The sequence below is a fragment of the Psychromarinibacter halotolerans genome (assembly GCF_029168315.1).
GTDB lineage: Bacteria > Pseudomonadota > Alphaproteobacteria > Rhodobacterales > Rhodobacteraceae > Psychromarinibacter > Psychromarinibacter halotolerans.
The window spans coordinates 56006-112928 of record NZ_JARGYD010000001.1 but is presented as its reverse complement, the minus strand read 5'-3'; the positions used below and the strand labels follow the sequence as shown (position 1 = coordinate 112928).

The 56923-nt window shown below is 66.4% G+C and carries 52 protein-coding genes and 1 tRNA gene (2 of these 53 cut by a window edge); 24 read left to right on the top strand and 29 right to left on the bottom strand.

From position 1 onward, the window contains the following. A protein-coding gene (gene urtA, locus P1K30_RS00530) for an urea ABC transporter substrate-binding protein (protein WP_275630718.1) crosses the window boundary here: on the bottom strand, window positions 1–956 show its 5' portion. Its footprint begins 334 nt before the window's first position; 956 of the gene's 1290 nt are visible here — the first part of the coding sequence; its start codon is at window positions 954–956; its stop codon lies off the left edge, out of view. A gap of 441 nt (window positions 957–1397) precedes the next feature. Here urtA and P1K30_RS00525 point away from each other — a divergent pair, with 441 nt between their 5' ends. From P1K30_RS00525 to P1K30_RS00510, 4 genes are all read left to right on the top strand, one after another. Then, entirely contained in the window at window positions 1398–2972 is a 1575-nt protein-coding gene (locus P1K30_RS00525) for a glycoside hydrolase family protein (RefSeq protein WP_275630717.1), read from the top strand. A 26-nt stretch (window positions 2973–2998) separates the two neighbouring features. After that, window positions 2999–3706 (top strand): HAD family hydrolase, encoded by a 708-nt coding sequence (locus tag P1K30_RS00520; protein ID WP_275630716.1) that lies wholly within the window; start codon window positions 2999–3001, stop codon window positions 3704–3706. A gap of 31 nt (window positions 3707–3737) precedes the next feature. Next, the gene (locus tag P1K30_RS00515) at window positions 3738–5054 is read left to right on the top strand and encodes a glycosyltransferase (protein ID WP_275630715.1); all 1317 of its coding nucleotides are present in this window, start codon (window positions 3738–3740) and stop codon (window positions 5052–5054) included. A 67-nt stretch (window positions 5055–5121) separates the two neighbouring features. Further along, on the top strand, window positions 5122–5754 hold the full coding sequence (locus tag P1K30_RS00510) for a nucleoside/nucleotide kinase family protein (RefSeq protein ID WP_275630714.1): 633 nt from the start codon (window positions 5122–5124) through the stop codon (window positions 5752–5754). Here the strand turns inward: P1K30_RS00510 and P1K30_RS00505 are convergent. From P1K30_RS00505 to P1K30_RS00475, 7 genes are all read right to left on the bottom strand, one after another. After that, on the bottom strand, window positions 5751–6422 hold the full coding sequence (locus tag P1K30_RS00505; protein WP_275630713.1) for a dienelactone hydrolase family protein: 672 nt from the start codon (window positions 6420–6422) through the stop codon (window positions 5751–5753). The two genes, P1K30_RS00510 and P1K30_RS00505, sit on opposite strands and share 4 nt — an antisense overlap. Before the next feature lie 399 nt (window positions 6423–6821). After that, window positions 6822–6905, bottom strand: a tRNA-Leu gene (locus P1K30_RS00500). 45 nt (window positions 6906–6950) lie between these two features. Beyond that, window positions 6951–7535, bottom strand: a complete 585-nt coding sequence (locus P1K30_RS00495) for an HNH endonuclease (protein ID WP_275630712.1) — start codon at window positions 7533–7535, stop codon at window positions 6951–6953. A 274-nt stretch (window positions 7536–7809) separates the two neighbouring features. Further along, window positions 7810–9447 (bottom strand): hypothetical protein, encoded by a 1638-nt coding sequence (locus P1K30_RS00490; protein ID WP_275630711.1) that lies wholly within the window; start codon window positions 9445–9447, stop codon window positions 7810–7812. A 134-nt stretch (window positions 9448–9581) separates the two neighbouring features. Further along, entirely contained in the window at window positions 9582–10241 is a 660-nt protein-coding gene (locus tag P1K30_RS00485) for an alpha/beta hydrolase (RefSeq protein ID WP_275630710.1), read from the bottom strand. Next, entirely contained in the window at window positions 10241–10870 is a 630-nt protein-coding gene (locus P1K30_RS00480; protein WP_275630709.1) for a DNA-3-methyladenine glycosylase family protein, read from the bottom strand. The genes P1K30_RS00485 and P1K30_RS00480 overlap by 1 nt, the downstream gene beginning before the upstream one ends. Then, window positions 10867–11604 carry a cobalt-precorrin-6A reductase gene (locus P1K30_RS00475; protein ID WP_275630708.1) on the bottom strand — a complete coding sequence of 246 codons (738 nt, stop codon included), beginning with the start codon at window positions 11602–11604 and terminating at the stop codon, window positions 10867–10869. The genes P1K30_RS00480 and P1K30_RS00475 overlap by 4 nt, the downstream gene beginning before the upstream one ends. A gap of 128 nt (window positions 11605–11732) precedes the next feature. On the opposite strand from P1K30_RS00475, the gene cobA reads away from it, so the two are divergent. The 3 genes from cobA to P1K30_RS00460 are packed head-to-tail and all read left to right on the top strand — an operon-like array spanning window position 11733 to window position 15151. Next, complete coding sequence (gene cobA / locus P1K30_RS00470) at window positions 11733–12584, top strand: uroporphyrinogen-III C-methyltransferase (protein ID WP_275630707.1); 852 nt, start codon at window positions 11733–11735, stop codon at window positions 12582–12584. Between the two features lie 38 nt (window positions 12585–12622). Next, complete coding sequence (locus P1K30_RS00465; RefSeq protein WP_275630706.1) at window positions 12623–13885, top strand: cobyrinic acid a,c-diamide synthase CobB; 1263 nt, start codon at window positions 12623–12625, stop codon at window positions 13883–13885. Between the two features lie 39 nt (window positions 13886–13924). Next, window positions 13925–15151: an MFS transporter gene (locus P1K30_RS00460; RefSeq protein WP_275630705.1), complete on the top strand. Its 1227-nt coding sequence runs from the start codon at window positions 13925–13927 to the stop codon at window positions 15149–15151. Between the two features lie 3 nt (window positions 15152–15154). Here the strand turns inward: P1K30_RS00460 and P1K30_RS00455 are convergent, their stop codons facing one another. The 4 genes from P1K30_RS00455 to cysS form a co-directional block, all read right to left on the bottom strand. Then, a complete protein-coding gene (locus tag P1K30_RS00455) occupies window positions 15155–15901 on the bottom strand; it encodes a squalene/phytoene synthase family protein (protein ID WP_275630704.1) in 747 nt (248 codons plus the stop codon). Beyond that, on the bottom strand, window positions 15898–16602 hold the full coding sequence (locus P1K30_RS00450; protein WP_275630703.1) for a class I SAM-dependent methyltransferase: 705 nt from the start codon (window positions 16600–16602) through the stop codon (window positions 15898–15900). Before P1K30_RS00450 ends, P1K30_RS00455 begins: the two co-directional genes overlap by 4 nt. Continuing rightward, window positions 16599–18218, bottom strand: a complete 1620-nt coding sequence (cimA, locus tag P1K30_RS00445) for a citramalate synthase (RefSeq protein ID WP_275630702.1) — start codon at window positions 18216–18218, stop codon at window positions 16599–16601. Before cimA ends, P1K30_RS00450 begins: the two co-directional genes overlap by 4 nt. 214 nt (window positions 18219–18432) lie before the next feature. Further along, entirely contained in the window at window positions 18433–19845 is a 1413-nt protein-coding gene (gene cysS, locus P1K30_RS00440; RefSeq protein WP_275630701.1) for a cysteine--tRNA ligase, read from the bottom strand. 309 nt (window positions 19846–20154) lie between these two features. Here cysS and P1K30_RS00435 point away from each other — a divergent pair, with 309 nt between their 5' ends. The 4 genes from P1K30_RS00435 to P1K30_RS00420 all read left to right on the top strand — a co-directional run bounded on the left by P1K30_RS00435 (window position 20155) and on the right by P1K30_RS00420 (window position 24130). Next, window positions 20155–20439 (top strand): MmcQ/YjbR family DNA-binding protein, encoded by a 285-nt coding sequence (locus P1K30_RS00435; RefSeq protein ID WP_275630700.1) that lies wholly within the window; start codon window positions 20155–20157, stop codon window positions 20437–20439. Between the two features lie 184 nt (window positions 20440–20623). After that, complete coding sequence (locus tag P1K30_RS00430; RefSeq protein WP_275630699.1) at window positions 20624–21805, top strand: pyridoxal phosphate-dependent aminotransferase; 1182 nt, start codon at window positions 20624–20626, stop codon at window positions 21803–21805. After that, complete coding sequence (locus tag P1K30_RS00425; RefSeq protein WP_275630698.1) at window positions 21805–22638, top strand: isocitrate lyase/PEP mutase family protein; 834 nt, start codon at window positions 21805–21807, stop codon at window positions 22636–22638. The genes P1K30_RS00430 and P1K30_RS00425 overlap by 1 nt, the downstream gene beginning before the upstream one ends. A 91-nt stretch (window positions 22639–22729) precedes the next feature. Beyond that, entirely contained in the window at window positions 22730–24130 is a 1401-nt protein-coding gene (locus P1K30_RS00420; protein WP_275631543.1) for a pyridoxal phosphate-dependent decarboxylase family protein, read from the top strand. 61 nt (window positions 24131–24191) lie between these two features. Here the strand turns inward: P1K30_RS00420 and P1K30_RS00415 are convergent, their stop codons facing one another. From P1K30_RS00415 to P1K30_RS00400, 4 genes are all read right to left on the bottom strand, one after another. Next, a complete protein-coding gene (locus P1K30_RS00415) occupies window positions 24192–24800 on the bottom strand; it encodes an outer membrane protein (RefSeq protein ID WP_275630697.1) in 609 nt (202 codons plus the stop codon). A gap of 393 nt (window positions 24801–25193) precedes the next feature. After that, window positions 25194–27548: a TRAP transporter large permease gene (locus tag P1K30_RS00410; RefSeq protein WP_275630696.1), complete on the bottom strand. Its 2355-nt coding sequence runs from the start codon at window positions 27546–27548 to the stop codon at window positions 25194–25196. Window positions 27549–27559: 11 nt separating this feature from the next. Continuing rightward, complete coding sequence (locus P1K30_RS00405; RefSeq protein ID WP_275630695.1) at window positions 27560–28456, bottom strand: TRAP transporter small permease subunit; 897 nt, start codon at window positions 28454–28456, stop codon at window positions 27560–27562. A gap of 73 nt (window positions 28457–28529) precedes the next feature. Then, on the bottom strand, window positions 28530–29618 hold the full coding sequence (locus P1K30_RS00400) for a TRAP transporter substrate-binding protein (protein ID WP_275630694.1): 1089 nt from the start codon (window positions 29616–29618) through the stop codon (window positions 28530–28532). Between the two features lie 539 nt (window positions 29619–30157). On the opposite strand from P1K30_RS00400, the gene P1K30_RS00395 reads away from it, so the two are divergent. The 8 genes from P1K30_RS00395 (at window position 30158) to P1K30_RS00360 (ending at window position 38433) form a co-directional block, all read left to right on the top strand. Then, complete coding sequence (locus P1K30_RS00395) at window positions 30158–31918, top strand: acetolactate synthase 3 large subunit (protein ID WP_275630693.1); 1761 nt, start codon at window positions 30158–30160, stop codon at window positions 31916–31918. A 65-nt stretch (window positions 31919–31983) separates the two neighbouring features. Next, window positions 31984–32547: an acetolactate synthase small subunit gene (gene ilvN / locus P1K30_RS00390; RefSeq protein WP_275630692.1), complete on the top strand. Its 564-nt coding sequence runs from the start codon at window positions 31984–31986 to the stop codon at window positions 32545–32547. Then, window positions 32544–33668, top strand: a complete 1125-nt coding sequence (locus P1K30_RS00385; RefSeq protein ID WP_275630691.1) for a THUMP domain-containing class I SAM-dependent RNA methyltransferase — start codon at window positions 32544–32546, stop codon at window positions 33666–33668. Before ilvN ends, P1K30_RS00385 begins: the two co-directional genes overlap by 4 nt. 32 nt (window positions 33669–33700) lie before the next feature. Beyond that, window positions 33701–34069: a GFA family protein gene (locus tag P1K30_RS00380; protein ID WP_275630690.1), complete on the top strand. Its 369-nt coding sequence runs from the start codon at window positions 33701–33703 to the stop codon at window positions 34067–34069. Window positions 34070–34173: 104 nt separating this feature from the next. Continuing rightward, window positions 34174–34437, top strand: coding sequence for a hypothetical protein (locus tag P1K30_RS00375; RefSeq protein WP_275630689.1), 264 nt, complete (start codon window positions 34174–34176; stop codon window positions 34435–34437). A gap of 108 nt (window positions 34438–34545) precedes the next feature. Beyond that, window positions 34546–35379 carry an HAD-IIA family hydrolase gene (locus P1K30_RS00370; RefSeq protein ID WP_275630688.1) on the top strand — a complete coding sequence of 278 codons (834 nt, stop codon included), beginning with the start codon at window positions 34546–34548 and terminating at the stop codon, window positions 35377–35379. Then, window positions 35376–37382 carry an acetoacetate--CoA ligase gene (locus tag P1K30_RS00365; RefSeq protein WP_275630687.1) on the top strand — a complete coding sequence of 669 codons (2007 nt, stop codon included), beginning with the start codon at window positions 35376–35378 and terminating at the stop codon, window positions 37380–37382. Before P1K30_RS00370 ends, P1K30_RS00365 begins: the two co-directional genes overlap by 4 nt. A 136-nt stretch (window positions 37383–37518) precedes the next feature. Further along, window positions 37519–38433, top strand: coding sequence for a hypothetical protein (locus tag P1K30_RS00360; RefSeq protein WP_275630686.1), 915 nt, complete (start codon window positions 37519–37521; stop codon window positions 38431–38433). A 23-nt stretch (window positions 38434–38456) separates the two neighbouring features. On the opposite strand, the gene P1K30_RS00355 is transcribed toward P1K30_RS00360, so the two are convergent. The 8 genes from P1K30_RS00355 to P1K30_RS00320 form a co-directional block, all read right to left on the bottom strand. Further along, window positions 38457–40193 (bottom strand): SulP family inorganic anion transporter, encoded by a 1737-nt coding sequence (locus P1K30_RS00355; protein WP_275630685.1) that lies wholly within the window; start codon window positions 40191–40193, stop codon window positions 38457–38459. 93 nt (window positions 40194–40286) lie between these two features. Next, window positions 40287–41966 (bottom strand): bifunctional protein tyrosine phosphatase family protein/NAD(P)/FAD-dependent oxidoreductase, encoded by a 1680-nt coding sequence (locus P1K30_RS00350; protein ID WP_275630684.1) that lies wholly within the window; start codon window positions 41964–41966, stop codon window positions 40287–40289. Window positions 41967–41992: 26 nt separating this feature from the next. After that, window positions 41993–42457, bottom strand: coding sequence for an EF-hand domain-containing protein (locus P1K30_RS00345; RefSeq protein WP_275630683.1), 465 nt, complete (start codon window positions 42455–42457; stop codon window positions 41993–41995). Between the two features lie 26 nt (window positions 42458–42483). Continuing rightward, window positions 42484–43368: an MBL fold metallo-hydrolase gene (locus P1K30_RS00340; protein WP_275630682.1), complete on the bottom strand. Its 885-nt coding sequence runs from the start codon at window positions 43366–43368 to the stop codon at window positions 42484–42486. Between the two features lie 74 nt (window positions 43369–43442). Beyond that, a complete protein-coding gene (locus P1K30_RS00335) occupies window positions 43443–43655 on the bottom strand; it encodes a YgaP family membrane protein (RefSeq protein WP_275630681.1) in 213 nt (70 codons plus the stop codon). A 175-nt stretch (window positions 43656–43830) separates the two neighbouring features. Next, window positions 43831–44226, bottom strand: coding sequence for a RidA family protein (locus P1K30_RS00330; RefSeq protein ID WP_275630680.1), 396 nt, complete (start codon window positions 44224–44226; stop codon window positions 43831–43833). 195 nt (window positions 44227–44421) lie between these two features. Next, entirely contained in the window at window positions 44422–45942 is a 1521-nt protein-coding gene (adh, locus tag P1K30_RS00325) for an aldehyde dehydrogenase (protein ID WP_275630679.1), read from the bottom strand. Between the two features lie 135 nt (window positions 45943–46077). Continuing rightward, window positions 46078–47043 (bottom strand): helix-turn-helix domain-containing protein, encoded by a 966-nt coding sequence (locus tag P1K30_RS00320; protein WP_275630678.1) that lies wholly within the window; start codon window positions 47041–47043, stop codon window positions 46078–46080. 392 nt (window positions 47044–47435) lie between these two features. Between P1K30_RS00320 and P1K30_RS00315 the strand changes: the two genes are divergently transcribed. Both P1K30_RS00315 and P1K30_RS00310 read left to right on the top strand, forming a co-directional pair. After that, on the top strand, window positions 47436–49184 hold the full coding sequence (locus P1K30_RS00315) for an alpha-amylase family glycosyl hydrolase (protein ID WP_275630677.1): 1749 nt from the start codon (window positions 47436–47438) through the stop codon (window positions 49182–49184). Window positions 49185–49671: 487 nt separating this feature from the next. Continuing rightward, the gene (locus P1K30_RS00310; protein ID WP_275630676.1) at window positions 49672–50352 is read left to right on the top strand and encodes a hypothetical protein; all 681 of its coding nucleotides are present in this window, start codon (window positions 49672–49674) and stop codon (window positions 50350–50352) included. Between the two features lie 102 nt (window positions 50353–50454). Here P1K30_RS00310 and P1K30_RS00305 read toward each other — a convergent pair whose 3' ends face one another. Both P1K30_RS00305 and P1K30_RS00300 read right to left on the bottom strand, forming a co-directional pair. Next, window positions 50455–51693 (bottom strand): glycosyltransferase family protein, encoded by a 1239-nt coding sequence (locus P1K30_RS00305; RefSeq protein ID WP_275630675.1) that lies wholly within the window; start codon window positions 51691–51693, stop codon window positions 50455–50457. 18 nt (window positions 51694–51711) lie between these two features. Continuing rightward, window positions 51712–52488: an HAD-IIB family hydrolase gene (locus P1K30_RS00300; RefSeq protein ID WP_275630674.1), complete on the bottom strand. Its 777-nt coding sequence runs from the start codon at window positions 52486–52488 to the stop codon at window positions 51712–51714. Window positions 52489–52817: 329 nt separating this feature from the next. On the opposite strand from P1K30_RS00300, the gene P1K30_RS00295 reads away from it, so the two are divergent. After that, window positions 52818–53036, top strand: coding sequence for a hypothetical protein (locus P1K30_RS00295; protein WP_275630673.1), 219 nt, complete (start codon window positions 52818–52820; stop codon window positions 53034–53036). A 34-nt stretch (window positions 53037–53070) separates the two neighbouring features. On the opposite strand, the gene P1K30_RS00290 is transcribed toward P1K30_RS00295, so the two are convergent. The 3 genes from P1K30_RS00290 to P1K30_RS00280 all read right to left on the bottom strand — a co-directional run bounded on the left by P1K30_RS00290 (window position 53071) and on the right by P1K30_RS00280 (window position 54591). Beyond that, window positions 53071–53418: a hypothetical protein gene (locus P1K30_RS00290; RefSeq protein WP_275630672.1), complete on the bottom strand. Its 348-nt coding sequence runs from the start codon at window positions 53416–53418 to the stop codon at window positions 53071–53073. A gap of 253 nt (window positions 53419–53671) precedes the next feature. Beyond that, window positions 53672–54127 (bottom strand): Lrp/AsnC family transcriptional regulator, encoded by a 456-nt coding sequence (locus tag P1K30_RS00285; RefSeq protein WP_275631542.1) that lies wholly within the window; start codon window positions 54125–54127, stop codon window positions 53672–53674. Window positions 54128–54135: 8 nt separating this feature from the next. Continuing rightward, window positions 54136–54591, bottom strand: a complete 456-nt coding sequence (locus P1K30_RS00280) for an Lrp/AsnC family transcriptional regulator (RefSeq protein ID WP_275630671.1) — start codon at window positions 54589–54591, stop codon at window positions 54136–54138. A 132-nt stretch (window positions 54592–54723) separates the two neighbouring features. Here P1K30_RS00280 and ilvC point away from each other — a divergent pair, with 132 nt between their 5' ends. Next, the gene (ilvC, locus tag P1K30_RS00275; protein WP_275630670.1) at window positions 54724–55746 is read left to right on the top strand and encodes a ketol-acid reductoisomerase; all 1023 of its coding nucleotides are present in this window, start codon (window positions 54724–54726) and stop codon (window positions 55744–55746) included. Between the two features lie 211 nt (window positions 55747–55957). Further along, window positions 55958–56923: the 5' portion of an MFS transporter gene (locus P1K30_RS00270; protein WP_275630669.1), read on the top strand. Its footprint extends 333 nt past the window's final position; the window shows 966 of its 1299 coding nt (coding positions 1–966); the start codon lies at window positions 55958–55960; its stop codon lies off the right edge, out of view.

Below are 56923 nucleotides of genomic sequence, written 5' to 3'. Positions count from 1 at the left end.
ATGTAGTGGGCTTCCATCGGGTCGTTGGTCACGCGCGCGTCGTCACCGATGAACTCGTGCCATGCGGCGATGAATTCCTCGTTGGCGTCGGTGTCGGCGGACATGAAGTAGTTCCACGCGGCCAGGTGGCCGACCAGATCCGAGGTGTCGAGACCCGACAGTTCCTCTTCGCCCACCGAGAAGGCGACGACGGGGATGTCGGCGGCGTCGACGCCAGCGGCGGCCAGTTCCTTGTAGAAGCCGACGTTGGCGTCGCCGTTGATGGTCGAGATCACGCCGACTTGGCTGCCGTCGGCGGCCAGTTCACGCACGTCGGCGACGATGGTCGCCCAGTCCGAGTGGCCGAAGGGCGTGTAGTTGACGAAGATGTCCTCGGCGGCGATGCCCTTGTCCTGCAGGTAGGACTCGAGAATGTTGTTCGTGGTGCGCGGGTAGACATAGTCGGTGCCCAGCAGCGCGAACTTCTCGACGCCCAGTTCCTCAAGGAAATAGTCGACAGCCGGGATCGCTTGCTGGTTCGGGGCGGCGCCGGTGTAGAAGACGTTCTTGGACGACTCTTCACCTTCGTACTGCACCGGGTAGAACAACAGGCCGTTCAGTTCTTCGATCACCGGCAGGACGGATTTCCGCGACACCGAGGTCCAGTTGCCGAACATCACGTCGACTTCGTGCACCGTCAGCAGTTCGCGCGCTTTTTCAGCGAACAGCGGCCAGTCCGACGCCGGGTCGACCACGACAGCTTCCAGTTCGCAGCCCAGAACGCCACCCTTTTCGTTCTGCTGCTCGACGAGCATCAGCATGGTGTCTTTCAGCGTGGTCTCGGAAATCGCCATCGTACCGGACAGCGAGTGCAGCACGCCGACCTTGATCGGGCAGGCCACATCCTGCGCAGAGGCGTGGCTTGCGAACGCGGCAACGGCAGTCGCGCCAAGCAGGGCCTTGGTGAATTTAGACATGTATCCATCCCTTCGGATTCTGGCGTGAAGATTATTGCAGGCAGACCAAGCGGAACCTCTCCCGTGACACCAAGTCTGCCGGCTACTCCCCCGCCGTTCTTGTTGCACCCATGCCGGGGGTCGCGGACAGCCATGAACGCGGCACCGGCACTTCCGAAAGCCCCGATTGGATTCGGAACTTCCGAGCGCGTTGATACGGCGGCGATGACGCTGGGCGGAGCGTCAGCGTCGGTTTTGGCATTGCAGCATCCCACAGGTCCGTGGGTTTCGCCCAATTATTGTGCGCTAAAGGTGCATGTGGTCACTTTTTCGGCAGTGCGATATGCGAACGACACATGGCACGGTTCATCCGGTGCAAACCGGGGCCCGGTGCGGCATTTGGCTCTTCCGCAGCGACAGCGGGGATTTGCAACCCGCCGCCGGGCGCTACATGCTTGGCGCATGTACGCTTCTCACGGTTTCCTGCGCTCCGACATCGGGGACGTCGACGTCGTCTACCACGACGGCGAATATCACCTCTTTCACCTTGTTCTTCCGAACCACGATTTCATCGCCCATGCGGTCAGCCGCGACGGCATGACGTGGCGCCGGGTCCAGAACGCGCTGTTCGTCGACGATCCCGGCGCATGGGACGACGACATGCTGTGGACGATGCACGTCACGGCCGACCCGGACGTGCCAGGCCGCTGGCGCATGTTCTACACCGGCCTCAGCCGCCACGAATACGGACGCGTGCAGCGCGTCGGGCTGGCGGTGTCGGACGACCTTTATACGTGGACCCGGTCCGAAGACCCGGCCTACCCGCTGGAAGTGTCCGGCCAGTGGTACGAATGCAGCTCGGACGAGGGCCGCAACTGGGTCTCGTTCCGGGACCCGTTCTTCTACCACGACCCCGAGACAGGCGACCGCCTGCTTCTGGCGGCGGCGCGGGTGAACGAGGGGCCGGTGATACGGCGCGGCTGTGTCAGCGTCGCGCGCGAGACCGCCGCCAACGACTGGCAGTTCGAACCGCCGCTGTACCGCCCCGGCCTGTACGACGACGTCGAGGTGCCGAACCTGTTCCGGCTGGACGACAAGGTCTATCTGATCGGGTCGATCCGCGAGGATACCAAGATCCACTACTGGTACGCCGACGACATCGGCGGGCCGTTCATGAACTTTGCCGACAACGTGCTGCTGCCCAAGGGCAACTACGCCGCGCGGGTCTGCAAGGTCGGCGACCGCTGGCTGCTGTTCAATTTCTTCCAGCGCAAGGAAATCATCTATGGCCGCGAGGTCATCGCCCGGATGCTGCCGCCGCCGAAGGAACTGATCACCGACCGCCGCGGGCGCCTGCTGCTCAAGTCCTTCTCGGGCTTCGACGCGCTGGCGCACCGCCCGGTGCAGATCACCCGCTCGTCCGAGATGAGCCAGCTGTATGGCAACCCCAACGCGACCATGACCTGCGGCGAGAACGCCATCTCCATGTCCTGCCCCTCGGGGTTCGAGGCCTTCCTGCTGCCCGGCCAGCACGAGGATTTCCGCCTGCGCGCCCGCATCACGCTGGACGGTCACGGCAAATGCGGGCTGGTGCTGCGGGTCAGCGAAGAAGGCGACGGCTATTACCTCGCGCTCGACCTGTGGAAGGGCTACGCCCAACTGCGCCGCTGGGGCGCGAACCCGCGGCCCGAGTTCGAGCACGCCTTCCGGTACGAGACGCTTCAGGCGGGCAACTTCGTCCCGCTTTTCCAAGCCACGGACATCGACGTCGAGGTCGTCACCCACGGTTCGTACATCGAGTTCTCGCTGAACGGTCAGGTCACGCTGTGCGTCGTCGACGACGGCTATTGCGACGGCCATATCGGGTTCTACACCGAAAGCGCGACGCTGAAGGCCGAGGACATCTTCATCGAAAAGCTGGACCGTCGCACCGCCGAGGAAGAACCGGTCTACACCGCCACCCGGCACAACCCGCCGGACCCGCAGTTCCACCTGATCGATGTGCAGCCGCAACTGGAGCCCCCATCGGACACCTGACCCAGCCCCCCGCCCGCCCCTGGCTTTTGGTCAGCGACATCGACGATACCCTGACCGGCGACGATGCCGCGATGCAGGCGCTTGGGGCCGCGATCGACGCGGATCGCGACCGGCTGTGGTTCGCAGTGAACTCCAGCCGCCCCGCAGGCAGCGTGGCCGAAACGCTGTCATCGGTCTTCCCGCCCCAGCTACGTCCAGACGGGGTGATCACCGCGCTGGGGACGGAAATCGCGTGGCAGGGCGCGCCGCTTGATGGCTGGGAACAGCGGTTCGAGGGCTGGCCCCACGCCCGGATCTTCGACACGCTCGACCGCCTTGGCCATCGCCCGCACGACCCCGCCTTTCAGACCCAGCGCAAGGTCAGCTTCGCCATTCCACCGTCCGATCAGCCCGCCGCGCGAGAGGCGCTGTCTGGCTTCGACTGCACGATCATCGCGTCCGGCAGCGACGATTTCGACGTGATCCCGACCGCCGGAGGCAAAGACAAGGCCGCGCTTTTTCTGGCGGAATATCTGGGGCTTGGGCCCGGTAAACTGATTGTCGCCGGGGACAGCGGGAACGATCTGGCGATGTTCGGCGTTACCTCGATGGGGATCGCCGTGCAAAACGCGCGCTCCGAATTGCTGGACGCGCTGACCCCCGGAGCTTTCCACCACGCCAAGGCAGCCCATGCTGGCGGTGTGCTGGAGGGGCTTCGGCACTACGGCGCGCTTCCTCACAAGACAGAGAATTAATGAAAATACAATGATCGGACCAGGATACACGATGCCACGCGATACCGCGCCACGCGACAACTCCGCCTCTATGGGCTCTCTCATGATGATCTCGCTGCACGGCTATGTGGCCGGGTCGCCGGAACTCGGGAAGCCTGACACCGGCGGACAGGTGGTGTTCGTGATGGAACTGGCCAAGCGGTTCGCCCGCCTCGGGTACAAGGTCGACGTGATCACCCGCCGGTTCGAGGACCAGCCCGAAGAGGATCGCATCAACGACAACCTGCGGGTCTGGCGCATCCCGTTCGGCGGGCGCGATTTCATCCGCAAGGAAGACATGCACGACTGGTACGGCGACTTCGTGTCGAACCTGCTCGCCGCGATCCGCGCCAACGACCTGAAGTACGATGTCGTCAACTCGCACTATTGGGACGCGGGCGTGTCCGGCCAGAAGGTCGCCGAGGAACTTCAGATCCCGCACGTCCACACGCCGCACAGCCTTGGCTGGTGGAAGCAGAAGGACATGAAGTCGCTGGGCAAGGATGACGGCGAAGGCAACTATCGCTTCAAGGAACGGATTCAGAAGGAATTCGTGCTGTACCGCGCCTGCGACCACGTCATTGCCACCACGGAACAGCAGGCCCAGCTGATCGAGGATCACTACGACCTGCCCTCGGACCACATCACGATGATCCCGCCCGGCATCGACGAACAGCGGTTCACCGCCGTGACGCCAAGCCAGCTGTCCGACGTGCGCCAGCGGCTGGGCATGTCGGCCAAGGATGTCTACGTCGTCGGTCGCGCCGCCACCAACAAGGGCTACGACCTGATCCTGAAGTCGATGCCCTACCTTGCGGAACTTCAGCCCGACGCGCGGCTGGTGCTGGCCGCCGGGGCGAACTCGGCCAAGGACAAGGAACTGCTGGCCTCGTGGCAAAAGCTTGCCGGAGAGCTTGAGATCGGCGACCGCATCGACTGGCGCGGCTATGTCGCCGACGAGGACCTTGCCGACTATTACCGCGCGCCCGGCGTCTTTGCCCTGCCCTCGCGCTATGAACCGTTCGGCATGACCGCGGTCGAGGCGATGGCCTGCGGCACCCCCACCGTGCTGACCACGCGCGGCGGGCTGTTCGAACAGGTGACCTTCGGCGAACACGCGCTGATCGCGGACCCGACCCGCCCGATCGAATTCGCCGCGATGGTGAACATGCCGATGCAGCACGACTGGCTGCGTCACAAGCTGAACGTGGAAGGCGCGCGCTTTGCCCGCCGCACCTTCGGCTGGACCGGCATCGCGCGGCGCACCGTGGCGCTGTTCGAACAGTACCGGGGCAAGTACCTGACCCCCGACATGATGGCCGAGGCCTAAGCGACCGGGCCCCAAGCACGCAGACCGGGCGATTGCCGCAACGGCGGCGCCCGGCTAGAACTTGGCCATGGACAGCAAGATCATCGACATCGCCGACCTGCCCGGCCTGATCCGGGCGAACGACGGCGCAACCCGCACCCTGACCGCCATCGCTGGCCCGCCCGGCGCGGGCAAGTCGACCGTGGCCGACCGGCTGGCCGAGATGCTGAACGCGGACCAGCCCGACAGCGCGGCGGTTTTCCCGATGGACGGCTTCCACTACGACGACATGATCCTGAACGCCCGTGGCTGGCGTCCGCGCAAGGGCGCGCCGCATACGTTCGACGTGGCGGGCTTTGCGCATATGCTGGGCCGCCTGCGCGCCAATGCCGAACCCGAGATCGCCGTCCCCGTGTTCGACCGCGCGATCGAGACGTCGCGCAACGCCGCCCGCATCATCCCGCAATCGGTGCGCCACATCGTGGTCGAAGGGAACTACCTGCTGCTGCAGGACCCGCCGTGGGACGCGCTGGCATCGCAGTTCGACACCACAGTGTTCCTCGACGTGCCCTATGACACGTTGAAGGCCCGGCTGACCGACCGCTGGAAGGCACTGGCCCCGGACGACTTCGAGACGAAGATGGAAGGCAACGACCTTCCGAACGCCCGTCTCGTGCTGGAGCGAAGCCGCGACGCGGACTACCGGATACTCAACGCCTAGCCAGTGACACGCGCCAGAAAGGCCGCGCTGCGCTCGTGCGCGACGGCGGTCGCCTCGGGGTCGTGGGCCTGCGGGCGCTCTTCGTTGGCAAAGGCGTGGCCCGCCGGATAAAGAAAGACCTCAAGCTCCGGCCATTCCGCCTGCGCGGCTTCCAACACGTCGGCGGGGGTGTGATCGTCGCTTTCGCCGAAATGCCCCTGCACCGGCGCCCGCACGGGCGTTCCGAAATAAGCGGGCAGTCGCGTGCCGTAGAACACCACCGCACCGGCGATGTTCAGCTCTTGCGCCGCGCGCACGGCAAGCCCGCCACCCCAACAAAAGCCCATCACGGCCACCCGAAGCGCGGGCGCCTTGCCCTGATCTGCCAGCGCCGAGACGGCCGCGTCGATGTCCAGCATCGCCTTGGCGGGATCGGCACCCTGCATCAGGCTACGCGCGGTGGCGATATCGTCGAACGCGACGACCGCGCCCGTCCGCTGCCGGTCGAACAGAGCCGGGATCGCAACCTCGAACCCCAACGCGGCATAGCGGCGCGCGACGCTTTTCAGCTGCTCGGTCACGCCAAAAATCTCTTGAAGGATCACCAGCCCGCCACGCGGCGTCCCCTCGGCCGGTTGGAACCAGCACTCAAGCGTATGGCCGTCGCTGGCCGTAATCGTCTTCATCATGTCACCCGTCCCCTCCGCTTCAGGCGTAAACAGCTTGATGCCTGCAATACATAACGCGTGCAATGCGGTTCAGTTCAACAGCGCGCCGATCAAGGCAAGTAAAGCCATCACGACGACCAACGCGATCACAGCATCATTCACGACCGAAAGAAGCAGATTGAACAGACGCCGTCCGCGCGTACCACATTGGGGACACGTTCCTGCCTGATCCGCAGGAGAGTGCTCGCAGTTCCGACAGCCGCCGCGCATTCGGGTTCCCGGTATTTCTCAGACCTTTGCGGGATCGTAGCAGGACAATGCGGAATTACTTGGATACGCGCCGGACAATTTGACGGTCGCCCGCGCGCACAACAGGGCGCGCCGTGGCGGCGTCACGGTCCAACCGAAAGGGGAATGAAGTGGTGCGGGTGAAGGGACTCGAACCCCCACGCCAAAGGCGCCAGAACCTAAATCTGGTGCGTCTACCAGTTCCGCCACACCCGCACGGGCGCGCTTCTAGCAAAGCGCGGGCGGCTTGGTAAGAGGGAATCAGGCCTCTAGTTCGGCATCCCAGTAGAGAAAGTCGATCCAGGTGTCGTGCAGGTGGTTGGGCGGGAACCGGCGGCCCATGTTGCGCAGCTCTTCCGCGCCGGGCTGGCGCGGCGTCTTGCGCAGGTTCATGCTGACCTGACGCAGGCTTTTCGAGCCCTTCTTCAGGTTACAGGGCGAACAGGCCGCGACCACGTTCTCCCAGCTGGTCACCCCGCCCCGCGCCCGCGGCACGACGTGGTCGAAGGTCAGATCGCCGCGCGAGCCGCAGTACTGGCAGCTGAATTCGTCCCTCAAGAAAAGATTAAAGCGCGTGAAGGCCACGCGCTTTTGGGGTTTTACGTAATCTTTCAGCACCACCACCGACGGTATTCGGATCTCGGTCGACGGGCTGCGAACCACTTGGTCGTACTCCGCCACGATATCCACCCGGTCAAGGAAGGCCGCCTTCACCGCCTCTTGCCACGGCCACAGCGAGAGGGGGTAGTAGGAAAGCGGACGATAGTCCGCGTTAAGCACCAACGCCGGATGGTGCCTGAGGGAGTTCGGCTCCCTTACGAAACTCGTCCTGAAATCCGCGTGCATTCTGCGACTCCGTCTCCGCCCGGTCTGCCCAATATCGTGGCCCCAGAGCGGGGAAACCGCCCCAGCTACACGTTGACTATATATGGCGTTACCGACCTGGCAAGTCCCGCTAGATGCAGTACCGCTGAAGGCTGGTTAATTCGCCTAAGCGACAGGGATATGACATTTCGAACCTTGGCGTCGCCCATGAAACGGGCAATGCGAAAACGGGCGCATCCGTGATGCGCCCGCTTCGGTGAAATGCAGCAATGTCAGGACGGTATCGACCGGCGGCCTAGAACAGCTTTTCCCAGAACCGCCCGGCATCCAGCGCGACGTTCACGCCGACCGAATAGCGCACCTCGTCCTGCGCGATCATCGTGCCGACGCCGTAGTTGCCGATCGTGTTGGTCGCCTGCGCCTCGAAGCTGATCGAACTGTCCGGAACGTGATAGCGCGCGCCAAGCGACCACGTCGGATCGTCGCCGCCGGACATCGGCGTCACCTCGGCGATGACCTCCAGCCCGCGCCACAGCTCGTAATTGGCCCCCAGCCCCAGCCCGACAAGGCGCTCGTCGCTGAAGCCCGCCGCCTTCGGCTCGGCGGTCACGGCCAGCCCGTTGGCGAACTTGTAGGACATCGGAAGGCTTGCGTAGAACACGCCGAACCGGGTCACGAACTCGCGCCCCGCCTGCACGTTGGCCGACATCGAGAACGGGCTGCCGTTGTTCTGATCCATGAACCGCAGCTTGCCGACGGCCATGTAACGCTCCTCGCGCTCGCGGCCCACGGTGCGGTCGCCGCTGCGGCTGCCGTCGTCCGACAGACGCTCGACGTAGTACCCGATCTCCATGTCGTAGGTCGGCGCGAAGACGCCGCCGAAGCTGGCGTGATCGTCGGTGCCATAAGCGCCGGTCAGCAGCACCATGCCCGGATCAAGCGTATCGGCCGACGCCAGCGTCAGGCCGCGGAACTGCAAATGCCGCTCGCGCTCGGTCAGCGGGCGGATGCCACGATAGTTCGACCGGTAGTTCGGCGCGTGACCGGGCGTATAGGTCATCTGGAACCCCAGCACCGGCTCTTCCCCGTCGGGGATGAACGCCTGGATCTCGGTCAGCGGCGTGGTCCCGAACCCGTTGGTCAGGTACACGTCCAGCGCCACCTGCGGCGACACAAGATACCGCCCGCCGACGGTCCAGATCGGCACGTTGTCGACCGATCCGTCCGACATCACCGTGTTGCCCGAGTCGCCGAACGGCATGTTCACGCTGCCGTAGAACGCCAGCCGCTCCGACGCCCGGAGGGTCGCGCCCGCGCCAAGGCTGGGCACGACGCCGTAGAACTCCCTGCCCTTCAGCTCGTCCGGGTAGACGGTGACGCCGGGCGTAAGGTGGAACGTCAGGCGCGGCGAAATCTCATAGCTGACCGGCAGATGGAACGACGCGGCCCATTGGTCGTGGCCGTCGGTGTTGGTGTCGTAGTAGTCCGACGAAAAGTAGAAATAGCCACCCGCGGCCCGCGCCGAGACGGTGAACCCGTTGAACTCGGCGATCTTGTACTTGCCGTGGAAGCTAAGCGCCTGAAACTTCAGGCTGCCCTCGACCCCGGCGATGACCGCCGGGTCGGCGTGGCGGGTGTACTCGACGCCGAACTGAAGCCGGTCGCTCGTCGCCACGTCGATGCCGTAGAAATACAGCTGTTTCCCGGTCCCGCCCGCGTTGCCGCGATCCGCCATCAACTGACCGATGTGGCCCTGCCACGTCCCCTTGGGCATGGTGTCGGCGACCGCGATGCCGGGCACTTCGTAGATGTCGCCTTCCAGCGGGGCATAGCCCGGCTCGAACGGCTGGGCCTGCGCCGCGCCGGTCAGGCCGGTGCACAGCGCCAGAAAGGCCGCCCCGCGGCGGAGGAAACTGTTAAGATCACGACGCATGACTGCTCCTCATGCGATTGCATTGTTTTCAGGACATTATGCAGCACCGGCGCCCCCGCACAAAGCTGTGTCCGGCACGGGGCGCGGGTGACGTGCGCAAATTGCCACAGAGGCGGCACCCTGTTCGGGCGGCCTTAGCCCGGCAGGCGATCCCGCATGAAGGCCAGCGCCACCGACAGCCCGTCCGGTGCGATGCCGTGGCCGGTCCCCTTCGAGACATGCGCGTACACCTCGAACCCGGCGGCCTGCAGCGCGTTGCCCGCTTCGTTCAGCGATTGCGGCGGCACCACCTCGTCCTGATCGCCGTGGATCAACAGCACCGGCATCTTCGATTTCAACTCGGCCTCCAGCGTCTCGGGCTGCAACAGCCGCCCCGAGAACCCGACCACGCCGGCGAACGCCTCGTCCCGGCGCGGCGCGACGTGCAGGCTCATCATCGTCCCCTGCGAGAACCCAAGCAGCAAAAGCTGCGCGGGCGTGATACCCTCGTCCGCGATCACCTTGTCCAGAAAGGCGTTCAGATCCTCGGCCGACTGCGCCATCGACGCGGCCGCTGCCGCCTCGGACGACCCGTCAAGCCACGGGATCGGGAACCACTGGTATCCCATCGGGTTGTTCACGCATTTCTCGGGCGCATCCGGCGCGACGAAGACCGTGTCAGGCATGTGCTCTGCCAGCGGATCGGCCAGCCCCAGCAGGTCGTTTCCGTCCGCGCCATAGCCGTGCAGGAACACCACCACCGATTTCGTCTGCCCCGAGGCCGCCGCGCGGCGCCCGCTGTTGAGTTCGCGCATTACCGGATACCTTCCCTGTCTTTCGCCACATGGTAGTAGGCCCACAGCAGCCGTGCCGCAACCGCGCGCCACGGCGCCCACGGCTCTGCCATCTGCCGAAGCTGTTTCTCGGTCGGCCGGGCGTCGGTTTCGAACAGAATCCGGGCAGATTCCTGAAGCGCAAGGTCCGCAGGCGCGAACACGTCCGCCCGCCCCAACGAGAACATGGCGTAAATCTCTGCCGTCCAGCGCCCGACACCGGGAACCTCGACCAGCCGGGTCACGACGTCTTCGTCAGGAACGCCGCGCAAGTCCTTGAAATTGATCCGCGCCTCGGCCAGCGCACGGGCATAGCGGATCTTCTGCCGCGACAGCCCGCAGGCACGCAGCTCGTCGTCGGTGGCCCACAGGATCTTGCGCGGGCCGGTCAGCTTCGCGTCGCGCAGCCGCCGCCAGATCGCGTTCGCCGCCGCCACGCTGACCTGCTGGCTGACGATGGCCGACAGCAACGGTTCAAAGCCGTCCTTCTTGCGCCGCAACGGCAGCGGCCCGGTCTGTTCCAGCGCCGCCGCGAACCGGGGCTCGATCCGGGCAAGGTACTCTGCCCCCTCTGCCACGCAGTCCGGTGTCTCGATGATGCGTCCGATCATGCCGCCAGCCTCCTGACCCATTCCAGCGCCTCGGCCTCGGTCTCGAACCGGGTCGCGGCGGGCTGTGCGGGCCGGTTCAGCAAGGCCACCGGCAGCCCGAGATCCCGCGCCGCGTCCAGCTTGGACCGGCTGGCCGCCCCGCCCGAGTTCTTCACCACCAGCCAGTCGACGCCCAGCTTCGTGAACAGCGCCACCTCCTCGGCCACGCTGAACGGGGGACGCCCCTGCAGGAACCGCCCGCCGGGAAACGGGAACGGCGCATCCGGCGTCTCGATCCGGCGGCAGATCACCTCGCGCCCAGTCAGGTTCGCGAACCGCTCCAGCCCCTTGGTGCCGGTGCCAAGGAACACGGTCGACCCGTCCGGCACAAGGTCGGCCACCTGTTCCTCGCGGTCGACAAAGGTCCAGCGGTCGCCCGGTCCCGGCGTCCAGCCGCGGCGCAGCACCTGCGCATAGGGCAGCCCCAGATCGGCGCAGACCTCGGCCGTGCGCCGCGTTATGTCGATGGCGAAGGGATGCGTCGCGTCCAGCACCGCGCCGATGCCTTCCGCCCCAAGATAGTCCGCGAACGCCTGCCGCCCGCCGAACCCGCCAGACCGTACTGGCACGCCCAGCGTCGCGGGCACACGGGTGCCGCCCGCCAGCGAGGCGACCGCCTCGACCCCGGCGATTGCGGGCAATGCCTCGGCAATGCGCCGCGCCTCGCCCGTTCCGGCCAGCAGCAACAGCTTCATGCCGCACGTCCCATCTTGCCGTCTCCTCCGTCCGCACCCGGCGCGGATGCCGCCGGGACTATAGGCCCGCCCCGCCGCCGCGCCAATCCACGCTTTCCCGAACCGCTTAGCCACGGCATAACAAGGACATGACCGACTCGCCGCCCCTTCCATCCTTCGACTGGCCCGAGCTGAAGCCCGGCTGGGTCTGGCTGTGCGGCGCCGGTCCGGGCGATCCCGGGCTGGTCACCCTGCACACGCTGAACGCCATGAAGCAAGCCGACGTGATCGTCTACGACGCCCTTGTCGAACCGGCGATCCTTGACTGGGCCCCGCAGGCCGAAGCGATCTATGCGGGCAAGCGCGGCGGCAAGCCCTCGGCGAAACAGCGCGACATCTCGCTTCACCTCGTGGAACTGGCACGGGCGGGCAAGCGGGTGCTGCGCCTGAAGGGCGGCGATCCCTTCGTGTTCGGGCGCGGCGGCGAAGAGGCGCAGACGCTGATCCAGCACGGCGTGCCGGTGCGGATCATCCCCGGCATCAGCGCCGGGATCGGCGGGCTGGCCTATGCCGGCATCCCCGTCACCCACCGCGACGTGAACCAGTCGGTCACCTTCGTCACCGGCCACGACCAATCGGGCGAGACACCGACCAGCCTTGACTGGCAGGCGATCTCGAAAGGATCGCAGGTGCTGGTGATCTACATGGGCATGAAGCACATCGCCCGGATCGCGGGCGCACTGCTGGACGCGGGCCGCCCCGCGTCGGAACCCTGCGCCGTGGTCACCTCGGCCACCACCGACGCCCAGCAGGTGCTGGAAACGACGCTGGGCACGATGGAGGCCGACATCGCCGCATCCGGCATGGAACCTCCGGCGATCATCTGCGTCGGGCGATCCGTGCTGATGCGGCAGGTGCTGGACTGGCAGGCGCTCGAGGCCGGGGCCGCGCCCCGCAACCTTGACCCGCTGGACCGCGGACTGCCCGCGGAAACCGTCTGAGCTTCGATGCGCAGCGCATTGTTCATGAAAGACATTCCTTGCCCGGCCTGATCCTGTCCGCCCCCGCGTCGGGAAGCGGCAAGACCACGCTGACCCTTGGCCTTCTGCGCGCGCTGCACCGGCGTGGCACCCCGGTGCGCGGCGCGAAATCCGGCCCCGACTATATCGACCCCGCGTTTCACGAGGCCGCCTGCGGCGCGCCCTCGATGACGCTGGACGCGTGGTCGATGACGCCGGACCGCGTGCGCGCGCTTGCTCGGGGCGACGGCTTGCTGATCGTCGAAGGCGCGATGGGCCTGTTCGACGGCGCCCCGCCCGACGGCACGGGCGCCACCGCCGACCTTGCCCGGATGCTGGACCTGCCGGTGGTGCTGGTCGTCGACGCGGGCCGCATGTCGCATTCGGTGGGGCCGCTGGCGGCAGGCTTCGCTCATGCCGATCCGAACGTCCGGGTCGCCGGGGTGATCCTGAACCGCGTCGGCAGCGACCGGCACCTCAGGATGCTGTCCCACGGGCTTGAAAAGGCGGGCATTCCCCTGCTGGGCGCGCTGATGCGCGATGCGGAACTGGCCCTGCCGGAGCGCCACCTTGGGCTGGTGCAGGCCCGCGAGCATCCGGCGCTCGACGCGTTCCTCGATCACGCCGCCGACGCGGTGGCCAAGGGCATTGACCTCGACGCAATCACCGCGCTGGCCCGGCCGCTTCCGGAAGCCCCTGCGCTTGCAGCCGCGCCAGCCCCGCGCCGGATCGCCATCGCCCGCGATGCCGCCTTCACCTTCATCTACCCCCACCTGCTGCGCGACTGGTCTGCCGCCGGGTCCAGGATCACCTTCTTTTCACCCCTCGCCAACGACCCGGTTCCAGACGCCGACCGCGTCTACCTTCCGGGCGGCTACCCGGAACTGCACGCCGCGCAGATCGCGAATGCGTCGGCTTTTATCGACAGCCTGAGGAACGCCGCGCAGCACACTGATATTTATGGCGAATGCGGCGGCTACATGGTGATGGGCGACCACCTGACCGACGCCAGTGGAACCACGCATCGGATGGCCGGCCTTCTGCGCCTGCACACCAGCTTTGCCCAGCGCAAGCGCCACCTCGGCTACCGTCAGTTGACCGCGAGGGGCGGATGCCTGTCCGGCGCGTTCCGGGGGCACGAGTTCCACTATGCCACCACCGTGTCCGCCACCGGCACCCCCCTGTTCGACGCATGGGACGCCGAGGGCAACGCCCTTCCCCCGATGGGCCTGATCGAGGGCCGCGCCTGCGGCTCCTTCGCGCACCTTGTCGCGCCGGTCTAAGGCTTCCCATTCCCCTGCGGCGGGTCTACTGGATCACGTATGACAGATCTTGCCCCCACCCCCACCAGCGCAGAGGACCAACGCGCCAAGCGCAACGTGATTATCCTTGTCGCGGCGCAGGCGTTCCTTGGCTCGCAGATGCCGATGATCTTCGTGCTGGGCGGGCTGGCGGGCCAGTCGCTGGCCTCGAACCCCTGCTTCGCGACGCTACCGATCTCGCTGATCGTTCTGTTTTCGATGCTGTCGGCCACGCCGATGTCAGCGGTCATGCAACGCTTTGGCCGCCGCGCCGGGTTCTGGCTGGGCACGACCTGCGGCGCCATCGGCGGCAGCATCGGCGCGCTGGGGCTGCTGAACCAAAGCTTCGCACTGTTCCTTGTCGGCTCTGCCTTCACCGGCGTCTACATGTCGGCGCAGGGCTTCTACCGCTTCGCCGCCACCGACACCGCGTCCGACGCGTTCCGCCCCAAGGCGATCTCGTTCGTGATGGCGGGCGGCCTGCTTAGCGCGGTGATCGGTCCGCAGGTGGTCAAGGCGACCAGCACCGCGATGGTGGTGCCGTTCCTTGGCACCTACCTTGCCGTCATCGCGGTGAATGTCATCGGCTCTGTCCTGTTCCTGTTCCTCGACATCCCGCGCCCGCCCGCGCCCGCCGCCGACGCCCCGAAGGGCCGCAGCCGGTGGGAACTGCTGACCACCCCGCGCATCGCCGTCGCGATCATCTGCGCGATGGTGTCCTACGCACTGATGAACCTTGTGATGACCTCGACGCCGCTGGCCGTGGTCGGATGCGGTTTCGAACAGGACGACGCCGCCGACGTGGTCACCGGCCACGTCCTTGCAATGTTCGCCCCCAGCTTCTTTACCGGCCACCTGATCGCCCGGTTCGGGGTCGAGAAGATCGTCGCCACCGGGCTGATGATTCTTGCCGCCGCTGGCGGCGTGGGTCTTGCCGGGGTGGATCTGGGCAACTTCTTCGTCGCGCTGGTGCTGCTGGGGATCGGCTGGAACTTCGGCTTCATCGGCGCAACCGCGATGCTGTCTGGCGCCCACACCCCCGAGGAACGCGGCCGCGTGCAGGGCATGAACGACATGATCGTGTTCGGCTGCGTGACGCTGGCCTCGCTGGCGTCGGGCGGGCTGATGAACTGCTCGGGCGGCACACCGCAGGACGGCTGGGCCGCGGTCAACATTGCGATGGCGCCGTTCTTGGTGCTGGCGGGCGGCGCGCTGATCTGGCTGGCGCTGCGCCCGAAGGACGCCTGAGGGCTAGCCGCCAAAGGTCTTCCACATCAGGGAAACCCGCTTGCGGAACTCGGATTCGGGTAACGCGCCTGCCGCAACCCGCCCCGGATCCGCCACCGCGCGCCGCAGCACGCCCTTCGCCCGCCACGCGGCCAGCACCGCTGGCCGCGCCCCGCGCGACACCCGGCCTTCGCCCAGCCGCCGCAGACCCTCTTGGGCCCAGCGCCGCACCGCCTCGGGCCGCCCGTCCGGCAACGGCATCCGGCCCCGCGCCTCCAGCTCGGGCACCGCAAGAAACCAGTTCGCCAGCCCCGCAGCCCAGCCCCGCGCCGCCACGGCCGCCGCGTCCGCATCAGGGTCCAGCGCCCGCGCGGCGACCCGGAACAGGTTGGCCGAACTCGCCTCGATATGCCGCGCAAAGGCCGCGTCGTCCTCGAACGGTTCGGTGTAGATGTCCCAGCGCCGCGCCTCGATCAGGTCGTCCAACAGCGCGGCCCCCTCGGCGTCCAGCACCGGAACCAGCGCGTCCACCACCTCGTGCCGCCGCACGGCACCGCCCGCGCGGATTTCTTCCAGCACGTCGCGCCACCATTGCAGCCGCATCTCCGCGATCATCGATTCCGAGGTCAGCCAAGGCGCGCGCGACACCTCGACGTTGAAGGCATACAGCGGAAACAGCACCCGGCGCGCGGCAGGCGGCGCGGCCATCGCGGCCAGAAACCGGTCGGGGTCGCCCTTCCGCACAAGGTCTGCACAGGCCTGAAGGCTCATACGGGACGCACCACGCTCAGCAGGTATCCCGTTTCCGCGCGCACATGCTCCCACGCCGCGATCTCGGTCTCGGCCGCATCCAGCGCCAGCGCCAGCACCGGGTCCGCGTTCCGGCGAAGCGCCGCGACCCGCTCCGCCAGCGGCCCGTAATAGGCCGCCCACGCCGCGTCGGACACCCGCCGCGTCGCCAGCACCTCATAGTCGGCATCGGCCACCTGCCGCGCGATCCCCTCGGCATCGGTCAACCGTTCGTACCCGCCCCAAAAGGCCAGCGTCGCCTCGGACGGCGTGTCGGTGAACAGGCACGGCTCGGAAAACGCCACCGCCCCGCCCTTCGCCAGCACCGGCCGCCACGCGCGCAACACCTTGGTCACACCGTGGAAATAGACCGCGCCCGCCGACCAGATGAAATCGTAGGGCCCCTTCAGCTTCGCCATGTCGCCCGCATAGGCGTTCACGCGGGTGCCGAACCGTGCCAGCACCTCGTCGACGAACAGCTTCGCATCGTCCACCGCCGTGATCGCCCCGACCGGCGCCACCGTCATCAGCGCCGGAATGTCCGCGCCGGTGCCGCAGCCCGCATCGCAGATCCGCGCGTCGGGCGGCACGTCGGCCACGTGGGCTGCCCACGCCACATCCTCCGGCGCGCCCGGTCCCAACCGCTCCAGCCCCTGATACAACGTCAGGATCGGGTCGCTCATACAGCTCCGCCTTGGATCAGCTTCCAGTTGATCGCATCCAACAGCGCCCCGAAACTCGCGTCAACGATGTTCGCCGACACGCCGACGGTGGACCAGTCGCGGCCCGCGTCGTCCTGAAAGTCGATGATGACCCGCGTCACGGCCTCGGTGCCGCCGTTGGTGATCCGCACCTGGAAGTCGGTCAGCCGCATGTCCGCGACCCCGTCCTGGAACGGACCCAGATCCGACTTCAGCGCCTGCCACAAGGCGTTGACCGGGCCGTCGTCCATCATGTCGCTGGCATGGTCGTTCTTGTAATAGCTGGTGCGCGCGCCCTCGCGTGTCGAGATCGTGACGACCGCCTCGGACTCCACCACGATCTGCCCCTTGGCGTTGCGCCGCCGCTCCGAGATCACCCGGTAGCGTTCGACGTCGAACAGCTTGGGCGCCAGCCCCAGTTCCCGGCGCGCCAGCAGCTCGAAGCTCGCCTGTGCACTGTCATAGGAATAGCCCTCGCCTTCCTTGCGCTTCACCTCGTCAAGGATCGCGGCCAGCGCCGGATCGCCCTTTTCGACCTCCAGCCCCATGTCGGACAGGCGCGCGCGCAGGTTCGACTGCCCGGCCTGGTTCGACATCGGCACGATGCGCGCGTTGCCCACCGACGCGGGGTCGATGTGTTCATAGGTGGTCGGGTCCTTCAGGATCGCACTGGCGTGCAGCCCCGCCTTGTGGGCAAAGGCGCTGGCCCCGACATAGGGCGCGCTGCGCAGCGGCACCCGGTTCAGGATATCGTCCAGCGCCCGCGACGCCCGGGTCAGCCCCGGCAGCTTCGCGGCGCTGACGCCGGTTTCGTACAGGCTGGCATAGGGCTCTTTCAGCAGCAGCGTCGGGATCAGCGTGACAAGGTTCGCGTTGCCGCACCGCTCGCCCAGCCCGTTCAGCGTGCCCTGGATCTGCCGCGCGCCCGCATCGACGGCGGCCAGCGTGTTGGCCACCGCGTTGCCGGTGTCGTCATGGGTGTGGATGCCCAGATGGTCGCCGGGAAGACCCGCCGCGATCACCTCGCCCACGATCTTCGCCACCTCGCCCGGCAGCGTGCCGCCGTTGGTGTCGCACAGCACGATCCACCGCGCGCCCGCGTCATAGGCCGCCTTCAGGCACTCCAAAGCATAAGGCGCGTTCGCCTTGTAGCCGTCGAAGAAATGCTCGGCATCGAACAGCGCCTCGCGCCCCAGCGCCACCAGATGCGCGACCGAGGCGCGGATGTTCTCGACATTCTCGTCCAGCGTGATCCCCAAGGCGGTCGTGACGTGAAAGTCATGCGTCTTGCCGACCAGACACACCGCCGGCGTGTCCGCGTTGATGACGCCCGCCAGCACGTCGTCGTTCTCCGCCGACCGCCCCGCCCGCTTGGTCATGCCAAAGGCGGTGAAGGTCGCGCGCGTCTTCGGCCGCTCGGCGAAGAAACTGCTGTCCGTCGGGTTCGCCCCGGGCCAGCCGCCCTCGATATAATCGATGCCAAGGTCGTCCAGCGTCCGCGCAATCGCCACCTTGTCGGGAAACGAGAACTGCACCCCATGGGTCTGCTGCCCGTCGCGCAGTGTGGTGTCGAACAGATAGAGCCGCTCTTTCGTCATGCCCCGGCTCCTTCTTCTGTCTGCAAATATCCTCGGGGGGGCTTGCCGCAGGCAAGCGGGGGGCGGACAGCCCCCCTCCCGGTATCGAAACGTCCAGCGCCCAAGGCGAAACTCCCGCCCGGCAGCGCCGGGCAGCGCCCGACCCGCCCCACAGGGCGGGCGCTTCTGCGCCCACCCACGGGCCGGGCGCCGCCCTTGGTCTCGTACACAACGATCATTTCAACGCCTCCAGCTTGGCCGCGTCGAAATCGGGCCCCATCTCCCATTCCGCGCCCTGCGGCGTGTCCTTCACGATCAGCCCGGCGGCGGCAAACCCGTCGCGCAGGGCATCGGCCCGCGCAAAGTCCTTCGCCTTCCGCGCCTCGGTCCGGTCGGTCAGCAACGCCTCGATCAGCGCCGCAACATACCCATCGACATGAGTCTCTACATCGGCTCGAAGCCCATCCTTCCAATCCGAACCGATGCCCAAGAAGCGTAGACTTGCAAAAAGTTCTTCGAGCCTCCCCTCGGCTGAAAGCCGATGAAGGATGGAAATCGCTAGGGGAGTATTCAAGTCATCAGCGACTGCATCAACAATTTCCAAATTCGGCTTGACGGCTTGGCTCTCGACACCGTCCAATTGCGTTCGCCACTTGCGAAGAGTTTTCTCCGCCTCGCGCCGCTTCTGCTCCGTCCAGTCCATCGGCTTGCGATAATGCGTCCCCAGAAACACGAACCGGATCACCTCGCCCGGCACACCCTGTTCCAGCAGGTCGTGCACGGTGAAGAAGTTGCCAAGCGACTTCGACATCTTCTTGCCCTCGACCTGCAGCATCTCGTTGTGCAGCCAGACCTTGGCGAAACCGCCCTCGGGGTGGGCGCAGCAGCTTTGCGCGATCTCGTTCTCGTGGTGCGGGAACATCAGGTCGTTGCCGCCGCCGTGAATGTCGAAGCTCTCGCCCAGCAGGTCATAGGACATGGCCGAGCACTCGATATGCCAGCCCGGACGCCCCCGGCCCCACGGGCTGTCCCAGCCGGGCAGCTCATCGGTCGACGGCTTCCACAGCACGAAGTCCATCGGGTCTTCCTTGTAGGGCGCGACCTCGACCCGCGCACCGGCGATCATGTCGTCGACCGACCGGCCCGACAGCGCACCATACGCCTGATAGGACCGGACCCGGAACAGGACGTGCCCCTCGGCGGCATAGGCGTGGCCGCTTTCGATCAGCCCCTCGATCATCTCGATCATCTGGGGAATGAACCCCGTCGCGCGCGGCATGTCGGTGGGCTCCATCGCCCCCAGCGCCGCCATGTCCGACAGGTACCAGCCGATGGTTTCCTCGGTCCGCTCGCGGATCAGGTCCTCCAGCGAGCCGTCGGCCCCTGTCTCTTTCCGCGCCAGCGCGGTGGCGTTGATCTTGTCGTCCACGTCGGTGAAGTTGCGCACGTAGCGGACGTGATCCGCGCCATAGACGTGGCGCAGCAGGCGGTACAGCACGTCGAACACCACCACGGGCCGCGCGTTGCCAAGGTGGGCGCGGTCATAGACGGTCGGCCCGCAGACATACATCCGCACGTTTTCACGGTCGATGGGCGCGAAACGCTCCTTCTTCCGTGTCCGGGTGTTGTGGAGCCAGATCTCGGTCATGTCGTTTCCTTCGGGCACACGCACTCAGCCGCGGCGGGCTTAGGCGATTTCGAGGATGAGAGGAAACGAAAAGACCGGCCCGCCTGACGATGTCAGCGGATAATGCAGCAGTTGATGATGCAGACGGTCTTGGTCATGCCCAGATGTCTAACGGGGCGCGGCGCGGTTGCCAAGACGTTTCGGGGGGACGGCGGCGCGTGGGGGCGGATGATGGGGTGAAACCCCATCCTACATGCTCCGTGGGGTTCCACCCCATCCCCACACCCCCCCCCCGCGACAACGTCCCCGCCCCGTGCTACCCTCCCCCGCATGACCCGCGACGACATGAACGCGATCTGCGCCGCCCTGCCCGGCGCCGAAGTCTCCGACCCGTGGGGCGGTGGCCATGACGCGTGGAAGGTCGGCGGCAAGATGTTCGCCTGCATCGGCACGGTCTCACCCGGCATCGCGGTCAAGACCGACGGGATCGACACCGCCGAGATGCTGATCGAAACCGGCGTTGCAACGAAGGCGCCGTACTTCCACCGCTCGTGGGTGCTGCTGCCGTGGGACGCCACCGCGGACGAAGCGCGGCACCGGATCGAGGCGTCGTAACGCCTGATCCGCGACAAGCTGCCGAAGAAGACCCAAGCAAGCCTTGGCGATTAGACCGGCGACAACTGACGCATTAAAAGGCATCGCGAACATTATTGGCATCGCCTCATGTCAAGATGAAGTTTCCCTAAAATTTGAGGCCCTTCCGGTTGACAACACCAGCCCCGAGGCCGTCGTTAAGGGCATGCGACTTTCAAAACGGATCACGAACCTCACCGGCGGGGGCAGCGACGGTTGGGACGTCTTCAGACGCGCACGCGCGATGGAAGATGCCGGCAAACCCGTTATCAACCTCACCCTCGGCGACCATGACATTCCAACCGACCCGGACATCCTGCACGCGATGCACGAGGCGGCGCTGGACGGTAACACCGGCTATCCGCTGGTGCCCGGCGCCGACGAACTGCGCGACGCGATCGCCGAACGGGTCACCGAACGCACCGGCGTTCCCACGGGGCGCAACAACGTCGTGGTGATGCCCGGCGGACAGGGCGCGCTGTTCGCGGCCCATGCCGCCACCTGCGATCACGGCGACACCGCCCTGTTCGTCGAACCCTATTACGCGACCTACCCCGGCTCGGTCCGTGGCATCGGCGCAATCCCCAAGACCGTCCCGGCCCGGCCCGAATTCGATTTCCAACCGCAGCCGCAGGACATCATCGACGCCATCGACATGCGGACGCGATCGCTTCTGATCAACACGCCGCACAATCCCACCGGCGTAGTCTACAGCCGCGAGACGCTGGAAGGCATCGCGAAGGTGATGATCGACCGGAACATGTGGCTGATCTCGGACGAGGTCTACGACACGCAGGTCTGGGAAGGCGAACACCTCAGCCCGCGCGCCCTGCCGGGCATGGCGGACCGCACGCTGGTGATCGGCTCTCTGTCGAAAAGCCACGCGATGACCGGCAGCCGCGTCGGCTGGATCGTCGGCCCCGAAGAGGCCATCGACCACCTGATCAACCTGTCGACCCACACCACCTATGGCCTGCCCGCCTATATTCAGGACGCGGCGATCTACGCGCTGGAAGAAGGCGGCGAGATCGAGGACGACATCGCCGAACGGTTCCGCCAGCGGCGCGAGACGGCGCTGAGCATCCTTGAGAAATCCAACGATTTCATCACCGTGCCCAGTCAGGGCGCCATGTACCTGATGCTGGACATCCGCAACACCGGCATGACCGGCGAAGCCTTCGCCAACGCGCTGCTCGACTCCGAGCTTGTGGGCGTGATGCCGGGTGAAAGCTTCGGCGAATCCGCCGCCGGTCACGTCCGCATCGCGCTGACCGTGGACGAGGACCAGCTGCGCGAGGCGTTGACCCGCCTTGTGCGCTTCGCCGAAGCGGAGGCGCGCGCAGCCTGATGGGCGCGCCGTCCGATCCGGGCGCGGTCTTTCGCGCGCTGCACCGGCCCGGCGATCCGTTCATCTTGGGCAATGCGTGGGACGCGGGCAGCGCCCGGATGCTGGCCGCGCTCGGCGCGCCCGCAATCGCCACCTCCTCGGCGGCCCATGCCTTCACGCTGGGCCGCCCGGACGGCGGCACCGTCACCCGCGACGAAGCCCTTGCGCACGCGCAGGATCTCGTGGCCGCCGTGCCGGTCCCGGTCTCGGGCGATTTCGAAAACGGCTATGGCGACGATCCCGACACCTGCGCCGAAACCGTGCGGCTGGCGGCAGAGGCCGGGCTGGCCGGTATCTCGATCGAAGACACCGCCTTTGCCTCGGGCGGGCACTACGACCGCGCGCTGGCGACCGAACGTATCCGCGCCGCGTCCGCCGCCGCCCGCGCCCTGCCCCGCGACTTCGTTCTCGTGGCCCGCGCCGACGGGGTGATGACCGGCGCCTACGACATGGCCGAGGCGCTGGCCCGCGTCGGCGCCTTCGACGAGGCCGGTGCCGACTGCCTGTACGTGCCCCTTCCGCCCGACATGGCCGCGCTGGCCGAGGTGACGAAGGCCACGTCCAAGCCGGTCAACGCGCTTGCGGCGGGCCCCTTCGCGAAGGTCTCTCGCGCCGAATATGCCGCGGCGGGGATCGCCCGCATCTCGTTGGGGTCGGCGCTGGCCCGCGTGACCCACGCCGCGATCCGCGACGCGGCGCAGGCGATGTTCGGAAACGGCGATTTCAGCCCGCTGACCAAGGTGATGCCCGGTTCGGACGTGGACGCCCTGCTGGCCCGGTTCGGCGACAGCTGACGCGAACCCGCGCCTTAACGGGCCGCTGTCTTCTCCCCCTGCGACACCCTCCCGCTTGCCAAACCGCATGACGCGTGGACAACTGCGCGGCATGAATCACGACGATCTTAAAAACTGGTCAAAGCGCGCGGCCGATTGGACGCACGACTACCATTCCACCCTGCGCGACCGCCCGGTTCGCGCGCAGACGAAACCCGGCGAGATCGCCGCGAAGCTGCCCGCAGCCCCGCCCGAGACCGCCGAGCCGATGGAAGAGATCTTCGCCGATTTCGAACGCATCGTGCCCGACGGGATGACCCACTGGCAGCATCCAAGGTTCTTCGCCTACTTCCCGGCCAACGCCTCGCCCGCGTCGATGCTGGCCGAGCAACTGGCGAACTCCATCGCGTCGAACTGCATGATCTGGCAGGCCTCGCCCGCCGCGACCGAGATCGAGCAGGTCACAACCGACTGGCTGCGGCAGGCGCTGGGTCTGCCCGACAGCTTCACCGGCACCATCCACGACAGCGCCACCGTGGCCACCCTGTCGGCGGTGATCACCATGCGTGACCGCGCGTCGGGCTGGCGCAGCGTCGACGAGGGGCTGACCGGCCAGCGTCTGCGGATCTATGCCTCGGCCCAGACCCACAGCTCGGTCGACAAGGCGGTGCGGCTGGCGGGCATCGGTCAGCGCAACCTTGTGAAGATCGACACCGACGCCGATTACCGCATGGACCCGGACAAGCTGGACGCCGCGATCCGCGACGACATCTTCAACGACCGCACCCCGGCGGGCGTGGTGCTGTGCACCGGCGGCACCTCGATCGGTGCGTTCGACCCGATCGCCGAATGCATCGAGGTCGCCCGCGCCCACCGGCTTTATACGCATGTCGACGCCGCATGGGCCGGGTCCGCGATGATCTGCCCCGAGTTCCGCACCCTGTGGCAAGGCGCCGAGGGCGCAGACAGCATCGTCTTCAACCCGCACAAATGGCTTGGCGCGCAGTTCGACTGCTCGGTTCAGTTCCTTGCCGACCCCGCGCCGCAAATCCGCTCGCTGGGGCTGCGCCCGGACTATCTGCAAACCCTCGGCGAAGAAGAGATCGTCAACTTCAACGAATGGACGGTGCCCTTGGGCCGCCGCTTCCGCGCGCTGAAGCTGTGGTTCGTGCTGCGCGCCTATGGGCTGGACAACCTGCGCACCCGCATCCGCAACCACGTCGCGTGGATCGAGGAGCTGACAGAGGCGTTCCGCGCCACCCCGGGGTTCGAGATCACGACCGAGCCGCGCCTCGCGCTGTTCTCGTTCCGCTATGCGCCGGACGGCGGCGATGCCGACGCGCTGACCGAACGGCTGCTGGAAAAGGTGAACGCCGACGGGCGGATCTATCTCACCCAGACCCGGCATCAGGGCAAATTCGTGATCCGCGTCACGGCGGGCAGCTTCGACTGCACCCGCGACGACGTCATGGCGGTGCACGCGGTCGTCACCGAACTCGCCGCGACCCTGTAGACACAAAAAAAGGCCGGAGCGGTTACCCGCCCCGGCCAATCACGGTCTGTCTGGGGAAAGATCAGAACCGGTAAGTCACACGACCCTGAAGCGTGGTGGCGCTTGCGTCCACGCCGGTGTCGTCGAAGTCGTCGAAGCCGTGGTACAGGGCTTCACCGGCGACCGAGACGTTCTCGTTCACGCGGTATTCGACACCACCGCCGGCGAACCAGCCCATGTCGCTGTAGTCGGTGCCGCCGATGTCGGCGTCGGCGTGCGCTGCACCACCCACACCGTAGATCAGCCAGCTGCCAGCGTCGTAACCGGCGCGCAGACGCGCACGGGCAACCGAGTCGATGCTGCCTGCGTTGTTGTCGAACGCGATGTCCGCGGCATCGTAGTCAAGGCCGACACCCAGCACGTAGTTGCCAAGGTCCCAGTCGTAACCGGCGTGCACACCGCCAAGGATGCCGTCGCCGTCTTCCTCGGTCACGCCGTCATCGGCCGTGGCCGTGCCCCAGCCGAACTGGGCACCGCCGTAGAAGCCGGTCCAGTCATAGGAAGCAACCGGCATCGGGGCCGGTGCGGGTGCGGGCACAACGGGTTCCGGCGCCGCGGGGGTCAGGCTGCCGGCGAACGCGGGGGCGGCAAGCGTTGCCGCGGCGGCCGATGCGATCAGAAGGGTTTTCATTTTTACTACTCCAAGCTCGTTCCAAGTCGCCGCGGGTTAGTCCCACGGCTGCCTGTTCGACGGAAATGGCATATCCATTGGAAGTTTCCAGTGGCGGCGCGAAGCACGGCCATTGCCCGCCGATGACGTGCAGGTAGAACCAGCGAAAAGGCGCTTGGTTCCATATCGAACCGATCAAACCGGCGTGACTTGGCGTGAACTGGCCGACGGAACGCGTGGCGTGCGCCGTTGGCCTCGGCCTTCCCCCCGCCTTCCCCCAGTCTGCCGCAGCGGTGACGCATGACATGGGCCGGGCCGAGTCTGGGACAAGGTCGGGAAACGCTAAGCCGCCACCTCGCAAAGAAAAAGCCGGAAGGGGACCCTTCCGGCTTTCTCGTCTGGATATGGACCGCCCTAGTTCGGGATCAGGTCCGGGATGATGGTCACCACGCCCGGGAACAACCACAGCAGCGCCAGCCCGACCACCTGGATCACGACGAACGGTGCCACGCCGCGATAGATGTGGCCCGTCGTCACCGATGGCGGCGCCACCCCGCGCAGGTAGAACAGCGCGAAGCCGAAGGGCGGTGTCAGGAACGACGTCTGCAGGTTCACCGCGATCATGATCGTCACCCATTTCGGGTCCATCGTGCCGCCGTAGATCACCGGCCCGACGATCGGGATGACGATGTAAATGATCTCGAGGAAGTCGAGCACGAAGCCAAGGATGAACAACACCAGCATCACGATCAGGAAGACCGTGAACTCGTTGTCATAGCTCTTCAGGAAGTCCTGAATGTAATGCTCGCCCCCGAAAGAGATCACCACAAGGTTCAGCAGCTGCGACCCGATGAGGATGGTGAACACCATCGACGTGACCTTCGCCGTCTCGCGCACGATCGGGCCCAGCACGCCGCCCCGCAGCAGCACCCAGCAGCCGAACAGCAGGCCGAAGACCGCGAACATGTACGCCGCATAGGCGACGACATAGGCCGCGTAATCCTCGAAGCTGTCGGCCTGCGAGATCCGCAGGTCGAAGTTCATCCCCAGCAGGATCATCACCACGATCGCCAGCGTCGAAAGGATGATGATGCGGCCCGACCGCTCTTCGTCCTTCAGCCGGCGATAGGCGGCCAGCATGATGGCCCCCGCCGCGCCCAGCGCCGCAGCTGGCGTCGGGTTGGTGATGCCGCCAAGGATCGACCCCAGCACCGCGACGATCAGGACCAGCGGCGGGAACACCACCCGCAGCAGGTCGTTGTTCGCCATCCGCTGCATCGCGAAATAGCTGGCATAGACGATCAGCGCGAACGGGATCGCAAGGATCACCACCGTGGCCCCCGGCGAGGTGGCCGGGGTGATCAGCAGGATGTCGGCCAGCACGCCAAGGATGACGCCCACGCCCCCCACCAACAGCGGTTTCGGATCGCTGCGCGGCGAAACGCCCCGCGCGGTGGTCAGGATCAGCGCGCCCATCAGCATCAGGATCGCGACCCCGGTGCCAAGCGGCGCGGCGTCGCGCACACGTTCGGCCAGCGCGGCGGCGGTTTCTTCCTCGGTCGGCTCGGCGACCTCTTCCTCAACCGCCGTGTCCTGCGCGCCCGCGGCGCGGGCCGCGACGGCCTCGTCCCAAGCCGACTGGCCGTGCAGCTCGATCATCGCCGCTTGGCATTCCGGGCTGACACTGGTGCGCAGCACCGACACGCGGTCTTCACTGCCATTCGGGCCATAGCGCACGTCCTGGCTTCCGACGAGCCCGATCTGGCCCGCAAGGATCACGCCACCGATCAGCAGGATCGGCGCGCCGACGAACCATGCCAGCGCATCCTGCCGGGTCAGCGGCTCGCCGTTGGCGGCGCCCAGTTCGACCGGCGGGGCCTTCGACGGGTTCAGCAGCGCATAGCCAAGCGCGTACAGACCGTACAGCATGGCCAGCAGGATCCCCGGCAGCATCGCCGCCTGGAACAGCGTCCCGACCGAAACGACGGCGGGCTTGCCCAGATAGGTCAGCGCGTCCGTACAGCCCACCGCCTGCGCGCGGGCTTCCTGCGCGGTGGCGTAAAGGTCGCCCGCCAAAGTGCCCAGCAGCACGATGACGATGGACGGCGGAATGATCTGGCCCAAGGTGCCCGATGCCGCGATCACCCCCGTCGCCAGCTCTGGCGAGTAGTTGTTGCGCAGCATCGTGGGCAGCGACAGCAGGCCCATCGTCACGACGGTGGCACCGACGATGCCGGTCGAGGCGGCAAGGAACGCGCCCACCACGACCACCGACACGGCCAGACCGCCCGGCAGCGGCCCGAACACGCGGGCCATCGTGGTCAGCAGGTCCTCGGCGATCTTCGACCGCTCCAGCGTGATGCCCATCATCACGAACATCAGCACCGCCAGCAGCGTCTCGATCGACTGGCCGGCCAGCACCCGCTCGTTGATGCGGTTCACGATGAAGCTCAGGTTGCGGTCCATCGCCACTTCCCAGCCCTGCGGGAAGACGGGTTCGCCCAGCCGTGGCAGGTCGGGGTATCGGAAGACCGAGATGTTGGACGGGTTCACCCCCGTCCCCACCAGATCCCTGTAGGCCTGGCTTCCTGTGTCGATCGCTTGGTGGATCAGCAGCCCCGCGCTATCCAGCGACGCGATGATCCCGAACGAGATGATGCCGGCGCCGCCGATGGCGAAGGCCACCGGAAAGCCCGACAGGATTCCTCCGAACAGGCAGAGGAAGACGATGATCAGGCCGATCTCGATGCCGTCCAGTCCGAAAAGCATGTCCCTGCCCCCTAGAATTCCGCGTGGTCGTAGGCTTCTTCACCAGCCTCGAGCACGTCCTTGTCGTGGTATTTGCCTTCGCTCTCCGGTCCTTCGACAAGTTCGAGGTACGAGCGGTAGAAGAAGGCGATGGCCTGCAGGAACACCAGTCCGGCGAAACACAGCAGCAGGATCTTGAACAGGAAGTAGGCGTTGAAGCCGTTGGGCGAGAAGCCGATCGTCTCGACGTTCCAGCGCAGCGCGCGGCTTTTGGTCAGCAGCCGGTCCAGCGTATCCGAGGCCGAGGGCTTGGGCACCACAAGGTGCCGCCACAGGAAGTACCAGCCGTACATCCACGTCAGCACCGCGACCGGCATCATGAACAGAAGCGACCCAAGCATGTCGACGATCTTCTTGGTGCGGTACTTGGCGGTCGCGTAGAACAGGTCCACCCGGACGTGCCCGCCCTGGATGAACGTGTACGACACGCACAGCGCCACGACGAGCGCGTTGTACAGCTTCAGTTCCTCGCTGAACCATCCGACCGACTGGGTGAAGCCCACCCCGAACGGCGCGATGGTCAGGTTGCCCATCCGGAAGATCGACTGCAGGAACACGACGATCACCTGCTGCAGGACCATCAACAGGCCCGCCCACGCAAAGAACCGCCCGACCGCGTTGCTGAACCCTTCCAGCACACGGACAGCGCCCCACATGACGCCGCGTTTCCAAATGCCGATCCCCGTCAGCACAAGGAACAGCACGAAGATCACGAAGAAGAATTGGACCGAACCGCCGTAGTAGATGAAGCGCATGATCGCTTCGTTCTCGGCCCAGTTCAGCCAAAGCCCCGGATGCGTAATGGCATAAAAGAGGTTGTAGACCCCCATGCCGATGTTCGTGAAGAACCAGATCAGTGCGTCGCCCATGCGCCCTGCCCTCAAATCCAATTGGCCGCGCGCGGGGTGTCGCGCGCGGCCGTCGTGTCAAACAAGTGGTGACTTACATCGTCGACAGAACGCGGTTGCGCTGCTGCGCATAGGCGCTGTCCGATTCCGACAGCCAGCCCGAGGACGACCGCATCGACGCCTGAGCCGAGTCGTGGATCTTCTTGAAGATGTCGTCGTCGGTGTACTGGTTCAGCACTTCCATCGAGGCGTTGCCGAACGCATCCCAGATGTCGTCGGCAAAGCTTTGGACCTGCGTCCCGCCCGAGGTCAGACGCTCCAGCGCAGGGCCGTTGTTGGCGATGAACTGCGCATAGTTGGCCTGGTGCGCGTCGGCAGAGGCGATCTCGACGATCTTCTGCTGCGACGGCGTCAGGCTTTCGAACAGTTCAAGGTTCATCGCGACCGACAGTGCCGCGCCGGGCTCGTGGAAGCCGGCCGGATAGTAGTAGTCGCAGACTTCCTGCAGACCCAGCTTTTCGTCCGACCACGGGCCGATCCACTCGGTCGCGTCCAGCGCGCCGGTCGACAGCGCCTGATAGATCTCGCCGCCCGGCACGTTCTGAACCGAGGCGCCCAGCTTCGACAGGGCTTCGCCGCCAAGGCCCGGCATCCGGAACTTGAGGCCGTTGAAGTCCTCTGCCGAGTTCACCGGGTTGCGGAACCAGCCGCCGCCCTGCGCGCCGGTCTGGCCCGCGATGAACGACTTGAGGCCGAAGATCTCGCCCAGCTCGTGGTGCAGCGCCATGCCGTCCTGGCCATAGTACCAGGTCATCAGCTCGGGAACCGTCATGCCGAACGGAACCGCGGTGAAGTAGGCGAACGCCGGGTGCTGACCGACGAAGTAGTAGTCGGCGCCGTGGTACATGTCGGCCTGACCGGCGGTCACGGCGTCGAACACCTCGAACGCACCCACCAGTTCACCGGCGGCCTTCGGCTCGACGGTCAGCTGGCCATCGGTGGCGGCGGTGATGTTGTTGGCGACGCGCTCGACCGAATCCCACACGCCGGCAAGACCGCGGGGCCACGTGGTGACCATGGTCAGGGTCCGGTTACCCTGCGCATAGGCCGGAGCGGCCAAAGTGGTGCCAGCCGCAGCCGCGCCACCCAGCGCCGAGTTCTTCAAAAAGGAACGACGATCCATAAGCTATTTCCTCCCGTTAACCTTGGATGCTGGCCGTGCTCCCCGCGCGGCCGGATCGTTAGAGTGGGCGCACACTAGCCAGATGGCCATTTCAAATAAAGGCTTAGTTTTAGGCATTTGGCCGTGAAACCGAAGAAATGACGCAGGGACATACACGCATCGCGCGCCTCGGACCGTTCCAGCGCGCCCGCAACATTGTTTCATTCATTAACCAGTGAACGAAATAAAAACATGCTTTCGTCATGCATCCAAAGAGATTCGCGACGTTGTAATAATCTTTCGCGGCGGGGCGTCGTGCGGAAACTTTCTCCAAAAAGTGCCCTTTCGGCGGTTGACGCCCGGAACGCCCCTCAATAATGTCCGCCCACGCACATGAAGGAGCAGGTCCGTGGACCGTATTCTTGTACTCGTAGGAGAAAGGCGCATGGGCCGGTAATCGCCGGTAACCCTATCAGGTCCCCATGCGCCCCCGACAGAACGCCGGGGGCTTTTTCATGTCCGAACCCAAGCAGCGATGACGTAACCAAGGAAACAGCACGATGACACGTCAGATGAGCGGAGCGAAAATGGTGGTTCAGGCCCTGAAGGATCAGGGTGTGGACACGGTATTCGGCTATCCCGGCGGCGCCGTGCTACCGATCTATGACGAGATCTTCCTGCAAAACGACATTCGCCACTATCTGGTTCGCCACGAACAGGGCGCGGTCCACGCGGCCGAAGGCTATGCCCGCTCGACCGGCAAGCCCGGCGTCGTTCTGGTCACCTCGGGCCCCGGCGCGACCAACGCGGTCACCGGCCTGACGGATGCCCTGCTGGACTCGATCCCGCTGGTCGTGCTGACCGGTCAGGTCCCGACCTTCATGATCGGCACCGACGGCTTCCAAGAGGCCGACACCGTCGGCATCACCCGCCCCTGCACCAAGCACAACTGGCTGGTGAAGGACACCGACAAGCTGTCGGGCACCATCCACGAGGCGTTCCACGTCGCCACCACCGGCCGTCCCGGCCCGGTGCTGATCGACATTCCGAAGGACGTCCAGTTCGCCAACGGCACCTATACCGAACCCAAGCAGGCGCGCACCTCGCACTACAGCCCCAAGACCAAGGGCAACGCCGAGGCGATCGAAACGCTTGTCGAGCTGATCGAACAGTCCGAGCGCCCGGTGTTCTACACCGGCGGCGGCGTCATCAACTCGGGCCCGAAGGCCAGCATGCTGCTGCGCGAACTGGTCGACGGCACCGGCTTTCCCATCACCTCGACCCTGATGGGTCTGGGCGCCTACCCGGCGTCGGGCAAAGGCTGGCTGGGGATGCTGGGGATGCACGGCCTGTACGAGGCGAACCTCGCGATGCACGGCTGCGACCTGATGATCAACGTCGGCGCCCGGTTCGACGACCGGATCACCGGCCGCGTGCAGGACTTCAGCCCCAAGTCGCAGAAGGTCCACATCGACATCGACCCCTCGTCGATCAACAAGGTCATCCACGTCGACGTGCCGATCATCGGTGACGTCGCCTCGGTGCTGGAAGACGCGCTGGCCCTGTGGAAGTCGCGCGGCTCGAAAACCCGCGCCGACGCGGTGCAGCAGTGGTGGCACAAGATCAACGAGTGGCGGAAGATCGACTGCCTCGCCTTCACCAGCAGCGAGAAGACGATCAAGCCGCAGCACGCGCTGAAGCGGCTGGAGGAACTGACCAAGGACCACCCGCAGCGGTTCATCACCACCGAGGTCGGCCAGCACCAGATGTGGGCCGCGCAATACCTGAACTTCGAGGATCCAAACCACTGGATGACCTCGGGCGGCTTGGGCACGATGGGCTACGGCTTCCCGGCTTCGATCGGCGTGCAGGTCGCGCACCCGGACGCGCTGGTGATCAACGTCGCGGGCGAAGCGTCGTGGCTGATGAACATGCAGGAAATGGGCACCGCGGTTCAGTACCGCCTGCCGGTCAAGCAGTTCATCCTCAACAACGAGCGTCTGGGCATGGTCCGCCAGTGGCAGGAACTGCTGCACGGCGAACGCTATTCGCATTCGTGGTCGGAAAGCCTGCCCGATTTCGTGAAGCTGGCCGAGGCGTTCGGCGCCAAGGGCATCATGATCTCGGACCCCGCCGATCTGGACGATGCGATCATGGAAATGATCAACCACGACGGCCCGGTGATCTTCGACTGCCTCGTCGAGAAGCACGAGAACTGCTTCCCGATGATCCCGTCGGGCAAGCCCCACAACGAGATGATCCTGGGCGAGAACGCGCAGACCCAAGGCGCCATCGAAGCCGGCGGCGCGGTGCTGGTGTGATCCCGCGCGGGGGCCAGCCCCCGCGCATCCACCCGGTTTGAACGAATAGAAGAAGTGAAGCGGACATGTCGGCACTGAAACTCAAAAAGGGCCTGTCGAAGCACTCGGCCTACGATCTCAAGGACCCCCACGCGCAAGCCGAAGAGCGGCACACGCTCTCGGTGCTCGTGGCGAACGAAGCGGGCGTCCTTGCCCGCGTCATCGGCCTGTTCTCGGGCCGCGGCTATAACATCGAAAGCCTCACCGTGGCCGAGACCGACCACGAAGGCCACCTCAGCCGGATCACCATCGTCACCACCGGCACGCCCGAGGTGATCGAACAGATCAAGGCGCAGCTGGGCCGCATCGTGCCGGTGTACGAAGTGCACGACCTGACGGTCGAGGGCATGGCGGTCGAACGCGAACTGGCGCTGTTCAAGGTCGCGGGCACCGGCAACAACCGGATCGAGGCGCTGCGACTGGCCGAGATTTTCCGCGCCAACGTGGTCGACTCGACGCTGGAAAGCTTCGTGTTCGAGATCACCGGCACGCCGCAGAAGGTCGACGCCTTCGCCGAACTGATGCGCCCGCTGGGCCTGAACGAGATGGCCCGGACCGGCGTCGCGGCGCTGTCGCGCGGCGCGGAGTGACCGACACCCCGCTCGACATCTTCCTCGCCTGCCCGCCGGGGCTGGAACAGGTGCTGGCCGACGAGGCCCGCGCCGCCGGTTTCGCCGCGCCGCGCGCGGTGCCGGGCGGGGTCGAGACACAGGGCGGCTGGCCCGAGGTCTGGCGCGCCAACCTGACCCTGCGCTGTGCCGCCCGCGTGCTGGTGCGCGTGGGCGCCTTCCGCGCCTTCCACCTTGCCCAGCTGGACAAGCGCGCACGCAAATTCCCGTGGGCCGACGTGCTGCGCGCGGACGTCCCGGTGCGGGTCGAGACCGCGACCAGCCGCAAGAACAAGATCTACCACGCGGGCGCCGCCACCCAACGGATCGAAACCGCCATCGCCGAGACGCTGGGCGCCCCGGTGGTGCAAGAGGCCGCAGAAGCCGCCGTGTCGGTGAAGGTGCGGATCGAGGACAACCTTGTCACCGTGTCGCTGGACACCTCGGGCGAACCGTTGCACCGGCGCGGTCACAAGGAGGCGGTGAACAAGGCCCCGATGCGCGAAAACCTCGCCGCGGCCTTCCTGCGCCAGTGCGGCTATGACGGGCGCGAGCCGGTGGTCGACCCGATGTGCGGCTCGGGCACCTTCGTGATCGAAGCCGCCGAGATCGCCGCCGGGCTGATGCCGGGCCGTACCCGGCGCTTCGCCTTCGAGGATCTTGCAAGCTTCGCCCCCGACGCTTGGGCGCGGATGCGCGCGGGCCAACCCCACGCCGCCCCCGCCCCGGTGTTTTACGGCTATGACCGCGATCAGGGCGCGATCCGCATGAGCGACGCGAACGCCGCCCGTTCCGGGGTCGACGCCTTCACCTCCTTCGCCTGCCAGTCGGTCAGCGACCTGACCCCGCCCGACGGGCCGCCGGGCCTGCTGATCGTGAACCCGCCCTACGGCGCGCGGATCGGCAACAAGGGGATGCTGCACGGCCTGTACGGCACGCTGGGCAAGGTGCTGACCGAACGGTTCAGCGGCTGGCGCGTCGGCCTTGTCACCAGCGAAGGCGGGCTGGCCAAGGCCACCGGCCTTCCTTTCGACCGCCCCGGCCCGCCGGTCCCGCTGGGCGGCATCAAGGTCACGTTGTGGCGCACGGGTCCGCTGCCCTAGACTGCGGACAACGCGATCCCGGAGGACAGCACATGAACCAGCACCACGGCGGTTGCCTGTGCGGCGACGTAAGGATCGTGGCCACCGGCGATCCGGACAGGGTCGGCCTGTGCCACTGTCTTGACTGCCGCAAGCACCACGGCGCGCTGTTCTACGCGGCGGCGATCTACCGGCCTGCGGCGGTCACGGTCACCGGCGAAACGCGGTCCTACAAGGGCCGGCATTTCTGCCCCCGCTGCGGATCGTCGGTCTATGCCGAAAGCGACGGCGACATCGAAGTCCATCTGGGCACGCTGGACGACCCCGGCGTCTTCACCCCCGATTACGAGCTTTGGACCGTGCGGCGCGAGCCGTGGCTGCCGCCCTTCCCGGTCCGCTCCAGCGTCCCGCGCGACGACTGACGCGCGACCGCTTCGGTTGAATCCGGGCCACAGGTTGTCACATATCGTTTGGAACGGTCGAATTGAGTGTCGACGCAGGGCGTTAAACGTTCTAATTTCGGAATATGAACGCCCGCATCCGGGCGGACCACCCGGTGAAGACCACGACCGCCGGGCGCAATCCGACCGCTCGGCGGATCTTTATCGCCAAGGGCGCTCTCCTCCTGCCCCCGCAGGGGGATATCAGCCTCGGCGGCCATGCCATCGACGAACGCCTGACTGCCGAAAAGCCCGCCCGGGATGCCATGCCGGGCCCCGGACGGGTCGCGCAGGCCAGGAGACCCTCCCTACCCGGCCTGCGCGCTGCTGCGCGAATCTCGCCGCCATGAGACCGGACCAAGGCGCCCAACCATAACACCGGGGGCTTGACCCCGCGCACGCCTCGGGCTTGACCCTGTGGCACCGCGCACGCACGCCCGCAGGAGACCGACCGCACCATGACCCCGACGATCCGCACGGCGGTGTTCGACATCGACGGCACCCTTGCCCTGATGAACAAAGAGGCCGGCATCTTCACCGCCCTGCCCGGCGCGGTGGATGCGCTGGCCGCCTGCCGGGCCGCCGGGATCAAGGTGGTCGCCTATACCAACGGCACCTTCTTCCCGCCCGCCCATTACTATCCGCTGCTTGCCGACGCCGGGATCGTGATCGACGCGGGCCATGTCCTGACCCCCGCCGCCGTCGCCGCGCAGGCGCTGGCGCGGATGGGGTATCGCCGGATCATGGTCATGGGCGGCGACGGCACCCGCGTGCCGGTCCGCGACGCCGGGATCGAGGTGGTCGAGCCCACGCCCGACGCGGGCCCCGTGGATGCGGTGCTGCTGGGCTATACCCGCGACTTCGGCGCCACCGCGCTTGAGGCTGTCGTGCAGGCGGTCTGGGACGGCGCACCGCCCTTCGCGGGCTCTGTCGCGCCCTACTTCGCCTCGTCCAAGGGCCGGATGCTGGGCATCTCGGGCGCCATCGCCGCCGCGCTGGAGAACGCGACCGACACCAAGGTCACGGTGTTCGGCAAACCGGAAACCGCTGGGCTACAAATCGTGACCGACCTGACCGGCGCGCGGCCGTCGGACATGGCGGTGATCGGTGACGACCCGACGCTCGAAATCCGCATGGGCCGCAAGGCCGGTGCCTTCTGCGTCGGCGTCACGACCGGCATCGCCGACCGGGACGCCTTTAACGGCGTTCCCGAAGACATGCGCGCCCATGTGGTTCTGGACGACCTGACGGGCCTTGCCGCCCAGCCGTGGTTCCCTAAGCTGCCCGAATGACAGACATACAGACCCCGCCGGTCGCCGAGGGCGACATCCTCTGGCAGGCCGGCAGCGATCGGCTGGCCGGTTCGAACATCACCCGCTACATGGCGTGGCTTGCGGACCGGGGCCACCGCTTCGAAGGGTACTGGGACCTGTGGCAGTGGTCGGTGGATGACCCGGCGGCGTTCTGGCTATCCATCTGGGACTATTTCGAGATCCTCCACGATGGAGAGATCGACGCGGTGATGACCGCCGACCCGATGCCGCGCACCCGCTGGTTCACCGGCACCCGCCTGAATTATGCCGAACATGTCCTGCGGCACGAAACCACCGGCGACCCGAACCGCCCGATGCTGCACCATTCCAGCGAGCTTCGACCGCAGGCCACCGTCAGCTGGGCCGAGGTCGGCGCGTCCGTGCGCAAGCTGGCCACCGCCCTGCGCGAGATGGGGATCGGCCCCGGCGACCGTGTGGTGGCCTATATGCCGAACATCCCCGAGGCGGTGATCGCCATGCTGGCCACCACCGCCATCGGGGCGACGTGGTCCTCGGCCGCGCCCGAGTTCGGCGCGCAGACCGTGATCGACCGCTTCAGCCAGATCGAGCCGAAACTGATCTTTGTCGTCGACGGCTATCGCTATGGCGGCAAGGACCACGACCGCGGCGCGGACCTGTCGCGCATCCTTGGCGCGCTGCCCACGGTCGAGCAGGTCGTATCCGTCGGACACCTTGACGCTGCGTCAGAATGTTTCGCGCGCGAAACAATTACTTGGCAGGCGATCTTAAACCGCCCCGATGTGCCGCGCGAAGGCTTCGCCTATGAACGCGTGCCGTCGGATCATCCGCTGTGGGTGCTGTTCTCGTCCGGCACCACCGGCCTGCCGAAACCCATCGTGCAGGGCCACCACGGCATCGTGCTGGAACACTACAAATCGGCCGCCTTCCACTTCGAGCTGGGCGCAGGCGGCGCGCTGTTCTTCTATTCGACCACCGGCTGGATGGTCTGGAACACGCTGATGTGGGGGCCGCTGATGAACGGCCGCGCGGTGCTGTACGACGGGCACCCCGCCTACCCGGATGCGAAACTGCTGTGGGGTATCGCGGCGGACACGAAGGCCACGGTGATGGGCGTCAGCCCGACCTATATCCAGATGGTGCGCCAGCAGGGCATCGTGCCGGGCCGCGACTTCGACCTGTCGGCGCTGCAATCGGTGATGCTGGTGGGGTCTCCGTCCACGCCGGAAACCTTCGCATGGGCCTACGCGGCAATCGGGTCCGACATCTGGGCCAGTTCGCAATCCGGCGGCACAGAGTTCTGTTCCGGCATCCTTGCCGGATCGCCGCTGCTGCCCACCCGCGCGGGCGAGATTCAGGCCCCCGGCCTTGGCACCGCCGCCCGCGCCTATTCCGAGGACGGGCAGCCGGTCACCGACGCGGTGGGCGAGCTGGTGATCGAGACGCCGATGCCGTCTATGCCGCTGTTTTTCTGGGGCGACACGGAGTTCGCCCGCTACACCGACAGCTACTTCGACACCTACCCCGGCGTCTGGCGCCACGGCGACCGGGTGAAGTTCAACGCCCACGGCGGCGCCTTCGTTCTGGGCCGCTCCGACGCCACGCTGAACCGCTTCGGCGTCCGCATCGGGTCGGCCGAGATCTACCGGACGATGGAAACCTTCCCCGAGATCACCGACAGCCTGATCGTCTGTATCGAGGAACCGGGCGGCGGTTATTACATGCCGTTGTTCGTCCAGATGGCCGAGGGGCACAGCCTGACCGACGACCTGAAAGCGGCCATCGCCCGCCGCCTGCGGTCGGAACGCAGCCCCCGCCACGTCCCGGACGAGGTGGTCGAAGCCCCCGAGATCCCCGCGACGCTGACCGGCAAGAAGATGGAGGTCCCGGTGCGCAAGCTGTTGCTGGGCGACCCGCCAGAGACGGTCGCCAGCCGGGACGCAACGAAGAACCCCGGCGCGCTCGACTGGTTCGCGGCCTTCGCGGCGGCACGCGCCGGTTGAGGGGGCGCGCGCAGAATTTTCTGGAAAATTCTGACAGGCAGGATCTTCTAGAAGATCCTGCTTCCGGGATGCGCCCTTTCAAACCCGCACCACTCGACCTAGCCTACGCAGCGTCAGTTCAGCCTGCCGAGGATCCATGACCCGTCTGCCGCTTGCCCGTCTGTGCCGCCTTGTTCTTGTGCTGGGTGCGGTCCTGTCGCCGCTGACCGCCAGCGCACAGGACACCGCCGCCCCCAAGGGCCCTGCCGCCGGTGTCGCCCCCTCGCCCGCGCCCGAAACGCCCGCGCCGCTGCCCCTGATCGTGCCGCAGCCGGTCGAGCCGCACGAGGTGACGTACCGGATCGACGGCGACCTGTCCGCGCAGCGAATCCTCGCCACGGTGGACGGGCGCGAGTATGTCGCCTTCGTTCCTGCGTCGGGCCTGTCCAGCATCGCCCTGACAGCCGATCTTGATGGCGACGGCTTTGCCGAGCTGGTGCACGGATGGACCGGTGGCGGCAACTGCTGCCCCACCACCTTCGCGGTGCTCAGTTATCGCGGCAACGGCATCTTCTCGAACGCGACGCATGACGACTTCTGGACATGGGGCACGCCCGACCTGATCGACACCGGCCCAGAGCCGCGCCTGCGGGTTGAAAGCGTGGTTTCGGGCGTCGGGCTTAGCTCGGACGAGGTGACGCTCTCGGTCTTCGCCTATCGCGATGGGGCCTTGCAACTGGTCGAACAGGCGGTCAGCGACGCGCATATCCCCGCCCTGGTCGAGTTGAAGGCGGGCGACTTCGACCGCACCGGCACGCCGAAGACCGGAACCCTGCAAATGAGCCACGACATCAACGGCGACGGGCGGTCCGACGTCGTGTCCTGCGGCTGGTGGGACCGCTGGGGCGCGCTGCTCTGCGAGGTCCGGCTGGACGGCGGCGGCGTGGTCGAGATCCACAAGGGCTGCGAACGGATCGGGGTGCTGGACAGCCGCACCGGCGGGATGAGCGACCTTGTCTGCGGCCGGGACGCGGTGCTGACCTTCAACGGCAGCGACTATCCCAGCTTCTGACCTGCCGCCCCTGCGCCGGGGCGTTACTCGGCGGCGCGGACCGTGCTGTCGTCGGTCAGGGCGCGCCACGCATCGTACTGCGCAAGGAACACGCGGCCGTTCATCTCGTCCGGGAAGTGGGTGCCTTTCAGCTTGTCCATCACCGGGCCTTTCACCTCGGACAGGTGCAGGCCGATGCCCAGTTCCTTTAGCCGTTCGTTCAGAGCCTCTAGGCTTTCCAGCGCCGAGTAGTCGATGTCGTTCATCGCCGAGCACATCAGGACGACGTTCTTCACCTGCGCGTCGCGCGCGATGCGGTCGGTGATCAGGTCCTCTAGGAAGCGGGCGTTGACGAAATACAGGCTTTCGTCGGGCCGCAGCGTCAGCAGCGTCGGGTCGGTGTGCACCTCGTGGCGGTTCACGTTCCGGAAATGCTGGGTGCCCGGCACAAGCCCGACCTCGGCCACGTGCGGTTGCGACGTCTTGTACAGATGCAGGACGATCGACAGGATCACGCCGGACGCGACGCCGATCTCGACCCCCAGCACCAGCGTCAGCACGATGGTCGCCGCGACCGCCGCGAAATCCGACCGGGAATAGCGCCACGTCTTCTTAAGGATCGAAACGTCCACAAGGCTAAGGACGGCCACGACGATGGTGGCCGCCAGCGTGGCGTTGGGCAGGTAATAGACCAGCGGCGTCAGGGCGACGGCGGCGATGGCAAGGCCGACGGCTGTAAAGGCACCGGCGGCGGGCGTCTCGGCGCCTGCGTCGAAGTTCACGACCGAGCGGGCGAAGCCGCCGGTGACCGGGTAGCCGCCGGTGAAGGCAGCGCCGATGTTCGCGGCGCCAAGGCCGATCAGTTCCTGGTTCGGGTCGATGCGCTGGCGCTTTTTCGCGGCCAGCGTCTGCGCGACGGACACGGATTCCACGAATCCGATGATCGAGATCAGCACCGCCGGAACCGCCAGTTGCCGGATCAGGTCCAGCCCCAGCCCCGGCATGGTGAACGGCGGCAGGCTTTGCGGGACCGAGCCGACGATGGACACGCCACGGTCTTGCAGGCCAAGGCCCCATGCCACCAGCGTGGTTGCGACGACGGCGGCGACGGGGCCCGCCTTGGTCAGCACATCGGCCATGCGCGGCCCCAGCCCGGCCTTGCGCAGCAGCGGTTTCAGACCCTTGCGGACCCAGAACAAAAAGCCGGTCGCCAGCACGCCGATCACCAGCGTGATGACGTTCACGTCGCCGATATGCTCGCCCAGCGAAATCAGCGTCTCGACCAGCGTGTGCCCGCTGGCCTGAATTCCAAGGATGTGCTTCAGCTGGCTGGCCGCGATCAGGATGCCCGAGGCGGTGATGAACCCGGCGATCACCGGGTGGCTGAGGAAGTTCGCAAGAAAGCCAAGCCGGAACAGGCCCAGCACCAGCAGGAACACGCCCGACAGCAGCGCCAGCGTCAGCGCGGCGACGGCATAGCCCGCCGTGCCCGCGTCCGCCACCTGCCCCACGGCGCTGGCCGTCAGCAGCGACACCACCGCCACCGGCCCGACCGCCAGCGCGCGGCTGGTGCCGAACACCGAATACAGCATGATCGGGACGATGGACGCGTAGATCCCCGCCTCGGGCGGCAAGCCGGCCAGCAATGCGTAGGCAAGCGACTGCGGGATCAGCATGATCGTGACGATCACCGCCGCGATCAGGTCGTTCGACAGCGCGTTGCGGTCATAGCGGGCGCCCCACGAAAGGATGGGGAGATACTGGCGAAGGCTAGTAAGCATCGAGTGTCCTGAACGGTCTTTGGCCCGCGCCGGTGGCGCTGTGACCTGCGGGGTTGCCCTGCCCGGCGCGACGGCGGCGGGCAGGATCGTCTTTTATTTCACGGTCGCTTTCAACGGTTCGGGATGGGCCATCCATTCCTTTCCGCGCAGCATCGCTTTCCAGTAGATCGGCGGCAGCAGCCGTTCCTTCAGGAACCATGCGGCCCGCGTCGGGCGGGTGCCGTCGACAAGGAACTTCGGGAAGCTCGGCAGCAGCGTGCCGCCATAGCCGAATTCAGCCAGAACGATCTTGCCGCGTTCCACCGTCAGCGGGCACGAGCCGTAGCCGTCGTATTGCGCCACAGCGGACCGCCCGTCGATGTCGGCGGCAAGGTTCGCGGCGACCACCGGGGCCTGCTTGCGCGCCGCCGCCGCCGTTTTGGCGTTGGGGGCGTTCATCACGTCGCCAAGGCTCCAGATGTTGTCGAAGGATTTGTGGCGCAGGGTGGACTGGTCGACATCGACCCAGCCGGCGGCATCCGCCAGCGGCGACACGCGGATGAAATCGGGGGCGGTCTGCGGCGGGCAGACGTGCATCATGTCAAAGTCCATCTCGACCGTGGTGGGGTCGGTGTCGGGTTTCTTGACCTCGAACACCGCCTTCTTCGCCGGGCCATCGACGCTGATTAGGTTGTGGAAGAAATTCAGCGTGGCGCCGTATTTCTGCACGTAGCCTTCCAGCGCGGGGACGTAGTCCTTGACCCCGAACAACACGCCGCCCGCGTTGTTGAACCGGATGTCGATGTTCTTCAGGACGCCGGTGCGGAACCAGTGGTCGCCGGACAGATACATCGCCTTCTGCGGCGCGCCGGCGCATTTGATCGGCATTGGCGGCTGGGTGAAGATCGCCGTGCCGGCCTTCATGTCCTGCACAAGCTTCCACATGTAAGGCGCAAGATCGTAACGATAATTCGACGTCACGCCATTGCGGCCCAGCGTTTCCTCCAGCCCCTCGACGCGGGCCCAGTCCAGCTTTAGCCCCGGGGTCACGACAAGGCGCCCGTATTTCACCACGCGGCAGCCGTCGAGCACGACGGCGTTGTTCTCGGGTTCGAACGCGGCGACGGCGGCCTTGATCCAGTGCACCCCGCGCGGGATCAGGCTGCCCATCGTCTTGGCGGTGTCCTGCGCCTCGAAGATGCCGCCGCCGACCATCGTCCAGCCGGGTTGATAGTAATGGATGTCCGCCGGGTCGATCAGCGCGATCTGCAGGTCCGGCTTGCGGGCGCGCAGGCTGGACGCGACCGAGATGCCGCCAGCCCCCGCGCCGACGATCACGACGTCGAACGACGCGTCGCCGGTGTCGGTGGGGGTCCGGCCGCCGTTGGCGATGCGCCGGGCCACGCCGTTCAGGTCATAGCCCGCGGCCTTGGCGGCCCCGAGGATTTCCGGCATCGGGCGCTGGCCCGCCTCGCTGAGCGCCCACAGCGTGGACGACCGCATCCCAGACCGGCAGAAGGCGAACACCGGGCCCGGCAGTTCCGCCAGCGCCGCGCCGAAGACGGCGGCGTCCGAGTCGGTGACCTTGCCCGAGGTGACGGGAATATAGCGAAACTCCAGCCCTGCCGCTGCCGCGGCTTGCGCGATTTCCTCGTGGGTCGGCTGGTCGCCGCCCTCGCCGTCGGGCCGGTTGCAGATGATGGCGCGGAAGCCCGCGTCCTTCAGGGCCTGTACGTCGGACGCGGCGATCTGGCCGTCGACCGACAGCGTGTCGGTGAGTTTCCTGATATTCATGACTCCGCCTTCTCCTCCGTTAGCGGTCAGTGACGTCCGAAATCGTCCGTGGTGACGACGCCGTCGCCATTGCGGTCGAGCAGTTCCATCCAGTCGCCCGACTTGCCGATGAACTCGGCCTCGGACACGGCGCCGTCGCCGTCGGTATCGTTGAAGGCCAGCGACATGCCGTCGGACGCGCGCTGAAGGGCGCCTTGCCCCTTGCCCTGCCCGTGACCGCCACCGTTGTTCGCCATGTCGGCGGCGCGGGTTTCGTCGAACAGGGTGTACTCGGCGGCGGCAAGCATGCCGTCTTCGTTCTCGTCGAACATGTAGAAGACGTCGGCGCGGTGCTCTTCCAGCTCGGCCAGCGTCACGGTGCCGTCGCCGTCGAGATCCCAGTTCTCGACGAAGTGGACGCCCGGGCCTTCGCCCTGCGCAAGAGCGGGGCCAACGGGTCCGGCGGTGCCGGCGACGGCCATGACGGCCGCCGCAATCAGAGTGGATCGCATCTTGTCGCTCCTTTGGATCGAAGGGCTTACAGGCCGTTCACCGGCACCTTCAGCATCGGACGTCCGTCCTTGTCGGTCGGGATCTCGCCCGCCCGCATGTTCACCTGCAGCGACGGGATGATCAGGCGGGGCATTCCCAGCTGCGCGTCGCGCTCGGTGCGGAACTTGATGAACTCTTCGCGGGACTTGCCCTGTCCGACGTGGATGTTGTTCGCCTTTTCCTCGCCGACCGTGGTCTCCCACTGGATCTCGCGACCGCCGGGGGCGTAGTCGTGGCACATGAACAGACGCATGTCGTCGGGCAGCGCCAGAACCTTCTGGATCGAGTCGTACAGCGTCCCCGCATCGCCGCCGGGAAAGTCGGCGCGGGCCGAGCCGCCGTCGGGCATGAACAGGGTGTCGCCCACGAAGGCCGCGTCGCCCACGACATGCACCATGCAGGCGGGGGTGTGGCCCGGCGTATAGATCGCCACGGCCTGCATGTTGCCGATCATGTAGGTGTCGCCGTCTTCGAACAGCGCGTCGAACTGGCTGCCGTCGCGCTGGAACTCGGTGCCTTCGTTGAAGACCTTGCCGAAGGTGTTCTGCACGACAAGGATCTTCGACCCGACGCCGATCTTGCCACCCAGCTTTTCCTGAATGTAGGGCGCGGCGGACAGGTGGTCGGCATGGACGTGGGTTTCGATGATCCACTCCAGCTTGCAGCCCATCTCCTTGATACGGGCGATCAGCGCGTCGGCGTGGTCATAGGTGATGCGGCCGGCGGCATAGTCGATGTCCATCACGCTGTCGACGATCGCGCAGGCGTCCGAGGTCGGGTCCTTCACGATATAGCTGATGGTGTTCGTATCCTCGTCGAAGAAGGCTTCGATCTCGGGTTTAACGGACATATCAACGGGATAGTCGGTCATGTTTCGGGTCCTTTCACAGGCGGATTTCCGGGGCCGCTTGTCCAGCGGCGCGTTTGAATCTGGGGTCGCGCGGGTCAGGCGCGGCAGGTGCGAATGCCGAGGATCGAGTAGATCGGACAGACCCGCACGACCGCGACGACCAACATCACGATACCGACCACGGCGGCAATCCATTTTAGCGCGCCCGCTTCCATCGCGGGAACTCCGCTGAAGAAGGCAAGCCACAAAAGCACCACGCCCAATACGGCGCGAATGATGCGATCCAGCGTTCCGACGTTGACGTTCATGGCAACTCTCCTGCTTGGGGCGGCTCCTCCCGCCAGTCACATTCACATAGTAGAATGTTTTGATGATTACTAGGGTCCACACGCAGGACGGTCGCGGCAAGCTGCCGCAGACAGAAGACGTCGCGGACCGCACGTCCGGGGACGCGGATGCCGGTCGCGTGTGTCCGCCCCGCCATCAGTCGGGGACGATGGCATCCACTTCGATCTCGACCAGCCATTCGGGGTTCACGAAGCGATTGATCGCCATGATCGTATCGACCGGGCGGGACTCGCGGCAGTACAGCTTGCGCGCCTCGATCGCCTGTTTCCAGTTGTCGATATCCGTCAGGATCACCCGCGTCCGCACGATGTCCTCCAGCCCCGACCCCGCCCGGTCCAGCGCATCCTTGATGATCTCGAAGCATCGCTTGGTCTGCTCGAAGACGTCTCCGACCCCGACAGTCTTGCCCTCGGCATCGACCGGGGCCGTGCCGCCCACGGCGATGAAGTTGCCCACCCGCACCGCGCGGCTGAACCCGACGACGCTTTCCATCGGGTTGCCGTTCGAGATGAGTTCGCGTCCGGTTGCCATTCCGTCCTCCCGCACAAAATGCCCTAACGTCATCCTGCCATCCCGATGCGCCCTTGTCGCGCGGAATGTCCCCTATGCCGGGGGCGCCCCAGAAAACGAAAATGGCCCCCGCCGGGTGCGGGGGCCAGTGGGGCGGACGTGCGGGTCCAAAGGGGGAGGAAGACGGGCCCGCGCGCCCTGAACGGCTTCGTCGGGTCAGAAGAAGCCGAGCTTGTTGGGGTTGTAGCTGACCAGCATGTTCTTGGTCTGCTGGTAGTGGTCGAGCATCATCTTGTGGTTTTCACGCCCGATGCCGGACTGCTTGTAACCGCCGAAGGCCGCGTGCGCCGGATAGGCGTGGTAGTTGTTCACCCAGACGCGGCCCGCCTCTATCTCGCGGCCGAAGCGGTAGGCGCGGGTCCCGTCGCGGGTCCAGACGCCGGCGCCGAGGCCGTACATCGTGTCGTTCGCGATCGCGAGCGCCTCGGCCTCGTCCTTGAAGGTGGTGACGGACACCACCGGGCCGAAGATCTCTTCCTGGAAGACGCGCATCTTGTTGTGGCCCTTCAGGATCGTCGGCTGGATGTAATAGCCATTCGACAGATCGCCGTCGAAATGCGCGGCGTCACCGCCCACCAGCACCTCGGCGCCTTCCTCGACCCCGATTGTGAGGTAGGACATGATCTTGCTTTGCTGCTCGGCCGAGGCCTGAGCACCGACCATCGTCGCCATCTCGCGCGGGTCGCCCTGCTTGATGGCCTTCACGCGTTCGATGCAGCGGGCGATGAATTCCTCGTAGATGTCTTCCTGGATCAGCGCGCGCGACGGGCAGGTGCAGACCTCGCCCTGGTTGAAGGCGAACAGCACGAAGCCCTCGACCGCCTTGTCGAGGAAAGCGTCGTCCTGCGCCATCACGTCCGAGAAGAAGATGTTCGGGCTTTTGCCGCCCAGTTCCAGCGTGACGGGGATCAGGTTCTTGGTCGCGGCCTTCATGATGATGCGCCCGGTCTCGGTCGAGCCGGTGAAGGCGATCTTGGCGATGCGGTTGCTTTCGGCCAGCGGGCCGCCGACCTCGGCGCCCATGCCGTTGACGATGTTCAGCACGCCGTCGGGCAGCAGGTCGGCGATGCATTCGACCAGCACCATGATGGCGGCGGGGGTCTGTTCGGCGGGCTTCAGGACCACGCAGTTGCCAGCGGCCAGCGCGGGCGCGAGTTTCCACGCGGCCATCAGCACCGAGAAGTTCCACGGGATGATCTGGCCGACGACGCCCAGCGGTTCGTGGAAGTGATAGGCCACGGTGTCGTGGTCGATCTCGGACATCGACCCTTCCTGCCCGCGCAGCACACCCGCGAAGTAGCGGAAATGGTCGACCGACAGCGGAATGTCGGCGGCGGTGGTTTCGCGGATCGGCTTGCCGTTGTCCCACGTCTCGGCGGTGGCGATCAGGTCGAGGTTCTGCTCGATCCGGTCGGCGATCTTCAGCAGGATGTTCGAGCGCTCGGCGGCGGGGGTGCGGCCCCACGCGTCCTTGGCGGCATGGGCGGCGTCCAGCGCCAGTTCCACGTCCTCGGCGGTCGAGCGGGCGATCTCGCAGACCTTCGCGCCGGTGATCGGGGTGACGTTGTCGAAATACTGCCCCTTCACGGGGGCGACGAACTTGCCGCCGATGAAGTTGTCGTAGCGGCTTTTGAAAGGCGACGCATAGGTCTGCTGGACCTGAGTCATCTCGTTCATGGAAATCTCCTCCTGTGCGCCCGCTCCTCTGCAGGCGATAGAGGCAGAATGGACCCGTTCCGGCCCGCGCGGCAGACCGGGGCGGCAGGTGACGGCGTCCGACTGTCTCAGGACTGAGACAGTCGCGGCCGGGTTTCAGCCGATCCCCAGCCGTTTCATCCGGCGGTACAGTGTGGCGCGGCCCACGCCCAGCGCGCGGGCGGCCTCGGACACGTTGCCGCCGGCCCGGGCCAGCGCCCGGTTCACCGCCGCGCGTTCGGCGCGTTCGAAGCCGGTCGCCTCGTCCTCGCGGCCCAACAGGTCCGAGGCGGGGCGCGGCGTCAGCGGGCCCGCCGTTTCCAGTTCGAAACAGCGCCGCGCTTCGCGGGTGGCGCCGACGATGATGTCGTCGCTATCGACCGCCAGCAGCACCGCGCCGCCTGTGTCGTCGCTGTCGGCCACCACGATGCGGGCGGCGGGGAAGCTGGCGCGGAAGGTGTCAGTTTCGATCTGGCGGGCGGTCTGGGCGACCATCGCCTCGATCAGGCGGTTGAACGCCTCGGTCTGGTCAGCGCGGGCCGAGCTGACGTCGAGCGCCGCGACCACCGTGCCGTCGGGGCCGTAGATCGGCGCGTCCATGCAGCTCATGCCGATGTTGCGCGCCATGTAGTGTTCGTCGCGGTGGATGGTCAGCTGGCGCATCTCGGCAAGGCAGGTGCCGATGCCGTTGGTGCCCTCGGCGGCCTCGCTCCAGTCGGCGCCCTGCATCAGGCCCCACGACCGGAACACCGCCGCATCGGCGTCGCGGCACCGCTGGTCCAGCACGATGCCGCCCGCGTCGGTCAGCAGCACGCCGCAGCCGGAATGGCCGATCAGGCCGAACAGCTGGTCCAGCTTGGGCGCGGCGATTTGCAGGAACCGGTCCATCGCCTCGCGACGCAGGCGCAGACCGGTTTCGTCGACCACGCCCGGATCGTCGCGGCGCGCTGGGTCGAGGCCGTAGCGGGCGAAGGACCGCTGCCACGACGCGGCCAGACGCGACTGCGCCGCCGCGCGGCCCGATCCGACCGACTGAAGCACGCGGTCGACGTGCTTGCGTTGTCCCGTGGGCTGGCCCGTCATGGTGTCCTCCCGCCTCCCCTGCAGGTAACATTATTGCCTTCAGTTATGCGCGGACGCAACGGTTGCAATGCACCCACGCCGCGCGCCGGGTGCGTGGCGGGCGGGGATCGGGGGCGCTGCCCCCGTCGCACCGCAGGTGCGCTTGGAAAGGGCGGCGATGGGGGCTCTGCCCCCGTCGCTGCGCGGCTCCCCCGAGGTATTTTGAAAGAGAAGAAGCAGGCGGCGAAGGCGTGCGGGACTTTTGCGGATGGTGCCTTTTTCAGCGACTGCCACGCATTTGATGGGGTTCCGGACGGACAACCTTGTTTTTTGCCAGCCAAGCGGCCTAAACCGGGGAAAACGCCCGCAAATCAGCCTTCTGACCAGCAACAAGCCGGAGTCCGACCGGACAGATGTCGAAAACCGCCTCTTCCCTGCGTGCCCGCACCGCCGCCATTCTCGACCGCATCTACCCCGATCAGGATACCCATGCCCTTGCCGGCAAGGTGATCGAAGCCTTCTGGCCCGACGACGCGTCTCCGGCGCGGAAGCTGCCGCGCAAGGCGGGGAATTCGCTGTGGTCGCAGCGGGACGCGGTGATGATCACTTACGGCGACTCGATCATCGACGGGGTGCACAAGCCGCTGGACCTGCTGCTGGACTTCATGCTGAACCATCTGCAGGGGGCGGTGAACGGGGTGCATATTCTGCCGTTCTTCCCGTTCACGTCGGACGACGGTTTCGCCGTCACCGATTACCGCAAGGTGAACCCCGCGCTTGGCGAGTGGCAGGACATCACCCGGATCAGCCGTCATTTCCATTTGATGTCGGACCTTGTGTGCAACCACGTCTCGTCACAGGGGACGTGGTTCAACGCCTACCGGCAGGGACAGGAGCCGTTCGACAAGTTCTTCTACGAGGCCGATCCATCCGAGGACCTGTCGGAGGTGGTGCGTCCGCGGACCACGCCGCTGTTGCAGGAAGTCGAGACGGCGATGGGCGACCGGCATGTCTGGTGTACGTTCAGCCATGACCAGATCGACCTGAATTTCGAGAACCCCGAGGTGCTGCTGGAGATCCTGCGGATCATCCGGCTGCACGTCGACATGGGCGTGCGGATCATCCGTCTGGATGCGGTGGCCTTCATCTGGAAGGAGGTCGGCACCAAGTGCATCCACCTGCCCCAGACCCATGCGATCATCCAGCTGATGCGGCTGCTGGCGGATTACGCGTCCGAGCCGGTGATCCTGCTGACCGAAACCAACGTGCCCAAGGCCGAGAACCTGTCGTATTTCGGCAAGCGGAACGAGGCGCATTCGATCTACAACTTCCCGCTGCCGCCGCTGATCCTGTATTCGCTGCTGTCGGGGACCGCCAAGTATCTTGCCGCGTGGGCCCGCGCGATGCCGCCCGCGCCGCTGGGTTGCGCCTATCTGAACTTCACCGCCTCGCACGACGGCGTCGGGATGCGGCCCGCCGAGGGGCTGCTGCCCGAGGACGAGATCGCGCGGATGATCCAGACCGTGCAGTCTTCGGGCGGGCTGGTGTCGATGCGCGCCCTGCCCGACGGCGGCCAGTCGGTGTACGAGCTGAACACCTCGTATTTCTCGGCGATGACCCGCACCTTCGAGGGCGAGGACGACTTCAAGATCGCGCGGTTCGTCTGTTCGCAGACCATCGTGATGTCCTTGGAGGGCGTGCCCGCGTTCTACATCCACTCGCTGCTGGCGACGCCGAACGATCTGGACGGGGTCGAGCGGCGCAGCATGAACCGGGCGATCAACCGGCACCGCTGGGATTATCCCACGCTGCGGGCCCGGATGGCGGACCCGGGGTCGGAACAGGCGCGCATCCTGCCTGCGCTGGCCGAGCGGCTGCGGCTGCGGGCGCGCCAACCCGCGTTCCATCCCAACGCCACGCAGTTCACCCTGCCGCTTGATCCGCGCATCTTCGGCGTGTGGCGGCAGGCGCTGGACCGGACGCAGTCGATCTTCGCGCTTCACAACGTTTCGGCGGACACGGTCGAGATCCCGTCGTCGTCGCTGAACCTGATCGCGGACGAGGGCTGGGTCGACCTGCTGTCGGGCGAGCGGGTCGAGCCAGAAACGGACACGATCACCCTTGCCCCCTATCAGTGCCGGTGGATCACCAACGCGTTCTGAGGCGGCGGCGGACACCGTCGAAGACTGGCCTGCGGCGGTTTCGACAGGTCCGCCGCGGGCCGCACGATTCCCGTCGGCTTCGGGGTTGCGTGACAATGACGGTCGGCGCATCGCACCGTCGCGGCGGCGGAAACGGGCCGGCCAACGCGCGGAAGCCACAACCTTAGCGTGTCTTTTACGGTTATGATCGCCCCGTGCTGCGCGTGTGGCACAGCGGGCGCGCCCTGCCTTCGCCACAATAACCGCCTTGTTTCAGCCGCATTTCCCAGATCCCCGCTTCGCGCGTCGGGGCAATTGCGTGAAGGTATTTTCCACTATGGAGTGTGTCGCAGCGGGGGATTGCGCCCTTGGGTCAGTCGCACGCCCCGTCGCCCCGGCCCGAAATCAGGCAGAAATAAGTCGTTTCGTTGACCGAGTTCCGGCACAGGGCTACTTCCAATGCCAACAGAGTACGATTTTTCGATGGAGATGTATTCCAATGCGCACGATGGGCAAAACCCTGCTTGCCGCGGCGGTCGTGATCGCCGGTTCCCTGCCGGTGTCGGCCACCACGCTTTTCTCGAACCCCTTTGACGGGGAACGCGGCGGCAGCTGCACGTTCGAGTGCCGCGACGCCATCGGCGCCGAAAATTTCACTTTGACCGATAACTCGCTGATCGAGACGGTGTCCTTCGACGCCTATCTCAGCAACTGGGCCAACCCGATCGGCATGACTGTCAACTGGTCGCTGATGTCCGACGACGGCGCGAAGCCGGGCAGCGTGCTGGCCTCGGGCACCGCCGCGCCCACGCACCAGAAACGCGGGCAGGTCCCCGACAATTTTACCCACGTGACCTTCACGCTGGACATCGTCGACACGCTGCTGGGCGCGGGCGAGTACTGGCTGACGCTGGCCGTCGACACGCCGATGGCCGATCACGCCGTGTACTGGGCGCGCACCCGCTCTGGCGACATGATCAACAGCCGGTCGATGGACGGCGGCGCGACGTGGGACCAGCGCTATGCCCGGTCGTGGGGCGGCTTCGTGTTCTCGGTCGATGGCCAGTCGGGCGTTGCCCCTGCGGCGGCTGCCGCGGCGGTTCCGCTGCCCGCGGCCCTTCCGATGCTGGGGCTGGGCGTGGGCGTTCTGGCCGCCGCCGGAGCCCGCCGGCGTCGCCGCCGCGACTGACGGGCGGCGCAAGCGGCCCGACCGGACCACCGTTGAAACGCAAAACGCGCCGCCTGTTCGGGCGGCGCGTTTCGTTTTCGGATCGCGGCAGGCTTGTCCGCGTCACCCCTCGAACGGGATCGGCGCGAATTCCTCTTCATCCGCCGCCGCGGCGGCCTTCATTTCCGCCAGCAGGCCGGGGTCGGCGGCGTGCACGCGGCTCCAGTTCGGGATGAACGGGGTCTCGTGCGGGTTCTCAAGGAAGATCTGGCCCGCGCGCATGAGGTTCTCGGCGAACAGTTCGATCGTGCGCTCTTCCTTGTGGCGGTCGATGGTCAGGCCGTTCATCCGCGCATCGTTGGCGTAGACCTCGACAAGGTCCAGCGCGCGGCGGAAATAGGTGGCCTTCAGGGTGCGGAAGATGTTCGGGGTGAACACCGTGCCCTCGGCGGCCAGCTTGCGGAACACGGCCTTGCAGATGTCGGTCGACATCCGGTTCAGTCCGCCTGCCGCGTCCTCTTCCGACACGTCCTGATGCTTGTGGTCGTAGGCGTCCGAAATCTCGACCTGACACACGGCGTTGCGGCCAAGGTTGCGCCATGCCTCGGACAGCACGCCGATCTCCAGACCCCAGTCCGAGGGGATGCGCAGGTCGGGCAGCATCCCGGTGCGCAGCGCGAACTCTCCCGACAGCGGATAGCGGAACGCCCGCAGGTAATCGATATAGTCGTTGTCGCCGATCACCTTCTTCAGCGCGATCAGCAGCGGCGACACCAAAAGACGCGATACCCGGCCGTTCAGCTTGCCCTGCCCGATGCGCGGATAGAACCCTTTGGACAGCTGGTAGCTGAAGTTCGGGTTGGCCACCGGATAGACCAGACGGGCCAGCATCTCGGCCTCGTAGGTAACGATGTCGCAATCGTGGATCGCCATCACCGCGCTGTCGGCGCAGGCGATCAGATAGCCGATGCAGGACCAGACGTTCTTGCCCTTGCCCGGCTCTTGCGGCGCCAGCCCCAGATCGTCCAGCTTCGCCCCCAGCGCCTTCATCCGGGGGCTGTCGTTCCAGATCACGACGTGGTTCTGCGGCAGACGCGAGAAATAGTCCCGCGCCATGCGGTACTGGCGCTCGTCGGCCCGGTCGAGGCCGATGATGATCCGGTGCAGGTAGCGGACCTTCGACAGCTCGTCGAGGATGCCGGACAGCGCCTGCGCCTCGAGCTCCGAGTACAGCGACGGCAGGATCAGCGAGATCTTGCGGGTCTGCGCGAAGGTCTCGAGCTCGTAGATCAATTCCTCGACCGGACGCGTCCGGAGATTGTGGAATTGCGCGATGTTACCGTTCTGGTGAAAGTCAGCCATGTCCCGAAAGCCTTCCCGTCAGCCTGTCGTTGCCCCAAGATCTTGAAGTAGCGCCAGAACCGCGGCGTTCCAACCCGTCGGGCCGGTTTGCGCGGTGCGGCGGATGGCCCCCGTGTCCTCGCCCGCGAGGCGGGGCAGCGGGGTGCCGTGATCGTTGCGCACGATGACGCCGTGGGTCGCATGTTCCAGCATCTCGACATCGTTCGGCGCGTCGCCAAGGGCGATGGTCGTGTCCGCGCCCAGCCGCGTCGCGACTTCGCGCATGGCGTCCGCCTTGGTGCGGCCCAGCGACAGGGTCAGGAACCGGCCACCGTGGCGGGCAGAGACACCCTGCCGGTCCAACGCGTCCAGAAACCGGGCCAGTTCGCCGTCGTCGCCGGACCACAGGCCCGGCTCTGAATGGCACCGCTGCCGCGCCAGCGCCGCGCCTTTCGGCGGCAGGCCGGTGATGTCGGCGACCTCGGCGTCGGTCATGTCGCCAAATCCCCGATAGCGGGCGCGCAACGCGGCAGGCACCGCGTCCAGCGCGGCCCGGATCCGGCGATAGGCGGCGTCCGCCTCGGCCTCGGCGCCCGGCTCCAGCACACCGGCGCCGTTCTCGACGATCATCGGCGCGTCGCCCAGCCCCAGCTCGGCGTGCAGCGGCGCCATCTCGGCCCCGGTCTTGGAACTGGCCAGCACCAAGGGGACCGACGCCGCCTTCAGCGCCGCCAGCGCCGGGGCGGCCGGGGCGTGGGAATAGCTGTCGTGATCCAGCAAGGTGCCGTCCAGATCGGTGAAGATGACCAGTCGCATCGGATCCCCTGCCCTCGCGCATTCGGCACCAGCATCGGGGATCGCCGCAGGATTGGAAAGACACGGCGACCGAAATTCTGCGCCGCGGCACGCGCCGCACCGACGGGATCGCGGGCGTGGCACGCAAGCCCGCCGCCCAGCGAGCGCCACGATTTTGTTAAACTGTCGGTGACTTTACGTGGTAAACAAACCTCGGGACGGGACAGCACAGTGACGCGGGCGCGATGATCGGCCGCAAGGCCGGGATCGCCCGACGCGCCGCTTGCATTCCCCCCGCTCACCTGAGACTTTGTCTCATCCCACTCGCCGAAGGCCAAGGGAGGCCACCGATGACCACGTTCACCCTCAAGCGCCGCCTGCAGCTGGTCTGCGCGCTGTTCCTGCACGTTCCGCTTGTCGCCATCGTGGCCTATGCCGTTTCGACCGGCTTCACGCAGCACCTGACGATCATGGGCATCGCGCTTGGCTCGACCCTGCTGGCAACGCTTCTGGCGGTTCCCTACATCGGACGCGCGATGGACGACGCCCTGCCCACTCCGGCGGAATGATCTGCGGGCATACGATCCCGGCTTCGACGCGGGATCAGAAGAACAGGTAGAAAATCCACGCCAGCAACGCGACTTTCGCCGCCACGACCGCGACCACAAGGCCACGGTTTTCCGGCGCGAGCAACGCATCCAGGAATCCCGGGCGCGATGCCACCGTGTCGCCCCACAGCGACGCCTCGATCGCGCGCTGCACCCGCGCCGGCGGCGCGACTTCCGGCACCTCGTCCTCGTCGCACAGGGTCGACAGGCGCGCGTTCCAGAACTGCATCGCGGCGCGCAGCTCGGGGTCGCGCGCGACCTGCCGCAGCGCATGGCGTCGCTCTTCGCCTTCCAGAAGGCCAAGCGCGAGTTCCCCTGCGAGTGCTGTTTTTTCGTCTTCCAAGACGCCGGCCGCCTCCTGCGGATCTGCTGCGGGCTGACACGAACGCCAGAGTGCCGCAAACGGCACCCCGGTTCAACGTTTCCGGCCCTGATGCAGACATCCACGCGTGGGTTACGGAAAAGTTTCACCGCCGGATCAATTTTCTGTCAGACCAAGATTCCGCGCGCGCGCCCCTTCTTCTCTTTAAAAATACCTCGGGGGAGCCGCGCAGCGGCGGGGGCAGAGCCCCCATCGCCCCCTCTCGGATAAAACGTCAAAGCGGCCCCGGCAGCCGCTCTTCGCTTAGCATCACGTTCGCCTCGACCGAGCCGACGCCCGGCAGGGCCATGATCCGCCGCCGCAGGACGCGTTCGAAATCGGCAAGGTCGCGGGCCACCACGCGCAGGCGATAGTCGTACAGGCCAAGGACATGCTCGACCCGTTGCACCTCGGGGATCGCGCCGAGGATGCGTTCGAAGTCGTCCAGCGACACCCGGCCCTTGGTCGCCAGCTTCACGCCAAGAAACACCGTCACGCCAAAGCCGAGCTTTTCGGCGTCCAGATCCAGCCGCCGCCCCCGGATCGCGCCGGACCGGTACAGCCGCTGCACCCGGCGCCATGCGGCGGGCTGGCTCAGGCCGACCATGCGGCCCAGTTGCCCCGCCGACCGGGTCGCGTCCTCGGACAGCAGCAGCAGCAGGCGGCGGTCGGTGTCGTCAAGGTCCGTCACGTCGTCCGTCATACCGGCAGCCACTCTTCGGCCTTCACGGTGGCGACATGCACCAGCGCCTCGATGTCCGCGATATGCGGCAGGGTCAGGATGTGGTCGCGGTAGATCCGCTGATAATCCTTCATGTCCCGCGCGATCACGTACAGCCGCACGTCGACCTTGCCGAGGAACGTCTGGATCTCGATCACCTCGGGCACCTTGCGGGCGGCGGCAAGCAGCTCGTCGAAGGCGTTCTGCTGGGTCTTGTCCAGCGTCACCCGCAGCGACACCTCGACGGTCCAGCCCATCGCGCGCCAGTCGATCACCGCGCGGGTGCCCCGGATCACGCCCGTGTCCTTCAGCTTGTCCAGCCGCCGCTGGGCCTGCGCCACCGACAGCCCGGCGTGCTCGGCAAGGTCGCCCACTCCGCGCGCCGGATCGTCCTGCAACAGGCGCAGCAATCGCCTGTCCGTGTCATCAAGCATGATTTTCTCGCCATTCCGCAATTTGGCGCATGATTATCACGAAATGGCGGCGCATTCCATGCCCCGCATGTCTCGCGCCTTTTTTCGCGGCAGTTTAGGAACGGGGTCGAACTCAAACCGGAGGACCCGATCATGCGCGTCTATTACGACCGTGACTGCGACATCAACCTGATCAAGGACAAGAAGGTAGCGATCCTGGGCTATGGCTCTCAGGGCCACGCCCACGCGCTGAACCTGCGCGACTCGGGCGCCAAGAACCTTGTCGTCGCCCTGCGCGAAGGCTCTGCCTCGGCCAAGAAAGCCGAAGCCGAGGGCCTGACCGTCATGGGTATCGCCGAAGCCGCCGCGTGGTGTGACCTGATCATGTTCACCATGCCCGACGAACTTCAGGCCGAGACCTACAAGAAGTACGTCCACGACAACCTGAAGGAAGGCTCTGCCATCGCCTTCGCCCACGGCCTGAACGTGCACTTCGGCCTGATCGAGCCGAAGCCCGGCGTCGACGTCATCATGATGGCGCCGAAGGGCCCCGGCCACACCGTGCGTGGCGAATACACCAAAGGCGGCGGCGTGCCCTGCCTTGTGGCGGTCGACAACGACGCATCGGGCAAGGCGCTGGAAATCGGCCTGTCCTACTGCTCGGCCATCGGCGGCGGCCGCTCGGGCATCATCGAGACCAACTTCCGCGAGGAATGCGAAACCGACCTGTTCGGCGAGCAGGCCGTGCTGTGCGGTGGCCTTGTCGAGCTGATCCGCATGGGCTTCGAGACCCTCGTGGAAGCCGGCTATGCCCCCGAGATGGCCTATTTCGAGTGCCTGCACGAAGTGAAGCTGATCGTGGACCTGATCTACGAAGGCGGCATCGCGAACATGAACTACTCGATCTCGAACACCGCCGAGTACGGCGAGTACGTGTCCGGCCCGCGCATCCTGCCCTACGACGAAACGAAGGCGCGGATGAAAGCGGTCCTGACCGACATCCAGACCGGCAAGTTCGTGCGTGACTTCATGCAGGAAAACACCGTCGGCCAGCCGTTCTTCAAGGCGACCCGTCGCATCCACGACGAGCACCAGATCGAAGAAACCGGCGAGAAGCTGCGCGGCATGATGCCGTGGATCTCGGCCGGCAAGATGGTCGACAAAGAAAAGAACTGATCCCGCGACACATCGCGCGACACGCTTTCGATCGCCGGCCCCTTGGGGCCGGCGATTTCATTTCAGGGGGTTAGCCATGCGTTTCCGGCAACCCCGTCAACCAGGACCGATGCGGACCTTTCCAATCGCCCCGCCCGGGCGTAGCGCAGGCTCTCGCTTCTAAAAGTCCCTTACGCCTAACGATACGAACGAAACTGTCCCGGATTCTAACATGTCAGATACACTGACCACGCCGGGCGCGACCGCCGCGCCCACCAAGCCCGTCAACGCCCCGCACAAGGTTCTGCTGGCCAGCCTGATCGGCACCACCATCGAATTCTTCGATTTCTACATCTACGCCACCGCCGCCGTGCTGGTGTTCCCCGCGCTGTTCTTCCCGGGGTCCGACCCGATGAACGCGCTGCTGGCGTCCTTCGCGACCTTCTCGATCGCGTTCTTCGCACGGCCCTTCGGCGCGGTGGTCTTCGGCCACTTCGGCGACCGGGTCGGCCGCAAGGCGACGCTTGTCGCGGCGCTGCTGACAATGGGCGTCTCGACCGTCGTGATCGGCCTGCTGCCGACCTACGCCCAGATCGGCGTCGCGGCCCCTGCCCTGCTGGCGCTGTGCCGCTTCGGCCAAGGCTTCGGACTGGGCGGCGAGTGGGGCGGCGCGGTGCTGCTGGCCACGGAAAACGCGCCTCCGGGCAAGCGGTCGTGGTACGGCATGTTCCCGCAACTGGGCGCGCCGGTCGGGCTGTTCCTGTCGTCGAGCTTTTTCTGGGTCCTGCTGCATTTCATCAGCGAGGATGCGCTGCTGACGTGGGGTTGGCGCCTGCCGTTCCTGTCGTCGCTGCTGTTGATCGGGCTTGGCCTGTGGGTCCGCCTGTCGATCAGCGAGACACCCGAGTTCGCGAAGGCCGTCGAGAAGGACGAGCGCGCCGCCGTGCCGGTGGCCGAGATCTTCAAGGGCCACAAGCGCAGCCTGTTCCTTGGCACCTTCGTGGCGCTGGTGACCTTCGTGCTGTTCTACATCTGCTCGGCGTGGCTGCTGTCGTACAACGTGCAGGTCGCCCAGATCGCGTTCCTCGATGCGCTGCTGATCCAGATCTACGGCTCGGTCATCTTCGCGGCGGCCATCGTCGTCGCCGGCATGGTGGCCGACAAGACGGGGCGGTATGCGTTCCTGATCGTCGTCACC

What these genes read in the sequence shown, in the direction of transcription:
- P1K30_RS00420 (WP_275631543.1), top strand. Translation starts at nt 22,730, where the DNA reads ATGAATCACGACGATCTTAAAAACTGGTCAAAGCGCGCGGCCGATTGG.
- adh (WP_275630679.1), bottom strand. Translation starts at nt 45,942, where the DNA reads ATGAACGAGATGACTCAGGTCCAGCAGACCTATGCGTCGCCTTTCAAA.
- P1K30_RS00485 (WP_275630710.1), bottom strand. Translation starts at nt 10,241, where the DNA reads ATGCGCGAACTCAACAGCGGGCGCCGCGCGGCGGCCTCGGGGCAGACG.
- P1K30_RS00375 (WP_275630689.1), top strand. Translation starts at nt 34,174, where the DNA reads ATGAACGCCCGCATCCGGGCGGACCACCCGGTGAAGACCACGACCGCC.
- P1K30_RS00435 (WP_275630700.1), top strand. Translation starts at nt 20,155, where the DNA reads ATGACCCGCGACGACATGAACGCGATCTGCGCCGCCCTGCCCGGCGCC.
- cysS (WP_275630701.1), bottom strand. Translation starts at nt 19,845, where the DNA reads ATGACCGAGATCTGGCTCCACAACACCCGGACACGGAAGAAGGAGCGT.
- P1K30_RS00425 (WP_275630698.1), top strand. Translation starts at nt 21,805, where the DNA reads ATGGGCGCGCCGTCCGATCCGGGCGCGGTCTTTCGCGCGCTGCACCGG.
- P1K30_RS00340 (WP_275630682.1), bottom strand. Translation starts at nt 43,368, where the DNA reads ATGACCGACTATCCCGTTGATATGTCCGTTAAACCCGAGATCGAAGCC.
- P1K30_RS00490 (WP_275630711.1), bottom strand. Translation starts at nt 9,447, where the DNA reads ATGCGTCGTGATCTTAACAGTTTCCTCCGCCGCGGGGCGGCCTTTCTG.
- P1K30_RS00450 (WP_275630703.1), bottom strand. Translation starts at nt 16,602, where the DNA reads ATGAGCGACCCGATCCTGACGTTGTATCAGGGGCTGGAGCGGTTGGGA.
- P1K30_RS00315 (WP_275630677.1), top strand. Translation starts at nt 47,436, where the DNA reads ATGTCGAAAACCGCCTCTTCCCTGCGTGCCCGCACCGCCGCCATTCTC.
- P1K30_RS00320 (WP_275630678.1), bottom strand. Translation starts at nt 47,043, where the DNA reads ATGACGGGCCAGCCCACGGGACAACGCAAGCACGTCGACCGCGTGCTT.
- cobA (WP_275630707.1), top strand. Translation starts at nt 11,733, where the DNA reads ATGACCGACTCGCCGCCCCTTCCATCCTTCGACTGGCCCGAGCTGAAG.
- P1K30_RS00380 (WP_275630690.1), top strand. Translation starts at nt 33,701, where the DNA reads ATGAACCAGCACCACGGCGGTTGCCTGTGCGGCGACGTAAGGATCGTG.
- P1K30_RS00330 (WP_275630680.1), bottom strand. Translation starts at nt 44,226, where the DNA reads ATGGCAACCGGACGCGAACTCATCTCGAACGGCAACCCGATGGAAAGC.
- P1K30_RS00410 (WP_275630696.1), bottom strand. Translation starts at nt 27,548, where the DNA reads ATGCTTTTCGGACTGGACGGCATCGAGATCGGCCTGATCATCGTCTTC.
- P1K30_RS00360 (WP_275630686.1), top strand. Translation starts at nt 37,519, where the DNA reads ATGACCCGTCTGCCGCTTGCCCGTCTGTGCCGCCTTGTTCTTGTGCTG.
- P1K30_RS00310 (WP_275630676.1), top strand. Translation starts at nt 49,672, where the DNA reads ATGGGCAAAACCCTGCTTGCCGCGGCGGTCGTGATCGCCGGTTCCCTG.
- P1K30_RS00395 (WP_275630693.1), top strand. Translation starts at nt 30,158, where the DNA reads ATGACACGTCAGATGAGCGGAGCGAAAATGGTGGTTCAGGCCCTGAAG.
- P1K30_RS00430 (WP_275630699.1), top strand. Translation starts at nt 20,624, where the DNA reads ATGCGACTTTCAAAACGGATCACGAACCTCACCGGCGGGGGCAGCGAC.
- P1K30_RS00335 (WP_275630681.1), bottom strand. Translation starts at nt 43,655, where the DNA reads ATGAACGTCAACGTCGGAACGCTGGATCGCATCATTCGCGCCGTATTG.
- P1K30_RS00280 (WP_275630671.1), bottom strand. Translation starts at nt 54,591, where the DNA reads ATGCTTGATGACACGGACAGGCGATTGCTGCGCCTGTTGCAGGACGAT.
- P1K30_RS00295 (WP_275630673.1), top strand. Translation starts at nt 52,818, where the DNA reads ATGACCACGTTCACCCTCAAGCGCCGCCTGCAGCTGGTCTGCGCGCTG.
- ilvN (WP_275630692.1), top strand. Translation starts at nt 31,984, where the DNA reads ATGTCGGCACTGAAACTCAAAAAGGGCCTGTCGAAGCACTCGGCCTAC.
- P1K30_RS00400 (WP_275630694.1), bottom strand. Translation starts at nt 29,618, where the DNA reads ATGGATCGTCGTTCCTTTTTGAAGAACTCGGCGCTGGGTGGCGCGGCT.
- P1K30_RS00510 (WP_275630714.1), top strand. Translation starts at nt 5,122, where the DNA reads ATGGACAGCAAGATCATCGACATCGCCGACCTGCCCGGCCTGATCCGG.
- P1K30_RS00305 (WP_275630675.1), bottom strand. Translation starts at nt 51,693, where the DNA reads ATGGCTGACTTTCACCAGAACGGTAACATCGCGCAATTCCACAATCTC.
- P1K30_RS00355 (WP_275630685.1), bottom strand. Translation starts at nt 40,193, where the DNA reads ATGCTTACTAGCCTTCGCCAGTATCTCCCCATCCTTTCGTGGGGCGCC.
- P1K30_RS00300 (WP_275630674.1), bottom strand. Translation starts at nt 52,488, where the DNA reads ATGCGACTGGTCATCTTCACCGATCTGGACGGCACCTTGCTGGATCAC.
- P1K30_RS00515 (WP_275630715.1), top strand. Translation starts at nt 3,738, where the DNA reads ATGCCACGCGATACCGCGCCACGCGACAACTCCGCCTCTATGGGCTCT.
- P1K30_RS00525 (WP_275630717.1), top strand. Translation starts at nt 1,398, where the DNA reads ATGTACGCTTCTCACGGTTTCCTGCGCTCCGACATCGGGGACGTCGAC.
- P1K30_RS00370 (WP_275630688.1), top strand. Translation starts at nt 34,546, where the DNA reads ATGACCCCGACGATCCGCACGGCGGTGTTCGACATCGACGGCACCCTT.
- P1K30_RS00415 (WP_275630697.1), bottom strand. Translation starts at nt 24,800, where the DNA reads ATGAAAACCCTTCTGATCGCATCGGCCGCCGCGGCAACGCTTGCCGCC.
- P1K30_RS00460 (WP_275630705.1), top strand. Translation starts at nt 13,925, where the DNA reads ATGACAGATCTTGCCCCCACCCCCACCAGCGCAGAGGACCAACGCGCC.
- P1K30_RS00455 (WP_275630704.1), bottom strand. Translation starts at nt 15,901, where the DNA reads ATGAGCCTTCAGGCCTGTGCAGACCTTGTGCGGAAGGGCGACCCCGAC.
- P1K30_RS00350 (WP_275630684.1), bottom strand. Translation starts at nt 41,966, where the DNA reads ATGAATATCAGGAAACTCACCGACACGCTGTCGGTCGACGGCCAGATC.
- P1K30_RS00345 (WP_275630683.1), bottom strand. Translation starts at nt 42,457, where the DNA reads ATGCGATCCACTCTGATTGCGGCGGCCGTCATGGCCGTCGCCGGCACC.
- P1K30_RS00495 (WP_275630712.1), bottom strand. Translation starts at nt 7,535, where the DNA reads ATGCACGCGGATTTCAGGACGAGTTTCGTAAGGGAGCCGAACTCCCTC.
- P1K30_RS00475 (WP_275630708.1), bottom strand. Translation starts at nt 11,604, where the DNA reads ATGAAGCTGTTGCTGCTGGCCGGAACGGGCGAGGCGCGGCGCATTGCC.
- cimA (WP_275630702.1), bottom strand. Translation starts at nt 18,218, where the DNA reads ATGACGAAAGAGCGGCTCTATCTGTTCGACACCACACTGCGCGACGGG.
- P1K30_RS00480 (WP_275630709.1), bottom strand. Translation starts at nt 10,870, where the DNA reads ATGATCGGACGCATCATCGAGACACCGGACTGCGTGGCAGAGGGGGCA.
- P1K30_RS00505 (WP_275630713.1), bottom strand. Translation starts at nt 6,422, where the DNA reads ATGATGAAGACGATTACGGCCAGCGACGGCCATACGCTTGAGTGCTGG.
- P1K30_RS00405 (WP_275630695.1), bottom strand. Translation starts at nt 28,456, where the DNA reads ATGGGCGACGCACTGATCTGGTTCTTCACGAACATCGGCATGGGGGTC.
- ilvC (WP_275630670.1), top strand. Translation starts at nt 54,724, where the DNA reads ATGCGCGTCTATTACGACCGTGACTGCGACATCAACCTGATCAAGGAC.
- P1K30_RS00365 (WP_275630687.1), top strand. Translation starts at nt 35,376, where the DNA reads ATGACAGACATACAGACCCCGCCGGTCGCCGAGGGCGACATCCTCTGG.